The sequence below is a fragment of the Bowdeniella nasicola genome (assembly GCF_900107735.1).
GTDB lineage: Bacteria > Actinomycetota > Actinomycetes > Actinomycetales > Actinomycetaceae > Bowdeniella > Bowdeniella massiliensis.
Map to the genome: position 1 here is coordinate 1 of NZ_FNQV01000015.1, position 54,132 is coordinate 54,132.

Consider the following 54,132-nt stretch of genomic DNA (forward strand, 5'->3'; position numbering starts at 1 on the left):
ACGGCGTCTACCAGCAGCTGGTCGCCGCCTACCGCGACCCCGACCGAGCCAACGGCCGCGCCCGCATGGAGGCACTCATCGCCAGCATCAGCAGCGGGGTCCCCGGCGCCCTACGTGAGGTCATCACCCTCGGACGCACCCTGAAGAAACGCGCCACCGACGTGCTGGCCTACTTCGACCGACCCGGCACGTCGAACGGCCCTACCGAAGCCCTGAACGGCCGCCTCGAACACCTCCGCGGTTCCGCCCTGGGATTCCGGAACCTCACCCACTACATCGCCAGATCACTGCTCGAGACCGGCGGCTTCAGACCCCAACTACACCCTGCATTGTGATGAGCCCGAAATCACCTATGCGATCTGGGATGAAAACCAGAAGGGCTTCATCGATGAATCCATTGCGGAGTTCAATAAGGAGTTCCCAAAAATTAAGGTGACCGTGGCTCACACTCCGTACAAGCAGTACTGGACGAAGCTCATGACCCAAGCCGAAGGCAATAACCTGCCCGATGTCTTCTGGATGAACGGTCCAAATATCAAGTTGTACGCCGATGGCGACCAACTCGCGCCCCTCGATGACATCGACGTCGACTGGGACAAGCTACCCGAAGCTCTCGTTGAGCTGTATTCCTTCGAGGGAAAGCACTATGGAATCCCCAAGGATTTCGACACCACCGCACTGTGGTACAACAAGGCCATCTTTGAAAAGGCCGGGGTGGAGCTTCCGAATTCAAACTGGACGTGGGATGACTTCACGAAGGCTGCCAACGAGATCTCCACAAAACTCAAAGGCGAAGGCATCTATGGTGTAACGGCCGATCTGACCGGCGGTCAGGAATCGTTCTACAACACCATGGAGCAAGCAGGCGGCTACGTCATCAAGGAGGGCAAGTCGGGATTTGACGACCCGAAGTCAATCGAGGGCCTCCAGATTTGGGCTGACCTCATCAAGGACGGCGGGATGCCGAGTGTCCAGGTGATGGCGGACAACAAACCAAACGATATGTTTGCTTCGGGCAAAGCGGCGATGATCTGGGCGGGAACGTGGAACACCACAAATTACGCCAAGAACAACCCGAACCCGTCTGACCTTGATCTGACCGACCTACCTAAGAAGGACAAGCAGGCGACGGTTATCCATGGCCTCGCCAACGTCGTTGCCAAGAACTCCAAGAATGTCGCGGCAGCGAAGGCATTTGCTCAGTTCCTCGGGTCTAAGCGAGGTGCGGAGATAGAAGGCGCTGCAGGGGTAACTCTGCCGGCATACGAAGGAACCCAGGAAAAGTATCTGGAAACCTACCCGGACTGGAACGTGAAGGTCTACCCGGATTCTGCCCAGAACTACGCATTCCCATATCCGGTTTCCAAGAACACGAACGCATGGGCGGGGCTGGAAGCTGAGATTCTCGCCCCGGCGTTCGCTGGCGAGGTGCCCGTCGAGCAGGCGGCGAAGCAGATGGCAGACAAGATGAATGAGCTGCTTGCAAAGGAAGGCAACTAGCTCATGACCTCCTCACCGATTGAAACGGCCGCCGCTGCTGCCGAACTCGGTGGGACCCCTTCCGACGGTCCGCGTGGCGATCATGCCACGCGGACCGGGGCAGCCCCACAACGAAAGCGGAGAAGATCTGCGCACAGTGATGGTGCTTGGCCATGGTTGTTCGTCCTGCCTCTACTCTCCGGTGTGCTCCTGTTCTATCTGTGGCCCATCGCGAAGAACTTCATGCTCTCCTTCGAGCAGGTTTCCCCATTCGGAAACCGGTCGGAGTTCGTAGGGCTCCAGAACTATCAAAACCTCATCCAGTCCGGACAGCTTGGCGGCGCGTTCCTCAACACCATGCTGTATACGGGGATCGTGCTGCTCGGGATTCCGATCGCAGTGTTCCTCGCAGCGCTTATCTCGCGGCCCGGGCTGAAGGGTGCCAACGTTTACCGCACGATCTACTTCATGCCGTATGTCGCGATGCCTGCGGCGATCTCGATCGTGTGGAAGATGATATACAACGGCGACTTCGGCGTTCTGAACTACATTCTTCGATCGATCGGCATCGACAACCCGCCTTATTGGCTTTCAACTCCTGGATTCGCCCTCTTCGCCGTAGCGATCCTCGGCCTCTGGGCGTCCATCGGCTTCAACATGATTATTTTGTCTGCTGGGTTGAAGAGTATCCCTCAGGAGCTTTACGAGGCCGCTTCCCTTGATGGTGCTGGGCATATGCGCCAGTTCTTTTCGGTGACGGTGCCACTGCTGACTCCGTCGATATTCTTCCTCACCGTCATGCAGGCGATTTCCGGCTTCCAGCTGTTTGACACCCTCTTCGTTCTGATCTCGCCCTCATCTCCGGCCATGCCGCACACGCGATCGATGGTGTACCTCTTCTACGAGCAAGCCTTCATCAACAATGACAAGGGCTACGGCGCTGCTATCGCCGTCGTGATTCTGCTTCTGGTCGCGATCGTCACGGCCATTCAGTTCCGTTTGCAAAAGAGGTGGGTCAACTATGTCTAAGACTCAGAGCAAAACCGGCAACCACTTCTGGGTCCATGTAGTGCTCTGTCTTGGCGGAGTTCTCATGGTATTTCCGTTCATCTGGCAGCTCATCATGTCGCTCATGACCAATTATGAGATCCAGTCAGTACCTCCAACGTTCTGGCCAGCTGAGCTTCAGTGGGGGAACTACGCCGAGGTGTTTCAAACGATCCCGTTCCTGAAGCAGTTCGGAGTCTCAGTGCTCATTACAGTGCTGAGAACTGCCGGGCAGCTGATTTTGTGCGCGATGGCAGGATACGCGTTCGCGCGGATGCACTTCACTGGCCGCGGCATCCTTCTGGGTATCGTCTTGTCGATTCTCATGGTGCCGGGACAGGTGTACTTGCTTCCGCAGTACCAGATCATTCAAGGGATGAATCTGCTGGAAACTCCTTGGGGAATCGTTCTTCCAGGCATCTTTTCCGCGTTTGGAACCTTCTTGATGCGCCAGTTCTTCATGTCTCTTCCCAAAGAACTTGAAGAGTCGGCACGCCTGGATGGCGCGAATCCGTTCCAGATCTTCTGGAAGATCATGCTCCCCTTGTCTAAGCCCGCACTGTCGGCCGTCGCTATTACGACCGTCCTGTGGTCCTGGAACGATTTGCTTTGGCCGCTGATCGTCACAACCCGAGATACGGCGATGCCATTGTCAGTAGGTATCGCTACATTCGCGGGGCGCACTGCGACTGATTATTCGGTGATGATGGCAGCGTCCGTTATGGCTGTAGCGCCGGTGCTAATCCTGTTCATCCTTCTGCAGCGCCGAGTGATAGAGGGCCTTGCGCACACTGGCTTGAAGGGCTAGCTGGCTGCTTAGCTGCGCTTGAACTTGGCTCTAACGGCGTGCCAGCCACGGCGAACCCGCTCGCGCTGCTCTGCGCGCAGGTCTGCGCGGGTGGGTTTGCGTCCGAGTTTGAGCGCGAGGTGATCGGGATTGACGTGGGTCGCCGTCGCGAGCGTCCGCAGCAATGCGCGCGGCCCTTGGCGAACGGATTCTTTGACCCGAGCGCGCCAGATCTCTGACGAATTCGCGTTGCTGGACAAGGCGCGCCACAGATGCTCACCGGGCAGGCCCGACGCGCGATCTTCGCGGTCGGTCGCAAAAGCCAAGGCGACTCGAGCACCTAGGGATTCGGCTAGTTCGTCAATCTCCTGTTTGACCTCGTCGGTGGCGGTTGTCCAGGACGCTTCGACGTCGAAGACACCACGGCCGAACGGGTCCCGCGCGGCGTGAGCAAGCATGACGATTCGCTGGTGACGAAGGCTAGGGACCGCGCATTCGACGGATCCCAACTCGACGCTCGAGTGCTCGTCCCACAGCTGGTCAAAGACCTCCTGCGGGCTGAGATCAAATCCGGGAAAGCTGCGGTGCACGTCGACGGTTCCCCAACGGGGGTTGTAGTGGGTCGCAGCGTGGCCAAAAATGCTGCCGTACTCAAAGCGCGTGTACAGTTCCCAGCCGAGTTGCGTGAGCGCCTGCTGATAGTCCATCACGCGAGCTGGATCGACCAGGACATCGCAATCGCTCGGTGCGCTGCGACCATCAGCGAGATCGGGGTGCAAGGCTTCACCTTTGATGTGCAGTATTCTGACATCGGCGGTGTTGGCGATGAACTGCAAACACGCATGGGCTAATCGGCGATGGACTCCCGCAGGTACCTCGGCCGATGACGTCATGGCTCCATCGTAGCGAGCCAAAGCAAATGCCATTGAGGAGTCTTGGGGAGGTGGGTCTGGATGGATCGCAAGTACTCGGCACTACCGTGGGCGAGTGAGTTCGACGGTTCGACGCTGTGGGTCGCGCCTCTACCGCAAGGGCCCGTCCTCCAGCTTGATGGAGTCGCACCCAGCATCCTGCAAGTGCTTTCCGAGTCGCCCGAACCACTGAACGTCAATGAGCTCATCGACAGTTTGGAAGGCGCCGGACTGCCGGTGCCCGAGGAGGCTCACGACCAGGTCAGAGCCTTCCTCGAGTCGGCGGTTACTTACGAGATTGTCGCGGTTACTGCTGCTGGCTAGGCGAGGCAGAAATCAATGTTGCCGATGGCAATGAACTGCCAACCACACCTCGTCGCGTCACCAAAAACAGCACTCGGAGCGCTGTAGGTCAGAGTCAGTGATGTGAAAGGCGATTGGCCGCGCGTCGACATGGTATTGAGCCACGCCTTGTGGTTAGACGGAGAATCAGCAGTGCGCTCGAAATACTCTCCGGCGTTGCCCATCGTCTTGTTAGCCGACTGCATATCACCGGTCATCGACCACGGCTGATCAAGTGCGATTCGGTCAACGTACCGACCGTGCTGGTTCTGGCCCCCGGTGCGGATCGCGGTGATGTCGTGAAGCTGAAGGTCGGCTTTCGAAACCGGTTCGCTAAACGTGATGGTCACCGTGGATGTTGTCTGGTAGCCAATGTTAAGCATTCCTCAGGTGCGGGCAGTTATGGGGTGAGCAGCACCTTGATCGCGCGGCGCTCATCCATCGCCGCATAGGCGTCGGCGACGTCGGAGAGTGGGAGGCGGAGGTCGAAGACCTTGCCGGGCCGGATAGCGCGCGAAAGGACCATGGGCAGGAGCTCGGGCAGGTAGGCGCGCACGGGTGCGACACCGCCCGCAAGGCCCACGTTGCGCCAGAACATGTGCGACTGGTTAATGCCATCGATGTGCGGCAGCCCCACCCAGCCGACGCGGCCGCCGGGCCGAGCGCTTTGCAGCGCTTGATCAACGCTCGTCTGGGTACCGACGCACTCCAGGACGGCGTCGGCACCGATGCCGTTTGTGAGCTCGCGGACGGCCGCGATTCCCGCGTCGCCGCGCTCGGCGATGATGTGCGTGGCGCCAAACTCGCGAGCCAGCGCCTGCCGTTCGGGGTATTTGCTCATCGCAATGATCGTCTCAGCGCCGCGGATCTTGGCGGCAAGGACACCGGATAGTCCCACCGCGCCATCGCCCACGACGGCGACGCTGCAGCCCTCTGTCACGCCTGCGCTCACGGCCGCATGCCACCCGGTGCACATGACGTCCGATAGCGAGAGCAGGTCGGCGATGAGGTCGTCGTCCGTGGACGTCTCCTCGACGGCGACGAGCGTGCCGTCGGCGTAGGGGATGCGGATGTACTCGGCCTGGCAGCCATCGTAGCCGCCGCCGTTTTCGCAATTGGCCTGCTGGCCAACGCGGCAGGTCGCGCAGGTGCCACAAGAGTAGAGGAAGCCGCCGACGACGAACTGCCCGGGCGAGACCGTCGTGGTTTCGCGTCCGACCTCTTCGACGATGCCAACGTATTCGTGCCCGAATGGGCTCGGGCGGTCGGTCGGATTGATACCGCGATAACGCCAGAGATCCGAACCGCACACGCACGTCGCAACGGTGCGCACGATGGCGTCGGCCGGGTCGATGATGCGGGGGTCCTCGCGCTCTTCGTAGCGCACGTCGTCTTTGCCGTACAGCACTGCACCAAACATGCCTTCAGATTACTCCGCTACGACGTTATGCACAGGTTGAGGAGGGTTCTGTTTATAGTCGTTTGATGCCGGTAGCGTTCACAGTATGACAAAGAGATTCACGTCAGTCGCCCTCGCTGCGTTTCTGCTCGCCACTCCTCTCGTTGCCTGCGGTCCGAGCGATCCGCCGACCACGCTCCCGGCGCCGAGCCCATCACCGACGACCCACTCAACCCCCGCCGCATCACCTACGGCGTCCGCGCCGAGCCCCACGGCGTCCGCCTCGCCCAGTCCGACACAGCCGGAAGGCGGCGATGGCCTCATCGTCGGGGCGAAGATCTCGGAAGACGATCTTCTTGCCGCTACGGGCTTCGCTGAGCCGCCCACGCAGCCCGATCTGAGGGAACGCGGAGATGCGGCGGGGAGCGCCGCCGGGCAGTACTACTACCAGCTGTGGGAATACGCGATCCATCGCGGGGAGCCCGGAGTCCTTGACGGTGACATCTTCGTCTCGTGCCGAGACTGCCAGGCGCTGCAGGACTATGCCCGCAGTCAACAGGATGAGGCCGTCATCCAGATTCGGGAAAACGTCGCCGTCGACGTGACGGGGATTTCAGAGAATCCGCAGAATCCCGCGCTAGCCGACGTCGATCTGTTCAAGAGCGGCGGCCGCCTCATCACCTACGATCGGCAAAGCCAGACGATTGTCGCCGTCGTCCCGAACTTCATGAACGTCACGACCTCGGTTATTGGTTACAGCACGGAGCTGGGCTGGATCCCCGTCGTCCTAGCCCTCGCGCCGGAATCCTAAGAGCGGTAGTAGCGGAAGTACTCGCAGACGACGAGTTCGTCGTCTGCCATCCGATAACCCCAAAACTCCTCGTGGGCAGCGCGCCACTGGGCGACCGATGCAAACCCTTCGCCCTCATCGAAGGCGAACTGCTCGGTGATGGACCCGATGGGGACGATGTCGACGGCGGTCGTCTCGATGACGCCCACTGGTTGGTCTTCCGAATCGACGAGATTGCCGAGCTGTCCCACCCGGGGAAGGGGCTCGCCACCGGTGAGGTAATCGGCGTGCAGCGAACTCGTGGCGGTCTTCGCACCCGCTTGGATGGCCGCCACGAGCTGGTCGCGTAGCGGACCGGGATAGGCGAACTCTTCGGCCGGCAGATGGTCCGTATCCCAGGGGTGGACCTCGCCGGCCAGGGCGGGCAAGATCCGGGTCTGCAGCAGGGGCGCGAGGTCGTCGGGCAGGGCGCTCGCGGGATCGAGCCATCGCAACTCCGCGATCTCGGCGGCCGCGCGGGGCAGTTCGGTGATCGGCTCGCGTACGACGAACGCGGTACCGTGCACGTCCCGCCCGGATTCATTGGCTGCCGCCGTGCGCCACATGCCGATCAGCTCCAGATCCTCTGGCATGAGTAGCAGTCCGACTTCCTCGCGGATCTCCCGCAGCGCGGTCTGGCGGGGCTGCTCGCCAGGCTCGGGCTTACCGCCGACGAGCATGAAACGTTTCGTGCCGCGCTTGCGAGCGGTGAGGATTCGGCCGTCAACGTCGGTGAACACGACGGCCGAGGTGTAGATCGGGGCTGGAGAAGTCATCACCTCCAGACTAGTGCCCGCGCGCAAGGCCCGGCACTGTCATATGTTCGACATATGTCCCCCTCACCGCTTGTCGTTGCGATCATCGGCGCCGGGCCTCGCGGCCTGAATTGCCTCCAGTCTCTTGCCAGCGCGTGGCGCGACCTCGATCGCCCCATCGACGTTCACCTCTTCGGCGCCCTCGATGCCGACGGCGTGCGCGTCGCAGGAGCCGGTAGTGCCTTCGCGCCCGATCAACCCGACTTCCTCCGTTTGAACGCCAAGCGGAGCATCATCGACATGTTCTACCCGGCTCGACGCGACGGCGTTGAGCCGATCGGCGTGACGTTTTCAGATTGGCTCGACGACGTAGATCCGGCCTGGCACGGCGTCGATTATCCGCCGCGCGCCCGCGTCGGGACCTACCTTGGCGAGAGCTATCGGTTCCTGCGCTCGCGCCTACCCGCCACCATGCACCTCACCGAACACGGCCCGGCGACCGCGGTGCGGCGAGCGAACGATGGCGGCTGGGAAGTCGAAAGTGATGCCGCGACCGTCTACGCCCATGAAGTCATGCTCGCGCTCGGGCACTCCACTGATCGGCCCGCTGCGCTGAGCCCGGAGGTCGTCGCGCCCATCCCTGTGATCGGAGCGGTCTATCCCGTGAGCCGGCTCGAGGCGATCAGACCGGGCGCGACTGTCGTCGTGCGCGGCGCGGCCCTCACCTTTATCGACGCCTCGCTCGCGCTCACCGAGGGCCGCGGCGGCAGCTTCGAACGTGACGAGGACGGTCGCCTGCACTACCGGCGCGGCGACAACGAACCCGCAGCGATCCTCCCGATCGCTCGCCAGGGCAGATTCCTCGACGTCAAGCCCCCGGCCGGACTGCTCGCCACCTTGATTGGCGAAGACGGCGTCGCTCGTGCGGATGCGAGCGTACGCGCTTCGCAGGATCCGCTGGAGCTGCTCTCACGCATCGGCGCCATCATCGAGGAGGCCGGCGGCGATTCCGCCGAGGCGATGACCGATCCCGAGCCCGCGCCGAGTGAAGCGACCGCCCAGCTGCGAACCTCGATCGAGGTCGCGCGCGGCCGGCAAGAATCGAGCCAGGGGCCAATCGTCGGCGCGGTGTGGACGACGATGTATGACGCGATTATTGAAACGCTCGCGCATCGCGAGTGGCCCGATGAGCAGTGGCGAGAATTCCTGCGGGTCGATGCCCTGATGGAACGCCGCGGTTTTGGGCCGCCGCCGATCAACGGGGAGAAACTCCTTGCCTTAATTGAGGCGGGCATCGTCGATACATCCTGGCTTGATGCCGGCATCGGACAGGGCGAGCTCACCGAGCAAGAGCGCTTGGTCGACGTCGTGATCGACGCTGTCTTGCCGCCGTCGGGATTCTGGTCCGGCGCCTATCCCGCGCTCGCGCCGATCGAGGAATACCTTGGTGTGTTCGCCGCGAAGGGGGCGGGCGGCGAGCGTCGTGGCGTCCGTATCGCGCCCGACGCCTCGGTGCTCTCGGCGGCCGGCGAGCCCATCCCGGGCCTCGCCGCGGTCGGGCGGATTACCAATGACTGGGTGCTCGGCCACGACACGCTCGAGCGGCGGATGGATCCCCGCCCGGAGCGCTGGGCGCAGCGCCTGGCTCAGGCGCCGTAGTCGGCGAAAACCCGCCGGGCCGCGCCGTCGAGCGTCAGCTGACCACCGTGCGGCACGATCCACTGCGGGCGGGTGTGCCCGAACGGCACACCGGCGACACCAACGACGTGTGGCGCGTAGGTGGCGAGCGCCTCGCCCGTCAGCCGAATGAGGTCGGCGCGATAGGTGGCAGCTTCCTCAGGCGTGGGGGAGTGGGTGAATGACGTCGCGGGCGGCCGCGCAAAGACGAGGCCGGCGAGCCGTTCCAGGACGCCGCGAATCCCGAGCGCCCGCAGGAACTCGAAGTAGTACGCCTGCGAGATGATCTCCTCGCTGGTTTCCAGCAGCAGGATCGCGCCATCGAGGTAATCGTCCCTCGGGAACGTCCCCGCCAGCAGGATGTCTTTCAGGACTTCGACGCAGCCCCCGTAGGTGTGCCCACTGACGCGCACCTCAGGCCCGAACCACTGCCAGTCCTCGGTGGGGCGGCGCTCGCGAACGTCGGTGAGCGCGCGCGGATCGAGCCAGTCGTAGCCGAAATCTTCGCTCTCACCCGGCTCGGTCAGCTCGAGCTCGCCGCCGTCCCGCAACGCCGCGAGCAGCGAGGTCGCGTGCACCTCATCGACGTGCGGTCCCGGCCCGAGCTGCACCTGGGTCGAGCCGCCGTAAAAGCTTGCCACGCCCGCGCGCGTGAGAAACGTATGCAGGTGGGTGTTGTCGGAGTAGCCGCAGAAGAGTGTCGGGTGCTCCCGCGCGACGTCCACATCGAGGTGGGGGATGACGGTGATCTGGTCCTCGCCCCCGATCGTCACAAGGATCGCGCCGATGGACTCATCGCGCATCGCGGCCATGAGGTCGGCCGCCCTATCTTCCGGGCTCGCCCCGAGCCGCCGCGTCGTGGGGTATTCGACGATTTCCGCGTCCGTGAGGGCCGTCAGCCGCGCCATCGCCTGTTCGTGGACGGCCGGCGCGAAACCAGGCGCCGCAAACGAGGGGGATAGGACCGCGATCGACTGCCCGGCGGCGAGCTTCGGCGGGGAAATGAGTGTCACAGCGCAGCCAGACGCTCGGTCAGCCCGAGCTTGACGGTCGGCCACTCAGCCGCGGTGATGGAGTAGACGGCCGTATCGCGCAGCACGCCCGAGACGATTCGGTGCGAGCGCAGCACCCCGTCGCGCTTCGCCCCGAGTTTCTCGATTGCGCGCCGCGAACGGAAGTTATGGAAGTGCGCCCGAAACTCCACGGCGATGCAATCGAGCTCCTCAAAGGCGCGGGTCAGCAGCAACAGTTTCGTCTCGGGGTTGACGTGGCTGCCCTGCGCCTCGCGCGCGATCCATGTGTGGCCGGATTCGACCCGACGATTGGCCGCGTCGATATTCATGAACGTCGTCATCCCGACGACGCTCTTCTCATCTTCGATCACATAGGGCGCCATGAGCCCCTGCACCTTGAGTTCCAGTCGCCGCGCGATCTCGGCAGCCATATCGCTCGGTTGTGGAACCGGCGCGTACCACAGCCCGGTCACTCCTTCGGCGGCGCGCGCTAGCGCAGCCTCATCGCTCTCGTGTAGCCCCCTCAGGCGGACGCGTTGGCCGGTCAAGGGAGGCGTCGCCGCAAACTCGGTCATGGCGTCAGTGTAGGGCTCCCTCACAGCCGCGACCAGGCCGCTGAAGGAGTGACAAGGGGGTAAATTTGGGTGAGACCAATTCTTGGCGGAAGGGCTAACGTGTCGACACTGGTAGTCGGAGTCGCGGGTGGAACCGGTAGCGGAAAAACGACGCTGACGCGGGCGCTGATCGAGCGCTTCCCGGGAAAGACGAGCGTCATCTTTCACGACAATTACTACAAGCGTCACGATGAGTTGACCTACGCGGAGCGCTCCAAGCTCAACTACGACTCTCCCGAGGCCTTCGATAACGCCCTCATGGTCGAGCAGATGAAGCACCTCATCGCCGGAAACCCCATCGATTGCCCGGTCTATGACTACACCATCCATAACCGCTCGGAAGAAACCCAGCGCATCGATCCCGCCCCCGTCCTCATCGTCGAGGGCATCCTCATCTTCGCCGAACCCGAGATCTGCGACCTCATCGACATCAAGCTCTACGTCGACACCGATGCCGACGTGCGCATCCTGCGCCGTATCAAACGCGACGTCGTCGAGCGCGGCCGCACCCTGGAATCAGTCGAAAAGCAGTACCTCACGACGGTGAAGCCGATGCACGAGCTCTATGTGGAGCCATCCAAGGGCCGAGCGGATCTCATCATCCCCGAGGGTGGCCATAACCTCGTCGCCCTCGACATGCTTATCCACCGAATCGATCGCCAGCTCGCCTAGGGGTTCTGCGCGCCGGTCTCCCACTCGTCGGGGCGCCCAATCGAGCGGATCGATGGGGTAAAAACGGACATCAGCCAGCCGGTGACAAACAGCGAAATCATGACGATCATCGTCGGCACGTGCCCCCAGTGGTCGAGCCCGAGGCCGGCGAGGAGGGGAGCGAAGGGCATGAGTCCCATGGTGACCATCCCCATGACCGAGGTGATCGCCCCCATTTTCGAGTTGGGGATCATCGCCATGAAGTAGCCGCCGAGCGCTGAGTTCACCGGGCCGAGCGCGATAGCTCCGAGGCACGCTGCCGCAATAATGACCGGTATCGATGAGGTGATGGCGAGGAGTGCATTGAAAGCAACGGTCCACCCGATCCCGACGACAAAAATCGTTCCGACGCGCATGCGTGCGGTGATGCTGGGTGCCGCGAACGACCCCAGCAGCATCCCCACGCCGAGGGCCGCACTCACGAAACCAATCGTTTCGGGACCGACGCCGCGGTTGCGCAGTGATAGGACGAGCGTTGAGAACACGCCATTGATCCCAATATTGAGCAGGGCAGCAATGGCGATAAACCGTTGCACCGTCGAGTGGGCTTTGAGCCACGCGACGCCCTCCCTGACCTGGGCGCGCCACGTCGTTGGTTCGGCATCGGGGGAGCGCGGCGTGAGGTCCGTTCGGATGAGGCGGGTCGTCCCCCATGCCATCGCGTGGCCGATCGTTTCCGCGATGAAGGGAGCAACGGTCGACAATGCGAGAAGAAAACCGCCCAGCGGGCCGGAGGCCAGGGACAGCACGGCCTCGCGTCCCTGGTTCGCCGCCAAGGCGGACGGTAGTTGCTCCTTGCGCACGAGTTGTTTGATCACCGTGTTCGAGACCGCGCCAAAGATCCCTGAGCGGGCTCCCGCAACGAGAGCGAGGACGAGGAGCGAGGCAAACGTGAGCAGGTCGGTTAGATAGAGGATGGCCCCAGTTCCCCACGTCACCAATCCCACAACATGCCCGAGCAGCAGCAGATTTTTGCGGTCCATCCGATCCGCCAGCAGCCCACCGGGAACCATGAGCCCCACACTCGCCGCCGACGAGACGAATCCGATGACCCCTGCTTGAGTGAGGGATCCGGTGACGGCGAGGGTGATGAGGGGCATCGCGAAAGCACGAATGGCGGAGCCCGCATCGGCGATGAAATCGCCGATGAACCATAGAAGGTAATCGCGGTTACGCCACAGGCTGGGACCGCCCTTTGGTGGCATGTCGTGGTTGGTCATGACCTCAGAGTAGAAAGGAAAAATGAGATATGCAAGATTTCTTGCGCAATGTTTGTGGAATAAAAGGTGCGATGCTTTTACCATGGTCGTATGGAGACTCGCGATGCCGATGTGATCAAGTGTCTGCTCAACCCTGTTCGGTACGACCTTTTCATTGGGCTGCAGTTGCGGCAGGAGCCGCAACGGGTCTCGGACTTGGCCGCTCTTGTCGAAAAGCCGGTCAACTCGGTGTCTTATCACCTGTCCGAATTGGAGCGCCGCGGCCTGGTGCGTAAGGTTGCACCCGAGCCCGGCCGCGATTCGCGCGAGACTCGGTATGTCGCGCGTGATGAGGGTTTGTTTGTTCACCTCGACAGGGATGACGACGAGGCCGCTCCGCTCGTTGCTGCGGTATCCCAGCTCCTTCAAGGGGAAGCCGCTTTGGTGGCTCGCTATCGCAAGCGAGCGATGGCTCGCGCTGGCGATCATGCTGATCGAATCAATGTTGGGCAGTACTTCCTATATCTAACCGATGAGCAGGAAAAACAACTGCACGATGACTTAGAGGACATTTTTGAGCGAGCCCGGCAGGCGAGTGATGCCAACAGGGACGCTGCTGGCGAATCCGGCGAGTATTCGCGTTCATTCCTTCGTCTCGAATTCTTCCCCTTGCTCGACGAGGAGGGGAAAGACGCGAACGGCTGACCGTCCTCCGGTCAACTGGCGGGGCCTGACGTCCCTCCTTCGATAACCTAAGGCTGTAACCCGAGTGAAGAGGATTCATGGCGACAATCATTTACACCCATACCGACGAAGCTCCGATGCTCGCGACGCACTCGCTGCTCCCCATCATCGAAGCCTTTGCGAAGACCGCTGGCGTCGACATCGAAACGCGTGACATTTCGCTGTCGGGCCGTATTCTGGCCGCCTTCGCTGACAAGCTCCCGGATGACCAGAAGGTGGCTGACGCGCTTGCCGAGCTCGGCGATCTGGCGAAGAAACCGGAAGCCAACATCATCAAGCTCCCCAACATTTCCGCGTCGATCCCACAGCTCAAGGCCGCCATTGCCGAATTGCAGTCCCAGGGATTCGACCTGCCGGACTACCCGGATAATCCGGAAACTGACGAGGATAAGGATGCCCGTGCTCGCTACGATGCGGTCAAGGGCAGCGCGGTCAACCCCGTTTTGCGTGAGGGGAACTCCGATCGCCGTGCCCCGATCGCGGTGAAAAACTTTGCTCGCAAGCACCCCCACCGGATGGGGGCATGGAGCTCGGATTCCAAGACTGAAGTCGCGACGATGGGCGTCGATGACTTCGCCTCAAACGAGAAGTCCGTCATCATTCCCGCTGACGACACCCTGACGATTCAGCTCAAGAGCTCTGACGGCGAGACGATCGTGTTGAAGGACAATCTTAAGGTCCTGGAAGGCGAAGTCGTTGACGGCACGTTCATGTCGGCGAAGAAGCTCGATGAGTTTCTCGCCGAGCAGGTCAAGCGCGCCAAGGATCTCGACGTCCTGTTTTCCGTGCACCTGAAGGCCACGATGATGAAGGTCTCCGACCCGATCATCTTCGGCCACGTCGTCAAGGCCTACTTTGCCGATGTCTTTGATACCTACGGCGACCAGCTGGCTGCCGCCGGACTCTCCCCGAACGACGGCCTCGGAGCCATCTTCGCGGGCCTGGAATCCGGCAAGGTCGACAACGCCGAAGAAATCAAGGCCGCTTTCGAAAAAGCCCTGCAGGACGGGCCGCGCCTTGCCATGGTGAACTCCGATAAGGGCATCACCAACCTTCACGTACCCTCCGACGTCATCGTCGATGCCTCCATGCCGGCGATGATCCGTACCTCCGGCCACATGTGGGGGCCGGACGGCGAAGAAGACGACACGATCGCCGTGATCCCGGATTCCTCCTACGCCGGTGTCTACCAGGCGGTAATTGAGGACTGCCAGGCACACGGCGCCTTCGATCCGACGACGATGGGCTCGGTTCCCAACGTCGGTCTCATGGCTCAAAAGGCCGAGGAATATGGCAGCCACGATAAGACCTTCGAGATCCCGGCCGACGGCACTGTCGAGGTCGTGAACTCCGCGGGCGATGTTCTCATCTCCCACGAGGTGGAGGCCGGCGATATCTGGCGCGCCTGCCAGACGAAGGACGCCCCGATTCGCGACTGGGTCAAGCTTGCCGTCACGCGCGCTCGCCTTTCCGATACGCCGGCTATCTTCTGGCTCGATGAGGACCGCGCGCACGATGCGAACCTCATCGAGAAGGTGAACTCCTACCTACCTGAGCACGAGACCGGTGGCCTGTCGATCTCGATCATGAACCCGGTCGAAGCGACGAAGGCTTCGATCGCGCGCATCCGCGAAGGAAAGGACACCATCTCGGTTACGGGTAACGTCCTGCGTGACTACAACACCGATCTCTTCCCGATTCTCGAACTCGGCACGAGCGCCAAGATGCTCTCCGTCGTTCCGCTGATGAACGGCGGCGGCCTGTTCGAAACGGGAGCCGGTGGATCTGCCCCCAAGCACGTCCAGCAGCTCGTCGAGGAAAACTACCTGCGCTGGGATTCGCTCGGTGAATTCTTGGCGCTGGCCGAGTCCTTGCGTCATCTCGCCCGGTTCGCCGATAACCCGCGCGCGGAAGTGCTTGCTGATGCGCTCGATGTTGCAACCGAGGGTGTGCTGAACGAGGGCAAGTCCCCGGCTCGCCGACTCGGACAGATCGATAACCGTGGCTCGCACATGTGGCTCGCGACCTACTGGGCGAAGGCCCTCGCCGAGCAGACTGACGATGCCGAACTCGCCGAACTCTTCACCGATGTCGCGGGCAAGCTCGCGGACAACGCGGAAAAGATCGATGCCGAGCTCATTGAGGTCCAGGGCAACGGCGTGGATATCGGCGGGTACTACCGCCCCGATGAAGACAAGACCAGCTCAGTCATGCGTCCGTCAACGACGCTGAACGAGATTATTGATGCGCTCGTTAAGTAGCGCCAGGTCTCCAGTGCTTCGGCCCGGTCACCAGTGGTGGCCGGGCCGAAGGCCTTACAGGCCGTGTGCCGCGATTTGCTCCTGGAAACTGCGCCACATGTGGTGATTGGTGAACGAGCCAAGAACGTGATCGTGGGTGGTGCGGGCTTGTCGTTGCCGCCGCTCGTCGTCCGAAACTAACTCCGATACCGCGGCGCGCCACCCGGCGCTGTCCGCCACGTCAACGAGGGTCGCGTTCTCTTCCGAGAAGTACTCTCGCATCGCGGTCGTCCCCGTCACGATGAGTGCGGCGCCAGCGGCTCCGGCGTCGAGTGCCACCGATTGTCCGGTCGGGTAGGCGAGTTCTTTCGTAGGAACCGCAACGACGCGCGCCCGCCGGATCAGGTTTCGATACTCGTCATAGGGCACGACCCCCTTCACCTCGACGTTAGTAGGAATGTCGAGGTCCCGGATATTCGCCTCCTGGCACAGCAGCGTGATGGGTACGTCCAAGTCACGCACACCGTCGAAGAACGTGCGATAGTCCCGCCCATGGTCGAAGCCTGCGGCCAGCACCGGAATATCTCGGGGCGCGTCGGCCTCGTGCAGGAAGTTTCGGGGCTCGCAGCCAAAGGGAATCGATCCGAGTTGCTCCGGCGAGAACCCGGCGTCTTCGAGAATAGGAATCTGGTTGCGGCTGAGGGTCAAGATGAGATCCACTGAGCGGAAGCGGTGGACGAGCTTTCGTGCTTCGTTCGTGGGCTTTGTTTGGAGCCAGTGCGCCAGCCAACACGAGATCATGACGAGGGGACGTGAACGGTAGGGAGGTAGCGAGCGGCCTTTGAGTATTGCTGCTGCCTGCGTTGCGTGTTCCAACAGGCCGACGACGATATCGCTGCCTCGAAGAGCCTTGGCTGCGGCGATCGCGGGATAAAAGTCGATTCCGCTGCGGTGATGGACGACGTTCCTGGCTTTGATGACGGCCCGGCTCGTGGGAGTTGAAATGCCGCGAGCGGTGATATCGAGGTCGGCAAGAATGTCCGTACCGTAGGGGCCTTTGCTGATGTCACTCAAGAATGCGTACGTGCTCCTCACACCCCGAGGTTAGCCGGTTCTTTGGCCAACACGTGAGGCCGACCGCGTGATGCGATCGGCCTCACGTGTTGGGCGACTGTGTTAGTCGTTCGGGCGGTAATCCGCCGCAAGAATGCGCGATTCGATCGGCGAGCACGCAAGAGCTGCGGCAATCGACATAGCGATGCCGGCCCCGACGATCGCGCCGATTGACGCGGTCGCCTTCAGCGGAGACCCAGCTGATGCCGACATTTGAGTCATGAACGGCATCGCGAGGAGGAGCCCCAGCGGAATTGAAATCGCTAGCGTCGTCACCATTGGCACAACGACCTGAGCGATTCGAGCCTTAGTAAAGACCGAGCGCGGGGTTCCCATGCGGGTGAGCGCGATCGTTTGTTCGCCACGATCGACCGTGGCGGACGCCTGATTGATGAGTGTGGACGTCGCCGCGAGCAGGAGCCCGATCGTGAGCGTGATGATCGCGCCGGTGCGGATGTCGGCGAACTGGATCGCGAAGATCTCGGGCATGTCCTCAAAGTCCCCGGGCACCGCCAGCATGAACGCCGCAATAACGCCGAGCAAGGACACCGCCGACACGTTGCGCCAGGCACCCTTCGGGTCCGCGACCAGGCGACGCATCGCAACAAGGCGGCTCGGATTCGAGGTCCGGGCAAGCGGCCGCGCCACGAGCTGGATGACGAACGGTCCGACGAGGTTCACGGCGAACACGGCCCCAGCCAAGACGCCGCCGATTATGACGAACCCTGCGATATCGGAGCTACGGAGGTTGAAGGAACGAGCAACGAAAAGGAACGCCGCGATCGCACCAACGAGGATCGAAACCCGCCACCACGTCAGTGCGCGGGTCGACTCCCGACGAGCAACCCCGAGCGGCGAGATCCGCACGCGCTGCAAACCGATGATGGTCGACAGGGCCACGAGGAGCAGGATCGTCCCGATGACAGCGAGCGCCACCCACGCTGGCATCAACATCTCTGAAGCGCGCAGCGGCTCTCCGAGGAAACTGACGGCGGACCACGCGGGAAGCGTCGCGAGCCACAGGACAGCGCCAATCGCAATCCCGATTGCGGCCAGCACGAGTGATTCGATGACGCTCATGAGGATGACCTCCCCACCCGTCATGCCGATGAGGCGGAGCGCCGCAAGCCGGCGCGCTCGCCCGGAGGCCCCGAGCCTCGCCGCGGCACCACCCAGGGTGAGGATCGGAATGACAAGGATTGCGCACGCGATCGCCGCGAGCGAGGGATACATCGACGCGAGATTAGCCGTTGATTGCGGGAAATCGACCTTGCCGGCGGCCTCCACGAACGGCTCTGGCGGGTTGGCCGCGCGCGCCACGAACATCGACGTGCCGCCGGCGACGGTGAGCGCGAGCCAGCTGGTGACGGCGAACGCGAGGACGGCGAGCGCGTCCAGGCCCGAGCGGTTATCGCTCAGGCGGGATAACGCGAGGCGAGAGGAGAGCCCAATCATCGGACACCTGCCTGGTTCGTCGCGGAATCGGCGTGGATCAGCGCGTCGCGAATCTCGATGAGCCGCGAACACCAGCCCGCCACCTTCGTGTCGTGCGTGACGACAATGAGCGAGGCGCCCGACATCTTGGTGACCGTCGTGAGGATCTGCATGACCTCGTGCCCGGTGGCCTGGTCGAGCGCGCCCGTCGGCTCATCGGCGAAGACGACGGCCGGCTTGTGCACGAGCGCCCGCGCGATGGCGACGCGCTGAGCCTGGCCGCCGGACATCTCGCCCGGTTTGCGCCCGCCCATCTCCGCGAGCCCGAGCCGGGAGAGCCACTGGTTTGCCTCGGCCAGCGCCTTGCTGCGCGACCATCCGGCCAGGAGCAGCGGGAAGGCAACGTTTTCGGCCGCGGAGAGTTCCGCGACGAGCTGGCCGTCCTGGAAGACGAAGCCGAAGCGGGATCGCCGCAGCTTGGAGCGCTGCGCATCCGACATCGTCGTAATGTCCGCGCCGCCTAGGCGCACGTCGCCGCCGTCCGGCTTCAAGATCCCCGACAGGCAGTGCAAGAGCGTGGACTTACCCGAGCCCGAGGGGCCCATGATTGCCACGGTCTCGCCCGCATTGATGGCGAGCGAGACGCCGGCAAGGGCGTGGACCTGGCCGTAGGTCTTGACGAGGTTTGTCGCAGTCAGTGTTTCGTTCATGATTCAATTTCAGCTTCTCACGCCCGCTGGCGGAATCCTGCTAGCGCCACAACTGGGTGGACCTAGCTCCACCCTGCCTACCACCCGTACTAGGTTCGTGGCTGGGCTACTCACAGCGATTGGAAGCGTCGGGGAAGGCCTATTCCATTAGTAGAGTTGGAGTGTGCGCATTCTTCTCGCTAATTCTGAAATGGAGTATCGGGGAGGCACCCAGGCGTGGATAAAGACCATGTGGGACGTCCTATCCGAAGATCATGCCGTTGCCTTGTTTGTCCATTCTGGGCGTCTTCCCGGGTGGGCGCAGCCCTTTGATCCGGAAGCCCAGTACGACGTAGCTTTGATTAACCACTTTCCAGCGTTTCGAGCGCTGAGCAATGCCTCGATCGGCGTCAGGATCGTGACGTCCCATGGAGTGATCCCTGCGGAAGAGTGGCCAAGCTGGGGTGCAGATGCCTATGTGTCTGTGTCAGAGTCAGTATCGAGACATATTCCGTTTAAGAGCGAGATTATCCGAAACCCCCTCGACCTCGAGCGATTCCGCCCACGATCTTTAGTTAGTTCAAGTGTCTCTCGAGTTGCATTCGTGTCGAACAGACAAGGTGATGCTCGTTCAATCGTTGATGAAGCTGCGTGTCTCTTGCCAGAGGTCGAGTTTCGCGTAGTGGGAGGGGAGACTGCGGTTGATGACGTCGAAGAAGTATATGACTGGGCGGATCTAGTTATAGGGATAGCTCGGACTGCGGTAGAAGCCCTGGCCTGTGGACGAGATGTCATCGCGTTCGACTACTGCGGCTTTCACGGGCGGGTGACGAAGGAGAACCTGGCCTACATGTATGACGTGAATTTTGGTGGTCATGCTCAAGGTCGTTGGCCAAGTGCTCAGGAGCTCGCGAACGAAATCGCGGCCTTCAATCCGGATGCTCGCCTCGCTGAAATTATCCGGAGCAACCATGATCCGCGGCGAATCGCTGAGGCGTATATTGATCTGGCGAACTCGGTGACGCGAGTGCGGAGATTGTCTGGGGTCTTGATCCGAACCATTCCGCAACTCACCAGCCCGCGAATTACGACCGTAATCGACAAGGTCAAGCGAGGGGTGAGGCGATCTAGCAAGCGCTGAAGGAAGGCGCTGAGAACCGACCACCTACGATGGAGTCATGACCGCACCCTCCCGCCTCGTGCTGTGGGGCGCGTATGGCCTTGTCGCAGTCATCGTCCTCGGGCTTTTTGCGACGGGTAACGTCATTCCCGCACTTCTGGTCATCGTCGTCGCCCTCATCCTTTCGGCTGCGCTGTGGCCTCGCCGCGTCACCGAAGCCCCGCCCGATGTGGCGGACTATCCAGACATGCTGGCCGAGCTCACGCGCTCGCGACGCGAGATCGTCTCCGCCTTTGAGATCGAGCGGCGGCGGATCGAACGCGATTTGCACGACGGGGCGCAGCAATACATCGTCGCCGCCAGCATGAAACTCGGGGAAGCGAGCCTCGATGTGGCTTCAGACTCGCCCGCGGGCCAGCTCCTTGGCGCAGCCCAGGATGACATCGATCGCGCCCTGCGGGCACTGCGCCAGACCGTGCACGGCATCCACCCCAAGGTGCTGACGGACCTGGGGTTGGAAGCGTCGGTGCGCGACCTCGGCGCGCGCGTGCCCGGCGTGCAGGTCCGCTGCCCCCATCCGCTGCCGAAGCTGCCCCAGGGCGTCGTCGCCGCCGGGTACTTCTTCGTCTCCGAAGCTCTGACGAACGCCGCCAAATATGCGCCGGGCTCAGCGGTGACCGTCCTGCTCGCCTGCGACGACACCCTACGTATCTCGGTGACCGACGACGGTCCCGGCGGCGCCGTCATTCGCCCCGGCCACGGGCTGTCCGGCATGCGCGAGCGTCTCGCGGCTTTCGGTGGCACCCTCGAGGTGTCCTCGCCTGCCGGCGGCCCGACGCAACTCATCGCTGCCATGCCGCTGCTTCTCAACCGCGGCGAATCCGCCGTTGCCGCTCCCACGACGCCCGAGGAGGACGCTTGAAAATCGTGCTCGCTGACGATTCCGCCCTACTGCGCGAGGGCCTGCGGGGTCTCATCGAACGCCAGGGCCATGAAGTCGTCGCGGATGCCGAGGACGCCCCGGGCCTCATCACAGCCGTCACCGAGGCGCGCGCAGGCAACGGCGTGGACGTCGTCGTCACCGACGTGCGCATGCCGCCCGGGATGGCGACCGACGGGCTCGATGCCGCCATCGCCCTGCGGGAGCGGTATCCGGACCTTGCCATCATGATCGTCTCGCAGTATGTCGCGCCCGCCTATGCCGCGAAGCTCCTCGCGCACGGCGGTGCCGGGTTCGGATACCTGCTGAAGGACCGCGTCGCCCGCGTGGCGGACTTCCTTCGCTCCCTCGACGTCGTCGCGGCCGGGGGAGTCGTCATCGACCCGGAAGTCGCGGCCCAACTCGCAGCTGCGCGCTCGGGGCCACTGGACTCGCTCACCGACCGTGAGCGTGAGGTCCTTGCCCTCATGGCCGAAGGGCTGTCGAATACCCAAATCGCCGCCAAGCTCTTCCTCTCGGGTGGCGCCGTTGCCAAATACGTCGCAGCTGTCTTCGTGAAGCTCGGCCTACCGGTCGGCGAAGATAACCGCCGGGTGCGCGCAGTCCTTGCCTACCTCACCGCACAAAACGATGGCCTCATGCACTGAGGCTCTGCACGATAACTCTTATCCTTGTCATCTCGGCGCTGAACTACTCAAGATAAGAGTTATCCATGCAAAAGTACCCGTGGGCGCTCAAGATAACTTCTATCCTGGAGTGATCGAGGAAAGGAGCGTCGTGGGCTACGTTGTCGGACGGCAAACGCAGGAATCCTCACTGGTCACAAGCACAAGGGAAAGGTTGTCGCCTACTACTGCAAGGAACTCTTCGAGTTGATCAACCACGGAGAACTCAACTTGGCTTCGAGCCAGTACGATGCAGTCGCTTCACCACCCCCTAAAGGGCGGCACCCAGCGTCGTGAAGCGCGTGCCGCCATCGAGGATGCCGGGAAGCGCGTCAGCGAGCCCGCGGGCGGTCTGACCGGTCGGCTGGTTCATGTGCGCCAAGATGATGTCGCCCGCGCGCGCCTGCGAGATGGCCGTGCGCACGCTGACTCGTGAGGCCCTCGCCCCTTGATCACCGTTGACAGAGAATCCTGCGACCTGCTCGCCCGCCAGCTTCGCTATTTCAACGCCAATATCGTCATAGTGTGCTGTGCCAGATCGGAAGAACCGTGGCGTCACGCCCAGTTCGTGGTGTAGAAAGTCGTGATTATCGCGCACCTCGCGCCATGCCTCGAGGGGCGAGGCCGTCCCGGCAATGCCGTAGGCTGCCCGTCCCGTGACCGACAGCGGACAGTGCTTCGTGCCGTGATTGGCGATCTCGAACAACGGATCGGAAGCGAGCTCGCGCGATAGAGCCAGATTCTTCGTCACCTAGCGATGGTTGAGGAACAGCGTGGCGGGCACCTGGTGGCGACGCAGCAGATCGATGAGTGCCGCATCGAAGCCGGATCCGCGAGCCCCGCCGCACGCATCGAGCGTCAGCGCGAGCGCATCGGATTCGATCCGCGAGACGATGCCGGGCATTTCCATGCCCCAGGCCCGCGGCGTCACGCCCGCGAACCTCGCGCTGATGTCGTCATCGCTCGGTAGCTGCGCCGAGGGCGACACCGTAGCAGGAGCCGTCGAGGGCGAGGGGGAGGCGGACGTCGTCGTGGTGGGGGATGAGCTCACCGAGGCGGCACTCGACGGGGATGAGGTCCCAGATGTGCGCGGTCCCGACGGGGTGCATGCTGCGAGCGCGCCTGCGCCTGCCGCGAGAATAAAACCTCGCCGAGTCACGAATGCCCGCCTGCCCGCCATAAATAGATCGTACGCCCGTCGCACCTGCCCCCTACGATGGGAGGCATGACCCATCTGGATGACACCGCTGCCAACGCCGCCACCGACGAGAAATCCGCTGAGGAAGACAACGCCCCCACCACCCCGCGCACCGACGGAAAGATCTTCGACGATCTCAAGGACTTCGTCGCCGCACCGCGCTTTACCTCCCTTGTGACCCGAAAAGCCGATGACGAACGCGACGCCCGCGCGATCGCCGCCGTCACTGAGCTGAACAAGAAGGGCGATGCCTACACCACGCGCCTCGTCGAACTCGACCCCGAAGGCGGGCCCGCACTCACTCTTACGCGCTCCAAGAAGGGCGAAGCGCTCGTAGGAATCGGCGAACGCGGCGAACTGTACTTCTCCTCCCAGCGTCCCGATGAAGACAACGACGACGATCTCGACGTCGCCTTGTGGATGCTGCCCCCACGCGGCGAAGCCCGCGTCATCCTGCGGCGCCCGGGCGGCGTCAATTCTGTGATCGCGGCCGGCGGCAAGCTGTACATCACCGCGCAAACGCTCACCAACGCCACCGACGAGGAAACGAACCGCGAGATCCTCAAGGAACGCAAGGACGGTGCCATCAGCGCGATCCTCCACGAGGACTTCCCGGTGCGCTACTGGGACCACGATCTCGGCCCGGCCTACTCCCGCCTCTACGTCGCTGACGTTCCGGACTTCGACGGCACCGAGCAGATCGAGCTGAGCGAACTGCCCATTCCCGACGGCAAGCTCCAGGGAATCTCCGTCGCCGATGATGGCTCCTCGCTCCTGCTCACCATCAACCGCCCCCACGCCGGAACCGACTCCCGCTCCTCGGTCTACCACCTCGTGCCGGGCAAGGACGCTACCCCGCTCGCCATTGCCCCCGCCCTGCGCGAGGACAGCGACGGCGAGGATAGCGACGATCTCCTCGAGTTTTACGCGGGCGATATCAGCCCCGACGGTCGCCGCGCGGTCCTCTCCGTCACGACGGGCAATCGAGATGGCAAGCCGCTTCGCGAATGGGCCGAACTTGTGGACCTGGAATCGGGCGAACGACGTCGCCTCATGCCGGACTTCGATGACTGGCCGGGCTCGATTTCCTGGCTCGACGACGAAGCCCTCATTATGCAGGCCGATCGCCGCGGCCGCGTCAGCCTCTACCTCGTCGACGTCTCCAACGGCGATGCGGACGAGGTCACACTGCTGACCGACGGCGACGAGTCCTTCTCCAGCGCCCAGGTGCTCGACGCCGCAACGATCCTCGCCTTGCGCTCCTCGATCTCCAAGCCCGCCGTCCCCGTGCGGATCGACGTCGCGACAGGCGAAGTCAGCGAGCTCGCCGCGGTCATTCCTGTTGTCGAGCCCGTTGGACAGCTCACCGAGGTCACCGCCACGGCAGAGGACGGCACCGAGGTGCGGGCCTGGCTCGCCCTGCCTGAAGAGATCCCAAGCGGCGGCGCGCCCCTGCTCGTTTTCGCGCACGGCGGCCCCTGGGGCTCCTGGAACGATTGGACGTGGCGCTGGAACCCGGGCCCGTTCGTCGCCAAGGGCTACGCCGTCCTGCTGCCGGACCCGGCGATCTCTACCGGCTACGGCCAGCACATGATAGACCGCGGTAACGACGCGATCGGCGACGCCCCGTACACCGACATCCTCGCCCTCATCGACGCCACCATCGCCCGCGACGATATCGACGGCGAGCACACGGCGCTGCTCGGCGGCTCCTACGGTGGCTACATGGCCAACTGGATGGCCGGGCACACGGGCGACCGCTTCCGCTGCATCGTCACCCACGCCTCCCTGTGGGATATCGACATCATGGGCCGCACCACCGACAACGGTGTCTGGCACGAGTGGATGCGAGAGAGCCAGAGCGCCGCATACTCCCCGCACGAGCACGTCGCCAACATCGAAGTCCCCATGCTCGTGATCCACGGCGATAAGGACTACCGCGTCCCCATTTCCCAGGGCCACGCCCTATGGCACGCCCTCCTGCGCGATTCGAAGGCCACCGGACACAAGTTCTTGTACTACCCCGACGAGAACCACTGGATCCTCAAACCGCAAAACTCGCGCATCTGGTACGAGACGGTCCTCGCCTTCGTCGACGCCCACGTCCGCGGCAAGGACTTCGTCCGCCCCCGCGAACTCGGCTAACGCCCGCGCTCGCCGTCGGCCCCCGGGCCGGGGACGGCGCCCGCCGCGACGAGCTCGCGCAGCTCGGCGATCTCGGCCCGCAGCGCGCGAACCTCGCTCAACGTCTCACCGTGAGCGCGGCTCTCGCGCTTCTTGCGCTCCTCGCCCTGGTCATCGATCTGCTCCACCATCCACGACGCGAGCGTCCCCGTGACGGTACCGAGCAGGCCGATGCCGTAAATCATCAGCCCGACGGCCACGGCCCGGCCGGTGAGTGTCACCGGCGCAATATCGCCATACCCGACGGTCGTCACCGTCACGAACGCCCACCACACCGAGTCCGGGAACGAATCAAGGTGGGAGCCGGGCGCATCGCGCTCCACATCGAGCACCGCGAGCGCCGCAATGAAGATGATGATGACCGACGCGCTCACCACATACATCCCGATCTTGCCCCGCAAGCTCGCTCCGGCCCGGCGGTTGAACAGCCGCACGAGGACGACGAGACGCAGGAGCCGCAGGGGTTGGAAGAACGGCAGCACGACGATGGCGAGGTCGAGCAGGTGGGTTCGCACGTAACGTAGGTGCGCTCGAGCAACGTAGACGCGCAGCACGAAGTCGATTGCGAAGAACACCCAGATGACGCGGCTGGCGAACTGGAGCGCCTGCGCGGTACTGGGCGCGAGAACGGGCTTGAGGATCGGCGTCGCGTAGCACACGAGGAATGCCACGGCCGCGAAACTGAGGGCGATGTCGGCTTTGGCCTCGTAGTTCTCGAGGCGTTCATCGCGCGCCGGCGGGGAGTCTACTGAGGGGTGCATGGTCCAACTCTAGGGTGCCGGGCATGCCGATGGCCCCGGGCTCAGTCAGACCCGGGGCCATCGTTGCCGGCGGTTATAGGGAGGCTACCGGCATCGCCTGCACGCTATGCGTGCCGTTTACGGGTGGCCGCAATACCTACGGCTCCGCCAAGGATGCTCATGAGAGCGAGCATCGCCAAAAGTCCGGAATCCTCACCGGTCACGGGCATCTCGGGCTTCGGAGTCGGCTTGACCGGCGGCTTGCCGGGCTTTTCCGGAGCGGCGAGACACCACTCGTTTTCGGTCATGTCGTTCCAGTCGGTTCCGACAATCTCGACGTAGTTGGTCACGACCTCACAGGTTCCAGGATCGACCTGGAACTCGCCGGTGTAGGTGAAGGTGTAGGGCTCACCGTCGCGCCACTGCAGGGTGGCGTCGGGGTGAACGATTACACCGTCGTCTGCACCATTGAAGTAATCCTTGACGACGATCTCCTTGTGCACTTCGGTGATGTCGGCGTTGAGGTCGTCCCACCAGTCAACCGCGAACTCGGAGGTGGTGGACTTGCCATCGCCCCACTCGACGGTGACGGTGTTCTTGTCGCCTGCGGCGCCTACGAAGTCTGCGGGCAGGTCACAGGAGTACTCGAACTCGGTGAAACCGCCCTTGCCGAGGGAGCCCTCTTGGAAGGGTTCTCCTTCGATGGTGCAGGTGTAGGTTTCGCCATCGGCGCCAGCGAAGGTGTCAGACACCTTGTAGTCGACCGTCCAGTCGTTCGGGTTGGTCACGCGAATCCAGCCGGTCAGGGCGAAGTCGGAGTCGGTGAACTCGCCGGGCGTCACGACGATCGAGTAGTCCGCGGTGCCCTTGCCCGTTTCCGGATCAATGACAACGGAGTCCTCAACGAGGGTCTTTTCGATATCCCAGTCGTAGGTGCGAGTCAGGCTCGGGCTGAGCGACTTGATGCCGGTCAGGTCCGCCTCGACGCAGATTTCGACTGACGCATCGTCCTCGACGATCGGATTATCCGGCAGGTCACCCCACACGGATGCGACGTTCACGACCTTGTAGCAGCGGCCGTCCTCCGCGCCTTCCGGTGCGGGCACGTTGACCTCGTAGGTCTTTTCGTAGACGTTGTCCGCATCGCCGTAGGTCAGCGTCCATTCCGGATCGAAGGTGAACTTGTTGTCCTTGATCGTGACAGTCTTGTCGATCTCGCTGACCGTCGCCTCGGAGAAGAGCACCGGTGCGGTGGCAACCGCCGGGGAGTCCGACATGCCGTACAGCGGCTTGTAGGACACCGTCGCGGTGTTCGTGCCATCCGCCGGGATCTCGCCATCCGGGTAGGTGCACGTGTAGTTCACGCTCACCGTCGACAGTGCCGGCACCGAGGTCGGTGCGGTGAGTGTACAGGTGCCGCCGTTATCGACGACATCGGTGACATCGACGATCTCGATCGCAACACCATTGGGGTTCTCGATCGAAATCTGGCCGGTGACCTGCGCCGCCGAGTAGTCGATGCCCATCTCGCTGACCTTGACGGTGTAGGCGATCAGGGCGCTACCGCCGGGCATGACGATCGCGCTTGCGGGCTCGGCCGTCTTTTCGATGCCCCAGTTGAACTTCGCGGTGTAGGAAGCCGTTGCCGTCTTGGTGACGACGAGGTCTGCGTACTTCGGAAGCATGTTGGTGAAGGTGCAGACCCAGTTATCGCCGTCAGCAACCGGCACCGTGGCGGTGCTGCCGCTGTAGGTTGCGCCGGCGCCGCCGACACAGCTCACGTCGTACAGCTCCCAGCCAGCCGGAACGTTCTCCGTGACCGTTGCCGTGCCAACGCCGACCCGGTAGGTCACCGACTCGCCATCGGCCAGGTAGATGTCCGAGGTGGAGGCGTAGGGCGAGGTGAGAGTGAAGTTGAACTTCGTCCCATCCGCCGGATCGGCCTTCTTCACGATGGTGATGTTGCCGGCCTTGACCGCGTCGGACTTCATCGAACGGTCCTGCTGGCCCACGTTGCCGCACGACAGCTCAATGATCCGCGTGTGGTACGGCGAGCCGTTGATGCTGCCCGCCCCCATGCCGGGACCGTAGTCGAGCTCGCTAGCAATGTGGGTGGAGAACAGGATCGTGTGTGGCCCGGCAGTATCGGCAGCGAACTGCAGGGTGTAGTTGATCGTGGCGCCGTTATCCTGAATGCCGATAATCGTCGCCCCGGAGTCCACGCGAAGGGCGTCGAAGGCATACTTGCCGTTGACAATCTTGTCGATCTGGACGACCACCGTCGCGGGCTCGCCCGGGGTCTGGATATCGACAATTGCGCGGCGCGGTACCCAGTCGCCCTCAGCGTATGCCGAGTTGTTGCCGTTCAGGTTGCCGTTTTGCCACGCTCCAGCAAGGTTTGCCCACTGGTTGTGTTCGACGACCTGACACTGCGCGTCGGCCATGACCTCGACCGTCTCTTCGGCATCTTCGGCTTCGGGTTCGGTCGCGGGGGCTTCGGGCGTCGAAGCTTCCGCTTCGGTTGGAGCCGTGTCAGTTTCGACGGCGTCCTTGTCGGATTCTTCAGGGGCTGGAGCCGGAGTCGCTTCCTTCGGTGCTTCCACCTCAGGAGCGGGGGTTTCCTCGGTTGCTTCGTCCGCCACGGCCTCTGTGGTAGCTTCCCCGACTACCTCAGTTGCCACGACGGGATCGGCGTTATCCGCCGTCTCATCATCTGCCAGCACTCCGGCCGGCAGGGAGAAGTTCAACCCCAAGACGAGCGCGGCGGTCGTGGCAATTGCCAGACCCTTCCGCTTCGGCTCAGGGTTTGGCGAGCGCGTTCGCGCTCCCCAAAATCGCCTGAAACGCATGTTATTCCTCCCGAATTACGTGTGTGCATCGCACAGCTTGCGGCTGGTTTCAGTCAGCCGCACCGTCCGTGCGACATTGCAGGACATATTAATTGTGTCACCATTTCGGGATTTTGGTCACCCGTGAGACTTAACAATTTCCGTGAACTCAAGTTTGTATACAAACATCGAGCTAGTGTGCGGCCCTTATGGCGGATTTGCGCGTTTTTTGCTCTTCGGCGGTCTCGGGCGCGCGTGGCTTGACAAGTGACGCGCCTGTGTCGTCCTTCAACTTTCGAGATCACGCCATGGCAGACTCAAACCATGTTCCCCACTCTCGGCGACTTGTTCGGCATCACGCTGCCGATCGACACCCACGCCTTTTTCGTCGGCGTTGGCGTCCTCGTCGCTGGAATCGTTTTTTGGTGGGAGGCCAGACGTCGGGGCCAGACCTCCGATGCCGTCCTCTATACCGTGCTCGGAGCGCTGCTCGGAGCCGGGATCTTTATGCGCCTTGGGACCTGGCTGCAAAGTACCGACCTGCGAGAGAACGCGACCCTCGCCGAGCAGTGGGCTTACGGAAACCGCTCCATCATTGGCGGGCTGTTCGGAGCATGGCTCGGCGTACACATCGCCAAACGCCTGACCGGCTATCGCGAACGCACCGGCGACCTGTACGCCCCGGCCGTCGCTGCCGGCATGGCCGTCGGTCGCATCGCCTGCCTGTTGACAGAGAACCCCGGAACGCCGTGCCCGGCATGCGCGCTGGGTGCCACCTGTCACGCCACCAACGGCGTATGCGGGATTGGACTAACCCTCGACCCCGAGACCGCTAGCCGCCTAGGAGCGCCGGCCGGCGTGGTGCTCCATCCTGCCTTCGTCTACGAAATCCTCTTCCACGCCGCCGCGTTCGCCGTGTTGTGGTGGTACCTGCGTAAGCGCCTGAAGGCCCCGGGCGAAATGTTCGTCCTATATATCGCGGCCTATGCGGTCTTCCGATTCGGCGTCGAATTCGTCCGCGGCAATGAGGTCGTCTTCGCTGGCCTCACCCGGCCCCAACTGGTCCTGGCTGCGACGATTCCGCTGATCTTCGCGCGTATTGGGTATGGCTACCGCCACGGTCGCTACGACTCGCTGCGCCGCGGCAGCACCGCACACGCCCCGGCGCGAGCGCTCCGGTAGGCTCCAGATATGACGCGCAACACCTTTGGTGGGCAGAAGCAGGAGGGGACCGGGATGCCGCTACGCGGCGACCGCATCCATCGCTACGTCAACTCCTTTTGCCCCACCTGCCACGACGAAGATCCCAGCCGGCCCCTGGCCGATGTCGAGCGACTCTCGGGCTGGCTTTCGGTGCGCGACGATACCGTCTGGCTGGAGCGAGCCTGCCGCCGCCATGGCTGGATCCGCACAATGTATGACGAGAATCCCGAGATCCTGTCGTATCTAGAAGAGTGGACCGCACCGACCAAGATCCACATGCCCGACGAGCCCGGCAACTTTCGGCCCGTTCCGGAGGCCTTCGCCTACGGTTTGCCTGAGGTCCACTCGCAGCACACGTGCATCCTCCTGCAGGACATCACCGATCACTGCAACCTCAAATGCCCGACGTGCTTCGCCTCCTCCTCACCGCAGCTCGCGGCCGTCGCGCCGCTCGCCGAAGTCCTCGCCAACATCGACACCCGGCTCTCGCGCGAGCGCGGCCACCTCGATGTCCTCATGCTCTCCGGCGGCGAACCCACGCTCTACCCGGAGCTTGCCGAGCTCCTCGAGGAAGTCACCGCGCGACCGATCACGCGCATCATGGTCAACACCAACGGGTTGACACTCTCGCGCGACGACGAACTCCTGGATCTGCTTGCGCGTCACCGCGAGCGCGTCGAGGTCTACCTGCAATACGACGGCGAGTCCGAACACGCCTCCCGCCATCACCGCGGCGGCGATCTGCGCGCGATGAAGGACCGAGCAATCGAGCGCCTCACCGGCGCCGGCATCTTCGTGACCCTCACGATGACGGCAGCGCTCGGCATCAATGACGACGAGATCGGACACGTCGTCAATCGCGCCCTCGATACCCCCTACATCGGGGGAGTGGCGATCCAACCCGTTTTCCGTTCGGGCCGTTCGGCGGGCATCGATCCGATGAACCGCCTCACCCACACCGGCGTGCTGGCCCGCCTCGGCCCACAAACCGGGGATCGGGTGACCTGGCGCGATCTGACCGCACTGCCGTGCTCTCATCCCCACTGCGCATCGGTCGGCTATCTCCTGAAGGACGACGCCGGAGTGTGGCGCTCCCTCACCGAGATCATGGGCCACGATCAGCTCAAAGCCTGGCTCGATCTCGAGCCCGAACTCCTCGCCAACCGCATCGCCGACGCCGAGATCCCCAAGCAACTGCGCGAAACGGTGAAAAACTCGCTGCTCGATCTGCTGTCCGAGCAAAACTCCCTGACGCACCCCAACCTCACGAGCGCGTGGCGCGATGTTTGCACCGCGTGCGACCTCGGCATCTCTACCCTGGCCACCCTCGCCGCGGGACGCCTGTCCGGCGGCCGCGAACGCATGCGCGCCCTGCTCGCCGACCGCGTCGTGCGCATCACCGTCAAACCCTTCATGGACATCTCCACGATGCTCGAAGAACGCCTCACCCAGTGTTGCGTCCACGTTGGTACCAAGTCTCCGGCCGACGCCCACCAATGCGCGCCGTTTTGCGCCGTCCAGGCATGGGGCCCGCTCTCCGATTCGCGGCTCTCCACGGCGACGAACGCGCGCGCGACAGCGGCGTCCAGCGAGCGCGTGCCCGTCGCGCTCGGCGCCCCGAGGTTCCGGGAGGATTCATGACAGCGAACACCACCCCGCCGTGGCACGAAGAAATCGCCGCGATGCGCAAGGACGAACCCTTCGACCCGCTGCGTCTGTGCATCTACGCCACGGTCGCGCTGCTCGGTTGGCTCGCGGGCCCCTTCGCCCTGCTCGTCTTCGCCGCCTTCGGTCTTGCCGCCTATATCCGTGCCCGCCGTGCAGGCCTGCTGCGCTCCAAGTGCTACCTGCGAGACACCCGCCTCGTCATCGGCTACCTGGCAGCCCTCGCCATCGCCGCCATCGTCGGCATCGTGCTTTTCTTCACCGACACCACCCTGCTCGACGTATTTCGGAGCTAGATCATGACTGATAACCCGTGGCGCAGCCCCTCTGGCGACGACGAGCAACACCGCCAGTCTGACTTCTCCCAGTCCGGCAGCCCAACCCCGCAGGGCGGGCAAGGCGCCAGCAGCGATGACCGCTACCGCCCGGGGACTGGCGGCCCCTTCGGTTCGAAGCAATCGGGTGAACCGTTCTCGCCGATTGTGCCGGAGGAGACCTCGAACCAGCCATATTCACCCAATCAGCCGACCCCGCCTAACCAGCCGAATCGGCGCGACCAGCCGGCCGTGCCGGGCGCCCCGGTCCCTGGCGGCACCAACCCGTTCCAGCACACCGGCGTCGCCCCCGGCTACGATCCGAACCGGCCGTACGGCGAACCCGAAAAGCGCACTTTCCTCCAGCGCGTCAGCCACGGCCCCGGCTGGGGAATCCTCGCCGGTTTGATCTGGACCACCCTCATGGTCTACGTGTTCTTTTCCGGTCAGAACCCCGGGTCTCTCACCTTCTTCTTGGCCGTCCTCGCGCCCCCGATCGCGTTATTGTTCGTCAATGGCTGGCGGCGCTTCGCACTCGGCTGGCTTATCGTCTTCGCCCTGTCGCCGATCGTTCTTGCGGGCGTGTGTATCGCGTTCATCGCAGGTTTCAGCGTTAGCGGGGGATGAGGGCGCCTGCGACACACGTGAGATTTCCGACGCCCCCACCTGAGATGAGGAACGCAAGGTCGATCCTCGTCGGCTTATCCTTAAGGGATGAGAATCGGGGCCGCCCGCGCCAGCTGGGCACGTGACTTCGCGGCCGATTCCTATCATCTGATCGCCGACGAGGACCTGCTCGAGCGTGCGCGCGTCCTGGCAACCGAGGACCGCGTCCGGATGCTCGTCGTCTCGGAGCAAGGCGAAACGATCATCGCGACGATCCGTCCGCTGACCAGCCGCGGGGTGGAGAACATTCGCGTCAGCTACGACGGCCAGACGCTCTCCTCACACTGCAGTTGCGATGGCGCCAACCGCGCCGACGAGCCATGCGTCCACGCCCTGGCGGCGATTATCGCGGCGGCCGAGGACGACTCGCCGGCCGCGGCGCACTCCTCCGACACACAGCAGGGCTCCTCGCGCGCGACTGAGCCCGCGCGCGAAGCCGAGCCGGTAAGCGCTCGGCCGGCGGATGCACCGACCTCCCGGGTGGGCCTGGAATTCTCCCTCACGCCCGATGACCACGTCGAAGTCCGACCGGTGCGCCGCACGGGCGAAAACAAGTGGATCGCCTCCGGCAATAGCTGGGAGGCGTTCACCGATCCAGCGGGCGTGCGGTGGGCGACGACGGACCAATCGGATGCGATCTTCGACCTCTACCAGGTCTTCCTCCTCGCGCGCCGGCAGGTCTACGCCTACGGCTCGCGCCGCGTCCAACTCGATACCCTCGGGCCACGCATCTGGCCGGCGCTCGCGGCCGCGCGCGACGCGGGCGTCGTCTTCGTGCCCGGATTCGGCCTCGGCACGAAGACCATCGCCCTGCTCGATGATGCCTACGCGCCCGCCGTCGACATTCGAGAGCGCGAGGACGGCCTCGACATCAGCGTCCTGTTACAGCCGCCGACGGGAGCCGCGACCCTGCCACCCCCGGCCGGCAGACTGCTGCCGCTTGGCGCACCAATGCACGGCGCCCTCGTCGTCGGCCAGGGCGGCGCCAAACTCGTGAGGCTGCCGCGCCCGAGCATCGAGGACGTCACTCGCCTCGCCGCCGCTGGCCGCCGCCGCATTCCGCTCGCCGGGAAAACGGCGTTCTTCGCGCGGGAGCTGCCGCGTCTGGCGCTGCACGTCGACGTCGTCTCCTCCGACGATTCCGCCGCGCTGCCGGAAGCAACGCGTCCCCGCCTTTCCGCCTCCGCCCAGTCAATCGCGGGCGCGCGACCCACCGTCGCGCTCACCTTCGCCCTCGTCGATCACAGCGCCCCCGAGCTCGATATCGACGCCCCCGCGGCGCCACTTTCGGCCTTTTTCAGCGATGACGACGTCACCGCCGAGCTCGGCGGCCACCTCCTGCGCGCCCTGCGCGCGGCCGCACCCGCCGCCTTCGGCCGCCTCCTGCCCACCGCGGAGGACCGTACCGAGGACGGCACCTGGCGTCGGCGCATTGTTGGCGCCGACGACGTCCGCCTCGCCGCCGGTGAGCTCCTTGCCTGGCTGGGCGACCAACGCGATATCGACCTCGGCGAGATCGCGATCGCCGTGCCCGACGAACAGGCCTCCACCCCGCACGTCGCGATCAGCGCCGCCACCGCGCCGCCAGGCGCGGCAGCCCCGACAGCTGTTGCCGCCGCACCCACTGGCGCCTCCGGCTGGCTCGATCTGGACGTGGACGTCACCGTCGCCGGCGAGCGCGTCCCCTTCGAAGCGCTGTTCTCGGCGCTCGCGGCCGGCGCGGAAAAGCTCCACCTCGCCTCCGGCCGTTGGATCGACCTCGCCCACCCGAGCCTCGACCCACTGCGCACGCTCATCGAATCCGCCCGTTCGCTGCACACTCGCACCGAAACCGGTCGCGGCGAGCTTTCCGTCTCCAGCTACGACGTGGCGGCGGCCGAAGCCCTGGACGCGATCGGCGATATCGACGACGCCAAGACCCGCGACTGGGTCGATCGCCTCCGCTCGCTGACCGCCCTCGCCTCGGGCGACGCCCCCGAGGCCGCCGCCGTTCCCGCAACCGTTAACGCCGAGCTGCGGGACTACCAGCAGCGCGGCGTCGCCTGGGCGAACCACCTGTGGACCTCCGGCCTCGGCGGCGTCCTCGCCGATGACATGGGCCTCGGCAAAACGCTCCAACTCCTCACCACGATCGCGATCGCCAAGGCCGACGGGCGCCTGCCGCGCCCCGCCCTCGTCGTCGCCCCCACCTCCGTCGTCGGCGGCTGGGTCGAGCAGGCCGCGCGCTTCACGCCGGACCTCTCGGTCGTGCCGATCACGCGCTCGGCCGCCGCCGCGGGACACGACCTCGCCGATCTCGCGGCCGGCGCCGATATCCTCGTCACGAGCTACGCGATCGCCCGCATCGATGCCGACGAGCTCGCCGCGCTGGGTTTTTCCGCGCTCATCATCGACGAAGCCCAGTTCGTCAAAAACCCGAGCTCGAAGACGTTCCGCGCGCTGCGCGATATCCCCTCCGACGTCGTCATCGCCGTCACCGGCACGCCGCTAGAGAACTCGCTCACCGACCTGTGGGCGATGTTTGCGCTCACCGCGCCCGGCCTGCTCGGCACGCTCAAGCAGTTCCAGCGCCGCTTCAAAAAACCAATCGAAAACGCCGACGCGACCGCCGCCGCCGATGCGAGCTCCGCCGACGCCGCCACGGAGCCCGACTCAAGCGATCGCCGCGCGCAGCTACGCCGCCTCATTGCGCCCTTCCTGCTGCGCCGCACGAAGCGCGACGTCGCCTCCGAACTACCCGAGAAGCAGGACCAAATCCTCGCCATCGAACTCACGAGCGCGCACCGCCGTCGCTACGACGAACAGCTGCAGATCGAACGTCAGCGCGTCCTCGGCCTGCTCGAAGACGCGGACAAGAACCGCGTCGCCATCTTGCGCTCGCTCACCATTTTGCGTCGCCTCGCCCTCGACGTGCGCCTCGGCCCCCGCGACGCCGAGCCCGAGGACGGCGCCGCGCAGCGCCCGCCGGCCCTCGCCACGAGCGAGCACCCCTCGGCAGCATCGGCCAAAACCGCCACCCTGATTCGCAACCTGCTAGAAATCTCCGCCGAGGGCCACCGCGCGCTCGTCTTCTCCCAATTCACGACCTACCTCGCGCTCGTCCGCCAGGAACTCGAGGCCGCCGGAATCGAGTACTGCTACCTCGACGGCGCTACCCGGCGCCGCGCCGACGTCATCGAGCGCTTCCGCACCGGCGACGTTCCCGTCTTCCTCATCTCGCTGAAGGCCGGCGGCTTCGGGCTCAACCTCACCGAGGCCGATTACGTCTTCCTCATGGACCCCTGGTGGAACCCCGCCGTGGAAGAACAGGCCGTCGACCGCACCCACCGCATCGGCCAAACCCGCCCGGTCAACGTCTACCGCCTCGTCGCGGCGGACACGATCGAGGAAAAAGTCCTCGCCCTGCAGGAGCGCAAGCGCCGCCTCTTCGACGACGTGATCGGCGACGGCTCGGACTTCGGCGCAGGCGCCCTCACCCCCGAGGACGTCCGCGGCCTCCTCGCCGATTAGAGCCGCGCGGAGTACTTCATCTTGACGTAGTCGGTGCCTGCGATGGTCTGCGTCCCGCGGGTCGCCTCCTGCTTCATCCCGCAGCGCTTGTAGAACGCCCGCGCGCTCGCATTGTCCTTCAGCACCCACAGGATCATGCGCTTGCAGCCCATCTGTTTGGCGGCCTCCTTCGCCTTGGCCAGCAGCGCGCGGCCGGCGCCGGCCCGCAGGTGCAGCGGGTGGACGTAGAGCGCCGCGAGCTCCGAGTCGTCCGTCGAGGAATCTTCGTCGCGACACGGCCCGACGGCCGCAAACCCAATGATGGTGCCGCCATCCTCGGCGACGAGATAGCGCACCGGGCCGCCCTTGCGGATGCTGCGGGTGAACTTGGCGGTGCGGTCCGCGATGGAGAGCGAATCGAGCACTCTGGAGGGGAGGAGACCTCGGTAGGCATGCTGCCAGGACGCGACGTGAATGCGGGCGACGGCCGCCGCGTCCGCAACGGTCATCGGGCGCACCTGTAACTCAGATCTCACAAGGGCACGCTACTACAGGACGAAACCGAAAACCGGCGAGTCGGGCGAAATCTTCTCAATCGCAAGGGGAGAGGCCGCCATTCGGTCGAGTAATGCGGGTAGCGCCTCGGGTCCGGCGAGATCGATGCCGACGAGCGCGGGCCCCGTCTCACGATTCGTCTTCTTCGTGTATTCAAACAGCACGATGTCATCGTCGGGGCCGAGCGTATCGTCGAGGAAATGCCGCAGGGCGCCGGGCTGCTGGGGGAAGGTGACGAGGAAGTAGTGGCGCACGCCCTCGTGGATCAGCGAACGCTCCAGGACGTCGGCATAGCGGGAGACGTCGTTATTGCCGCCGGAGACGATGCAGACGATCGCGTCGGTTGCCTTGGAGGTGCGCCCGAGTCCCGGGATGTAGCGCCGCGCCGCGGCCGAGGCGAGCGCGCCGGAGGGTTCGGCGATGATGCCCTCGGTTTGGTACAGGTCGAGCATTTCGGTGCAGACGGCGCCCGCGGGCACGGAGACGATGTCGTCGACGAGCTCACGCACGACCTCGAAGGTGTACTGGCCGACCTTGCCCACCGCGGTGCCGTCGACAAACGGGTCGACCTGCTCGAGCGCGACGGGCCCGCCAGAGCGCAGCGCTGCCTGCATGGAGGCAGCGCCGGCGGGCTCGACCCCGATGACGCGAATCGAGGGGTCGACGTGTTTTGCCCACAGCGCGATGCCGGAAATCAGGCCGCCGCCGCCGATCGGCACGATGATCGTTCCGACCTTCTCGCCCGCCTGCTCCAGCAGTTCCTTCGCGACGGTGCCCTGGCCAACGATCGTGCGCGGATCGTCAAAGGGCGGCACATAGTTCGCGCCGGACTCAGCGGCGTACCGCTGCGCGGCCTCCGAGGACTGGTCGAACGTCACTCCCGTGATGACCTGCTCCACCCACGGCCCGCCAATGTCCTGGATACGATCGCGCTTTTGGCGCGGCGTCGTCGTCGGAAGGAAGACGCGGCCCTTGATGCGTAGCTGCCGGCACGCGAACGCCACGCCCTGCGCGTGATTGCCCGCCGATGCGCACGCCACCCCGTGGGCGCGGTCCGCATCGCTGAGCGAGGAGATCAGCGTGTAGGCGCCGCGCACCTTGTAGGAGCGGCCCATCTGCAGGTCTTCGCGCTTGAGGTAGACGGGCGTGTGTAGATCGCCCGAGAGCCGCAGCGACATCTCCAGCGGGGTGCGCCGAATCGTCGTTCCGAGCCGCTCGGCAGCAGCGGAGATGGCAGCGGGCGAAAGATCGGCATGCATGAGCGCTATTGTGACACTCACGCCCGCGCGCGAGCAGCCCGTTCCGCCATCGGGACGGCTACGCTAGTGGGATGGACCACGAAAACTTCGGTGATTTTGAGTTCGAACGACGGTTCTTCGTCGCCGAGCTCCCCGAAGCCATCACCTCCTCCCAGCGCCCGAGCGTCATGGTGCAGTCCTATCTCTTGGCCTCCGACGGCTACGCCGTGCGCGTGCGCGCCCAGGCCACCAATCCCTCCCGGCTGCCGACGCCTGCCGATGGCGCCGATGCCGTGCTCGAGATGATTGCGGGCGACGTTGACTTCTGCGGCCTGACGGCCAAGGGCCCCTACGTCGGCGGCACCCGCTATGAGGCGGAGCGGGAACTCGACGTCAGCGTCGGCCTGGAAATGGTGCGCCGCGGCGGCGCGAAAGTCGCCAAACTACGCTACAGCGCCTGGCTCGGGGAGGACGGCTGGGTGATCGACCAGTTCACGGGCGCGAACGCCCCGCTCGTCATTGCCGAGGTCGAGCGCGGCGGCCCCGTCGTCGACCTCGTCATCCCGAGTTTTTGCACGCATGAGCTCACCGAGGACGCGCGCTTTTCCAACGACCGCCTCTCGGTCAACCCCTACCGCGCCTGGGCCTATGCTTTTCACGAGGAACTCGCGCGAACCGGCGGCACCTTCGCCACGAGCTTTGGAGACAACCAGCATGAATCCCGATAGCAATCCGGCGCTCGTCTCGATCGCCGTCGCTCAGCTCGCGACGGCCGTCGCCTTCCTTGCGCTCGCAGTGGCCTCCTTTTGGTACAAGGGCCTGTTTTGGTGGGCCGCCGTCGCGGGCATCGCGTGGGTGGCGCTGTTCATCGCGATCAAGGTGATGGAACGACGCGCAAGCGTCCCGCCACTGATGGACGGTATTGACGACGAGCGCCGCCGCCGCGGATAGGGCGAATAACTTATCCGACGTGCTCGGATGGCGCGCGCGACTTCTCGCGTTTGACCGCCCAGATGAGCGCGCCGATCACGAGCAGAATCGCGATGCCGAGCAGGACGAAGACGTCGGGAATTCCGCGCGTCGCGTTGGTGACAGAGGATTCGATGCCGACCTGCTGATCGGGCGAGAGCAGGCCGCCAAGGTTCTGGGTGCCGTTCGTTGCCAGCAGCAGGATGCCGATCGCGATGAACAGTAGGCCGCCGACGAAGGAGGCGATAGTCGTCTTGATCGGGCCGAGGTGAAGGGGGCGGGGGCGCAGCCAGCCGCGTTCACCGATCTTGAAGCGGTCCCACAGGGCGGCGAGGATGACGAGCGGCACGAGCATGCCGAGGGCGTAGACGGCGAGCACGAGGGCGCCGTAGGCGGCCGATCCGCCAAGGCCCGCGAGGGCTAGCACGGAGCCGAGAATCGGCCCGGAGCAGCCGCCGGCCACGCCGTAGGTCGCGCCCATGACGTAGACGGCGATCCAGCCGGCGGGATTGCGGTCGGCGCGGGCGGACTCGGACGTGCTGGCGCGGTCGGCCATGGCGGCGCCGGGCAGGCGGAAGGTGACGCCGAGGGTCATGAGGATTCCGAGCGCGATGACGAGGACGGCGCTGCCGATGATGAGTAAGTGGCGGTAGGTCACGAGGAGGCGGCCGAGGCCCCCGGCGACGGCGCCGAGCGGCACCAGGGTCGTGAGCAGGCCCAGATAGAACACGCCCGTCTTTGCCAGCAGGTTGGTGCGCGAGGCAAAGGCGTAGGCGAAGAATCCTGGCAGCAGCATGGCGGCGCACGGGCTGAGCAGCGTAGCGATGCCGCCAACGATGGCACCGGCGAGTCCAATATCAGTCATCGCGGGCCACGATACCGCGCGGGTTTTTCTGCGTCGACGTGCGTTAGCTGACAGTGATGCCTTCTCGCCAACTCGCCTCGCTCGTCATAGGGTGGACGATATGTCCAGAACTCGTCGGGAAAAATCGGCCGGAGCCGCGGCGACCACTGCTGTGCCGCGGGGCGCGGACGGCCGTCCTATCCTGCGCGATGCCTACGGCCGGATCGCGCGCGATTTGCGCGTCTCGCTGACAGACCGGTGCAACCTGCGGTGCACATACTGCATGCCGGCCGAGGGGCTGGACTGGTTGCCGACCGAGGTGACGCTCACCGATGCGGAGGTCTCGCGGCTCATCCGCATCGCCGTCGAGATTCTCGGCATCGACGAGGTGCGATTTACGGGCGGCGAGCCGCTGCTGCGGCGCGGCCTGGAGACGATCATCGAGCAGTCGGCGGCGCTCACGACCCGCCACGGCAGGGCGCCCGAACTATCGATCACGACCAACGGGCTGGGCCTCGATAAGCGGGCGGCGTCGTTGAAAGCCGCGGGGCTGACGCGCGCCAATGTTTCGCTCGACACGCTCGATCCGCGGCGCTACGCCAAGCTCGCACGCCGCGACCGCTTCCACGACGTGATCAAGGGCCTTAAGGGGGCGCGAGCTGCGGGGCTGACCCCGATCAAGGTCAACACCGTCTTGATGCGCGGTGTGAACGAGGACGACGCGGCGCCGCTGCTGCACTTTTGCCTCGTCAATGGCTATCACCTGCGCTTCATCGAGCAGATGCCGCTCGGTCCGCCGCACACGTGGGATCGCACGCAGATGGTCGACGCCGCCGAGATCTTGCGGCGGCTATCGCAGCGCTTCGAGCTGTCCCAAGAGCCCGCGCCGCAGGGCAGCGCGCCGGCAGCGGTCTGGCAGGTCGCGGCGGGCGCGGACCATCCTGCGGGCACCGTCGGCGTCATCGCCTCGGTCTCGCAGCCGTTTTGCGGTGCGTGCGACCGCACCCGGCTCACCGCCGACGGCCAGATGCGCACCTGCTTGTTCTCGCGCACCGAAACCGACCTGCGCACGCCGATGCGCGAGGGCGCAACCGACCTTGAGCTCGCCGAGATTTGGGCGGGCGCGATGGCAGGCAAGAAGGCCGGCCACGATATCGACGACCCGCGCTTCATCCAGCCGGGCCGCACCATGTCCGCCATTGGCGGCTAGGAGGAGTACATGAGGGATCTGCGTATCCGCTATTTCGCGGGCGCGGCGCAAGCCGCCGGCACCCACGAGGCCGTCATCGCCGTGACCGAGGGCGAATCGCTCGCCGATCTCGCCGCGCGCCTCGGATTGGGAAATGACCGGCTCGCCAAGGTATTAGCGGTCTCGTCCTTCGTCGTCGACGGCGTCGTGACGACCGATCGCGCGGTCCTTGTTGGCACGGCTCAGGCGATCGATGTACTGCCGCCGTTCGCGGGCGGCTAGCGGCGAGTCCACTTAAGTTTGCACATCAACTGGAGGCGGGCAGGGGCGTCTTCGTTGATGCGATCGACGGAGATTTTCACCTCTCCGCTGTCGCGCAGCTCGTGGACATCGTTAACTAGCCAATCAGGAATCCACCCCAAGGCACTGCCATCAGAGGTCAGCAGGAGCGCTCGGGGATTGACGACGTTGTCGGGCTCTTCTTGAATCTCAAGGGGAGCGCCGACCTTAAGAGATGAGATCTCAAGTGAGGAGCGGTGGCGGATACCTGAGACAAAAAACCGGAACTCGACCATGTCGGCTGAGCGGTCGTAATCTTCGACGAGATGGAAAGTGTCGGTCGCGCGACCGCCTCCGGTGCGCGCGAGTATCTCGACTGGGGCGGCATCCTTGTTCAATCCAAGCCATCCGATGTATTCATCGAAGGAAGGACGCCGCTGGGACATCACTCGGTTCGCAAAAAACGCCGGCAAACGTTTGGAAACATACGGCTGTTCACGATTTGGAAATGGACCGAATTCAGTAAAATCGGGTACCTCGGCGACGTCCTTGTTGTATTCGAACACGTAGCTTCCATCAACGAGGGCACTGAACTTGCCGATCTCGTGGTAGCGACGGGTTTCTGGATGTTTCCAAATGAGCCGCAGTGAGGTCGCTTCGGTGGAGACTTCTGGCCGCTCATCAATCTTAGGTGCTGAGTGCATCCAACAACCTCCTCTGGTTCAGCTCCAACACGACTCTGGCAAACATACGCTGTTCATCTGACATTACATCGGCAGGGACCCCGGACATCGTGTTTGCGATGGAGTGCAAGTCCATGGCTTTTAACCGATCGACGATCGCGTCTTGAGCAAGGCCAGAAGCGTGAAAGTACGCTTCCCTCGCAAGATCAACGAGGCGGGGCTTCCCATTGAAGTAGCGATTTCCGCCCTTTTTAACCCAGGAGGAAGCCACTCTCGAATCTGAGAGCAGCTGGGCAATCCGGTGAGGAGGCTCCGAGAATCCCAGGGCATTTCCATGGTCGAAGGTCGGCGCCATCGTCGGTGTACCCTCCGTACGCACAATGATGCCCCAGTTTTGAAGATGTCTGTCGGTTCCTGCGACGAGCGCATCGAGAACTAGGTAAGCCATGAACTGATCTAGAGCGTTCCATTCGGGTAAGGTCGGGCTCGCATCGTAGGAGTGAAGCGCTGCGGCGACGTTGTCAACGGTGTACTGCGGGTTAGCGCGCTCAAGGTTCGCATCGAAGTCTTTAAGGAACTCTTCCATGATCTCGTTGCCGTGCTTCAGAGTTTCGGCCGGCCCAAGCACCGTTTTGACCACAACGCCCCGCTGATTGCGGCACCGGCCGAGGGCAACACATGCAGACGGAATCGCTAGGGCGCGTGCAACTGCGTGAACGACACACTCAGCCCAATCTTCACCACGTACGTCGCCAGGGGGATCGTCTCTGGCGAATTTAAAGAGCAGCTGTTTGTTCTCTAGCCAGAACTTTTCCTTTGAACCGAGGGACTCTTCGGTGGCATCCTCAGGGGAGTCTACGATGATGGGGGCCCACGATGCTCCGTCACAAACTGGACATTTGAAGATGGACATCGTGAATCGCGGGTACCTAGGGGCAGTTCGACCACTCGTCGGTGCCGTCGGAAAACTTCTGGAGTTTCCATATCGGCAGGCGCGCCTTGACCTCGTCGACGAGAGCAGCGAGGCAGGCGAAGGCTTCCTTGCGGTGAGATGCGGCAACGACCGCGACGAGCGCGTCGTCGCCGACGGAAAGCGCGCCGATGCGGTGGACGACGGAAAGCGCGTGGACGTCAAAGGCGTCGGACATATCGCAGGCGACGTCGCGGATGATCTGACTAGCGCTCGGGTGGGCGGAATACTCGATGGCGTCGACCGCGCGGCCATCGTCGTGATTTCGAACGGCGCCGCGGAAGGTGACGATGGCGCCGGCTGCGGGGCGGGTGGTGGCGGCTTCGAGCGCGGCGACGTCGATCGCCGACTCGGTCACGACAGCGGAAACGACGCGAGCGGACATACGATGGAGCTCCGGGAGTTGAAGGGAACGAATGAACATCACCGTACCGCTGAAACGCCCGCGCGTCCCCCTCACGCGCGATCAGAGCGAGCGATACCTGCGCACGCGGCTCGTGCCGGGGCTGGGGGAGGAGGGCCAGGAGCGGCTGCTCGCGGCGCGCGTGCTCGTCGTCGGGGCGGGTGGGCTCGGCTCGCCGGTGCTGCTCTACCTCGCGGCGGCGGGCATCGGGCACATCACGATCGCCGACGCGGACGCCGTGGAGGCAACGAACCTGCAGCGCCAAATCGTGCACTCGCGCGCGGGGGTAGGGACGGCCAAGACCGCGTCTGCGGCCGCGCGGATTCGCGGGCTCAACGCCGACGTTGAGGTGCGCGAGCGAGGATTTGTCACCGCGGCCGATGTGGCGGCTGAGGTGGCGGACCACGACCTCGTGCTGGAATGCTCCGATACCTTCGACACCAAGTTTTTGGTTGCCGATGCGTGCGCGGCGGCGGGGGTGCCACTCGTGTGGGGCACCATTGTGGCGACGACGTTCCAGGTGGGGGCGTTTTGGTCCGCGCCGCCCGCGGGCGTTCCCGCCTGTAGCCTGCGCGACCTGTATCCGGCGGCGCCGCCCGCGGGCTCGACGCCGTCCTCTGCCGAGGTCGGCGTGCTGGGGGCCGCGTGCGGCCAGGCCGGCAGTGCCATGGCAACCGAGGCGATCAAGCTCATCGCAGGCTTCGGCGAGCCGCTGCTCGGCCGAATCCTCATCGCGGACGTCGCCGCCGCGAGGTGGAATACGGTGGAGTACGTGGCCGCGGTGCGCCGCGAGAGCGCGGAGCGGGCGCGGGCCGCACAGATTTTGGCGGACGACCAGCCCGCGATGCCCGATGACGATCTAGGGGAAGGCCGACATGATCACGATTGAGGACCACCTCAGCCAGGTGCTGGCGGGGGCGCGGCCGCTGGCCACAGTGACGTTGCCGATCGCGCAGTGCCACGGGCTCGTGCTCGCGCACGATTGCGCCGCGAAGCTCGCGGTGCCGCCGTTTACTAACTCCGCGATGGACGGTTTCGCCGTCATCGCCGCCGACGTCGCACAGGCGAGCGCGGACCAGCCGGTGCGCCTGGCCGTAACCGCCGACATTCCCGCGGGCGCGGCGCCGCGCGAGCGGGTCACGCCCGGCACGGCGCAGCGCATCATGACGGGCGCGATGCTGCCCGATGGGGCGGACGCCGTCGTACCCGTCGAACTTACGAACATTCCCGCCGGCCCGCACGAGCTGCCGGCCGAGATCGAGGTCTACGAGCCCGTTGCCGCCCGCCGCCACGTGCGCAACGCGGGCGACGACGTGGCGCTCGGCGCCCAAATCGTTGCGGCCGGGACAAAGCTCTCGGCGGCCGCGCTGTCCTCACTCGTCTCCGTCGGATACGGCGAACTCGAGGTCTACCGGCGGCCGCGCGTGGCCGTCCTCGCGACGGGCGAGGAACTCGCCGAACCTGGCGAGGTGCCGGCGCCCGGGCACATCCCGGACTCGAACACGACGCTCGTACAGGGCCTGCTGCGCGAAGCGGACTGCGAGATTGCCGAGGTCGCCCGCACCGGGGACACCCCGGCCGAACTCCTCGCGGCGCTGCGCCAGGCCGCGGCGGGCGCGGACCTCGTCATCACGACGGGCGGCGTCTCGGCCGGCGCCTATGACGTCGTGAAGGAAGCCACCTCCGGCGCGGGAATCACGTTCTCCAAGGTTGCGATGCAGCCCGGCAAGCCGCAGGGGCACGGCCTCATCGAGGCCGAGGGCGGCCGCAGCGTGCCGATGCTGTGCCTGCCCGGCAACCCCGTCTCGGTGTTCGTTTCCTTCCACATGTTCGCCCGTCCCGTCCTCGCGCTGCTCGCGGGCCAGCCGATGGAGGACGCCGTCGCGATCCATCCGCGGCGGATGGCAACGACGAGCCTCGGCTGGAAGTCCCCGCCCGGCCGGCGCCAGCTCGCGCCCGTGCGGCTCAGTGAGGCCGAGCGCCCCGGCGACCTTCCAACGATCATCCCCACGCATCGCCTCGGCTCCGGCTCGCACCTCGTCGCCTCGCTGCACAAGGCCAACGCGCTGGCGATCGTGCCGGAGGAGACGGACGACGTCGGGCCGTGGGACGTGTTGGAGGTCATCGAGCTATGAACTTCACGCATCTGAACGACGCAGGCGCGGCCTACATGGTCGACGTCACCGCCAAGCAGCCGACGGTTCGCGAAGCGAGCGCCGCGGGAGAGGTGACCGCCTCGCCCGAGGTGCTGGCCGCGCTGCGCGAGGGGCGCGTGCCCAAGGGCGACGTCCTCGCCGTCGCCCGGATCGCCGGGATCGCCGCCGCCAAGCGGGTGCCCGAGCTGCTGCCACTCGCCCACACCATTGGGGTGCACGGCTGCGAGGTCGGCGTCGAACTCGCCGAGGATCGCGTCCTCGTGACCGCGACGGTGCGCACGGCCGACCGCACGGGCGTGGAGATGGAGGCGCTGACGGCCGTGACGGTGGCGGCGCTCGCGATCGTCGACATGGTCAAGGGCGTTGACCGCTCCGCCGCGATCACCAACTGCCGCGTGACACGCAAATCCGGCGGTCGCTCGGGCGATTGGGTGCGCCCCGGCGAAAGCGAGTGAACGGCCGTGCCTAGGGCGCGGCTGCACGCCATCATTCTCGGCGGAGGCACTGCCCGCCGGCTCGGGGGCGTGTCCAAACCCGACGTCAACTACCGCGGGCGACGCCTGCTCGACCACGTCCTCGACTCGCTCGGCGAGGCCGTCACCGGCCGAATCGTCGTCGTCGCGCCCGAGACCGTCGCGGTGCCGGACGGCGTCGCGCGCACTCTGGAGGAGCCGCCCTTCGGTGGGCCGGTCGCGGGCATTGCTGCGGGTCTCGCGCAGCTCGCGGCGGCGGTGCCCGCGACGCTGGATGATGACCTCGTCGCGATCCTGACGTGCGATGCGCCGGCCGCCGGTCGAGCGCTGCCTACCCTCCGCTCCGCACTCACGAGTGAGCCGAGTAGGCACGACTGTGCGATCGGGCGCGATACCGCCGGGCGCGAGCAGTACCTCCTCGGCGTCTACCGCATCGCGGCGCTACAGCGCCGCATCGAGGAGTGGGGACCGAGCGAGCTCGCGGGCGCACCGGTATGGAAGTTTATTTCCGCGCTGGATATCGCCGTCGTCGACCTACCCGCCGAGCTTACGCGTGATATCGATACCCCCGAGGACCTGCGCCCCAATTAGCCCCTGTGAATAGATCGGGCCTAACCGCGATCGAGCCAGGAGGCGGGCGGTAGCGAGGACCCAAAGGGGTTATTCATGCGGGCCTGGCAGGCCGGGCAGAATTCACCGGCGCCGGCAAACGTGGCGCCGCAGCGAGCACACCGGCTCAGCGTCAATTCTTCGAGGACCTCGACCTCGCTCTCCGAGTCCTCCTCCAAAGTGGCGTGGTGCTCGCGACTAAAAATCGCATTCCACGCAAGGGTGCCGCTGCTCGAAAGCGCTGTGACGGGGCACAGCGAGATGCACGTGCCGCAACCGATGCAGCCGCGCGCGTCGTAGGTGAGGTCGAGGCGAGCAGCTTCCTCGTGCGCGCGTGGGTGCGCGGGCGCCCGCGGAGGTTGAAGAGCGAGGACCTGGGTCGGGCAGGCCTTCACGCAGGTGCCGCAGGCGATGCAGCCGGTGGCGGCCAGGTCCAGCGCGGGGGAGGGCGCATCCCCCTCGCGGCTCCGCAGCTGCCAGATCTGCTCCACGAGCTCGGCCGTGCTGCGGGTGTGCGGGGTCTCATCTGTGGCTGCGACTCGCAGCAGAGAACGCCGCGAGCGTGGCATCGCGCGTGCATCGAGTATCTCAACGCTCCCGCGTGAGCGCACCCGCGAACGCAGCGAACGCCCAGGCTCGTCGGGCGCAACAACCTGCGGCGCCGTTGCGGGCTCCCACGCCGAGCAAATCTCAGCGATGAGTGCGGGGAGCTCGACGTCGTGGGTGAAGACGATCCGCAGGTGCGGCGTCGCCAGCAGTTCGAGCCAGGTGCGCTCATCGATCTCACGCGGACCGCCGGGAATTGCCACAGCGATCACGTCAGCACGCGGCTGCTCCGCGCGCGTTGGCGGTGTCTGCAGCGCCGACTCGTCGACGAACCAGACGTGCGTGACCTCGGCGAGCTCGCCCGCCCAGCGCGCCAGCGAGGCCAACGGCCCGCTCATAGCGCGGCGGCGGCGATCGTCTGCGCTCCGAGGCCAGCGATGCCGCGGTGGTAGTGCGTCGTGGCGGTCTCGCTAAACCGCGCGAAATATCGCGGGAGCCACTGGCCAGCGTGCTCCGCCAAAAAGGCGCCGTAGGCCGCCAAGAAGCGCTGCGCACTCTCACCGCGATCGATGCACTCCAGGGCCTCGGATAGGAGGTAGGCGAGGAATTCCGCTTCGATCGCGACGTGGTCCTCGGGAACCTTCATGAGCAGCTTGGATTGCAGGCCGAACTCGCGGTAGGCGGCCCGCACCTGCCTCGTCTCCTCGTCAAAGACGAGCCCCTCGCGCGAGCGATGGACCGATTCCCACGGCGATGGGTCGACCGGGCCCGGCCCGCTCATCAAGCGTTGGTGGGCGAGGCGCAGCTCGGATTCGGTTTCGTCCGTGGCGGCGAGTGCCGCGCTCATCCCGAGCTCGTGGCAGGCCGCCTCGAAATGCGGGCCTTTGAGCGGCCATTCGGCGAGCTGATGGGGATCGCGCAGGGCGCTGAGCGTCTGCGGGTTCAAGGTGGTGGCAAACGCTGCGGAGATGACCGTCCATGCGATGGCGCGGTCGGTAATATCGGCGGCATCGATCGCCGCGAAGTCCCGTTCCGCCGCCTCACTCATCGGCGCTCTCCACCTCGTGCGTACGGCCCGAAAGCTGCCCCAGGATGTGGCCAATGAGCGGGCCGATAATCGCCAGTGCGTCTTCCACGCCGCCCGTGGAGCCGGGCGCGTTCACGATGAGCGCGCCGCGATCCCCGCGTGCGCTGACCCCGACGAGCCCGCGGGAAAGCGTCGCGAGGGGCGTCGCGGCTAACCCCGCAAGCCGAATCTGTTGGGCGAGGCCATCGAGGCTGAGCGCAATGAAGGGCTCGGTCGCCTCTGGGGTGTTATCGCGCGGCGTGATGCCCGTGCCACCCGTCGTGACGATGACGCGGGCTCCCGCATCCAGCGCCTCTTGCAGCGCGGAGCGGATGTAGTCAATGTCGTCGGGAACGACGACGGGATGCGCGACCTCGACGCCAAACTCGGCGAGGCGGGCGAGAGCGAGTGGGCCGGAGCGGTCCTCGGCTTCACCGCGGGAACAGCGGTCGGAGACGGTGATGACGGCGCCGAGAACGGGCGCTTTCAACTTCTCTGGCACGTGCGTTTCGGTCATACCGCCACACTACGCTGGATCGCCGAAACGGCGATATTGTGGGCGCATGGCGAAAATGAGCGAAGAAGAAAAGATGGCCGTCATGCATGCGTGGCTCGACGACGTGTGCACGACCCTCGACCTGGACCGTGCCGTCCTCGACCACGTCACGCCGCAGATGCTCGATCTCATTCGCATCGTCGCCCACGGACCCTCGCGCCCGGGTGCCCCGATGACGGCCCTGCTCGTCGGCCTCGATGCCGGAATCCGCTACGGCCGCGCGGAAGCTGATGCGACAGGAGAGGGTGGCGCCGCCGATCCGAACCTGGCTCTCGCCGCGCTTATCCGCGACGACATCGACGCCGTGACCGCCCTCGTCTCCGCCCAGGAGCATGACGCCTGAGCCCCGCGCCCCGAGCACCATCGAAGCGAGCACGGGCCACGCGCTCGTCCTGCTGCACCTGCAGGCAGATGTTCCGACGTTCTTGGAAATTGCTCCGACGACGAGCACGCCGGCACGGCTGCCCGCGCCCGCCGAGGTGGAGTTCTACCCCCGCTAGAGGTCGAAGCTCTTCGCGACGCCGATGAGCACGGCCCCAATCCCGAGCGCGATCGCGCCGGCGAAAATCGCGCGGCGCTCGCGGCCGGTCTTCGGCTCCTTCAGCCAGTACAGGGCGCCAAGGGTGGAGATGACGACGCCGAGCTGGGAGAGCGGGAAGGCCGTCGCAACGCCGATGTTTTCGTTGTTCCACACGAGCTGGGCGACGGCCGAAAGCCACAGCGCCCCGAGCACCACGAAGGCGGCGAACTTTCGGCTCGCCAGGTCGGTCCGCCAAGGGCGTGGGCGTGCGCCGAGCGGATGCAGGTGATCTCCACCGAGCGCCACCGCGTGCGCGAATCGCGATCCGGGCAGCAGCATCCGCACCGGAGCATCGCCCACCCGCGCCGCGGTGAAAAGCGCGCAGCCCGTGAACATTCCGAGCGCCTGCGGCGCGATCGTCCCAAAGCCCGACACCTCGCCGACCCGCAGCATCGCCGGATACGTAATGAAGCAGGCGCTCGCGAGCAGCACCGCCGGCAGGCCGTAGCGCAACGGGATGACGGGGTAGTCGGCAGCGTCCCCGACGCGCTCGCTGCGGCGGTCTTCCCAACTGATCGCGGCCGTACCCGCCGTGATGACGATGAGCGCAAGACCGCCAAAGACCTTCGCGAGGGTGGTTGCCCATTCGCCATAGCCAATGACGCCAAACAGCGCGAGGCCCACGAGCTGGATCCCCGTCGTTAGCGGTAATGCCCGCGAGACCCCGATCGCCTTGAACGCCCACAGGATGTAGTACAGCCCGGCCGAAATCAGCAGGCCCGAGGCGTAGGCGAGCGCCGCATCCGGCAGCGAGATCTCGGGCCGAAGCACGGCGAAGACGATGGCCGACAGGGCGAGCGCCCCCGTCGACATCCCCATGAGCTGTTGGCGCAGATTGCCACCAACCCACGGCGTCAGCAGATTCGTAATGCCCCAGATCAGGGAAGGAAGTAGCGCGAGGACGAATGTCACGCCCCCATTGTAGGGAGCAACAACGGCGGCGCGGACCCAGCGCCAGTGGCCGGGCCCGCGCCGCCGGAAGCGGTCGCGCGGAGCGCTACTTCATCGCCGCGTTGCCTTCCTCCTGCGCCTTCTTCAGCGCATCGGCAACGGGAATCGTGCCGAGGAACATCTCCTTGATCGTGTCGCCAAACGCCGTCATTCCGGCATTGACCTTCGCCCCGACGGGCGCCGGCAGCGTATCGCCCTCGGCGGCCTTCTGGAACTCAGAGATGTCGACGTTCTTTTCCTTCCAGAAGTTCTCGTATTCGCTCTGCGCATCGACGACGGCCGGAATGGCCGCGCCGGAGGAGGCGAGCGCGAGCTGGCCGTCCTTGGAGGCCAGCCACTTCAGCACCTTGACGGTCGCGTCCTTGTTCTGCGTTGCCGCATTGCCAAGCGCCGCCACGGAGTGCACGACGGACTTGCGGCCCTCGGGGCCGGCGACCATCGGAGCAATGCCCCATTCGAAGTCGGCGTTCTCGCTGATCGCCGGCAGCGAGTAGGGCCCGGACTGGAAGAGCGCGAGCTTGCCCTGGACGAACAGGTCGCGAGCCAGGTCACCGTTCTGGTTGGTGTCCGCGGCGCTCGGTGCCACGTGGTGCTTGTTGACGAGGTCGACGAGGTACTGGAAAGCCGCCACGCCCTGGGGGGAATCGAAGGCGAAGTCATCGCCGTCTTCCACCTGGAACTGCGCGCCGGCCTCACCAAGGAAGTTGAGGTAGATCGCCTGCAGGTCGGCCTGCGAGTTGAAGCCGAACTGGACGCGCGAATCGGCGTTGAAGCCGTCCTCACCGGCATGCTTGCCAGCGCCGTCCTTCGTCAGCTTCTTCGCGGCATCGAGCAGCGTGTCGCCCTCGCCACCATCGGGCGCCCAGGTGAGGTTCGCCGGATCGACGCCGGCTTCCTCGACGAGCGACTTGTTGTAGAACAGCGCGATGGAGTCCCAGATCTGGGGCACGCCCCACAGCTTGCCGTCGCGCTCGTAGAGCGTCGCCGTCGATTCGATCCACGCGTCGTGATCATTGCCGACGACCTCGCCGATGTCGAGCAGGTTGCCGTTATCGGCAAGCAGCGCAAAGCTCGAGGAGTTCGTCCAGAAGATATCGGCCATGTCGCCGGACTGGATGTCGAGCGGCAGCTGCTCCCAGTACTGGCCCCACGGCACGACCTCGACGTTGACCTTGATGTCGGGATTGTGCGAGGTGAAGGCGTCGAAGGATTCCTTATAGGCCTTCGCGGCATTTTCGTCCCACAGCCGGAAGGTGACGGTCGTGGCGCCGGTGGAGCCTTCCTTCTCGGTGCTGGATGCGGTCGAGCCGCCAGAACCACCCGATCCCGGCGAGCACGCCGTGATCCCTAGTGCCAAGGCGGCGATACTTGCCGCAAAAACTCGAGAGGTACGCATCTATCAACCTTCCGTCGGGACAGTCCTTATTCGATCTTCTCCCACAACGCGCCATAAATGCGCCTCGGAACGGCAACGGTTTGACAACAATTGCGCTAGCGCAGCCCGGAAAGGCCGATCGAGCGCGTGATATGCCGCTGGAAGATAAGGAAAAGGATGATGAGCGGGGCGAGTGCCACCGTCGTCGCGGCCATGACGAGCGTCCAGTTCGATGAGTACTGGGTCTGCAGGCTCGCCGTCGCGACCGTCAGAACATTCCATTCGCGCTTGGGTGCGATGACCTTGGGCCACATGAAGTTATTCCAGTGGCTGACGACGGTAATGAGGAGCAGCGTGGCGAGGATCGGCTTGTTCATCGGCAGCATGATGTGCCACAGTCGGCGCAAGATTCCGGCGCCATCGATGCGGGCCGCGTCCATAATCTCGGTCGGCATCGAGCGAAAGTTCTCCCGCAGCAAGAGGATCGCATACGGCGAGCCGAACATGAAGGGCACGACGAGGCCCCAGAACGTGTTCTTCATGCCGGCCTGCGTCACCATGACGTACAGCGGAATGATGGTGACGACAGCGGGCACCATGAGCGTTGCCAGATACACCCAAAACAGCGCATCGCGGCCCGGGAATTTCAGCGTCGCGAACGCATAGGCCGCGAGGATGGAGGAAAACATCTGCCCGATGACCATGACGGCGACGACCTGGGCCGTCACCGCGATCGGTACGACGAAGTTGTGCGAGCCGGAAAACAGCTGCGTGAAATTCTCGAAGGTGATCGGATCGGGGGGAGTCAGCGGTGGCTGGGTGGCGAACTGCCGCGGCGTCTTGACCGCCGTCATAACGGACAGGAAGAACGGGCCAATGACGATGAGCGCGGAGCCGATGAGCATGAGGTAGGTCAGCAGGTTCGCGAGCCACGTCGCGCGGGATTTGGAATGCATCGCGATCACGTCATGTCGTAGGTGATCCGGCCGGAGAACCAGCGCTGCTGAATGAGGGTGACGATGACGAGGACGACGAAGAGGCAAAACGCCATCGCCGAGGCGTGCCCAATATTGTTCGAGACGAACGCGTCCTGATAGATGCGCGCCGCAATCACGTCGGTTGAGCCCGACGGGTAGCCCGTTGCCGAGCCCGTGAGCCCGTAGACGAGGTCGAAGACCTGGAAGGAGGAAATGACGGAGGTGACGGTGACGAAGAACGTCGTCGGCATGAGCAGCGGCAGCGTGATCGACCACAGCGTGCGGGCCGGGCCTGCCCCATCGAGCTTCGCGGCCTCGTAGACGCCGCTCGGGATCTGCTGCAATCCCGCGAGGAAGAATAGCGAGATATAGCCGACGGTGGACCACACGGATACGAACGCCACCGCGGGCAGCGCGAGGTCGGGATTACTCATCCATTCGATGCGGCGGCCCAGAATTGTATTGAGCGCCCCCGTGCTCGGATCGAAAATCCACCGCCACACGACGCCGAGCGCCAGCGGGGCACACACCCACGGCAGCACGAAAATCACGCGCAACCAGCCGGTGCCCGGCAGCTTACGGTTGATCGCGACGGCCAGCAGCAGCCCCAGGATGATCGAGGTAGGAATCGACATCAACACGAAGGTGAGCGTCACCCAGATCGAGTTGATGAGCTTGGTGTCAGAAAACAGGGACGCGTAATGATCGAGCCCTACAAAAACCGGAGGGGAGATGAGGTTCCAATTGAACAGCGACAGGATGATGATGAGGATGACGGGCACGACGAGAAAAATGCCGACCCCGATAAATGACGGGATCAGCAGGGCATAGGCCGACGCGGTTTCACGACGCCGGGCCTTGCGATAGCCGGGCCGATTTTTCGCCTCGATCGCAGCTGAACTCATGGACACTCCTTAGCTGTCCACACAATACCGTCGATAGTGGGACGCTGCACACGGCACGACGCTAGCCCGCGCGCTTAAACCACATGATCTCACCAGGCATTCCTGCCAGCGCGCAGGCCTTGCACAACAGCCCCTCGCTCGGCAGCCGCATCCGGTGGAATTCGCGCCCGCATGCGCACACGCCGCGGTACTTCGGCGGGACGCGCGGCGCATCCCGGCCGACGCTGACCGAGGCGCTGCCGCCGAGCGAGCGCGCCACGTGTTTCCAGATCGGGCCGTGCCCGGCCAAGGGTCCCGCGATCGCGTGCGCGACCTCGTGAATGACCGTGTCCTTCGCTTCGGCCTCCGAATACAGGCGCATGAGATGGCGCGAGACCGTGATCTTGTGGTGCGTGTAATTGCACAGCCCGGCTCGCCGGGTGGCGCGGTCGTAGCCGAAGGTCCAGCCCTGCAAGTCATGCTCGCGCATGAGGGTGAGGGCGAAGTCGCGAAGTTCATTCAGGTCCACGCCGCTACGCTAACCCCTTGGAGCCCAGGCCCTGCAGGTTATCCACAGCGCTGTCGTACACATGTCATCTTTCGACGTGCGGCGCGTCGCATGGTGTCTGATAATTGGAAGTACTCAAGAAAGGAATCGATATGGTCACCCTTGGTCTTATCCTTCTGATCCTCGGCCTGCTCCTGAAGGGCATGTCTATCCTCGTCACGATCGGCCTCATCCTCCTGGTGGTGGGACTGATCCTGAACCTGGTGCCGATTGGCGGCTCCACCCGCAGAGTTTGGTAGCTGCCCCCGCAGCACTCTCAAACCCCT

At 64.7% G+C, this 54,132-nt stretch carries 59 protein-coding genes; 30 read left to right on the forward strand and 29 right to left on the reverse strand.

The annotated features are described in order from the left end of the window. From BLU67_RS10475 to BLU67_RS10490, 4 genes are all read left to right on the forward strand, one after another. On the forward strand, positions 1 to 335 hold a 335-nt coding region (locus BLU67_RS10475), incomplete at its 5' end, for a transposase (RefSeq protein WP_143027412.1). A 49-nt stretch (positions 336 to 384) separates the two neighbouring features. Continuing rightward, entirely contained in the window at positions 385 to 1,500 is a 1,116-nt protein-coding gene (locus BLU67_RS10480) for an ABC transporter substrate-binding protein (RefSeq protein ID WP_261977105.1), read from the forward strand. Positions 1,501 to 1,503: 3 nt separating this feature from the next. Further along, positions 1,504 to 2,508 carry a carbohydrate ABC transporter permease gene (locus BLU67_RS10485; RefSeq protein ID WP_092565717.1) on the forward strand — a complete coding sequence of 335 codons (1,005 nt, stop codon included), beginning with the start codon at positions 1,504 to 1,506 and terminating at the stop codon, positions 2,506 to 2,508. Further along, a complete protein-coding gene (locus BLU67_RS10490) occupies positions 2,501 to 3,334 on the forward strand; it encodes a carbohydrate ABC transporter permease (protein WP_092565719.1) in 834 nt (277 codons plus the stop codon). The genes BLU67_RS10485 and BLU67_RS10490 overlap by 8 nt, the downstream gene beginning before the upstream one ends. An 8-nt stretch (positions 3,335 to 3,342) precedes the next feature. Here the strand turns inward: BLU67_RS10490 and BLU67_RS10495 are convergent, their stop codons facing one another. After that, complete coding sequence (locus BLU67_RS10495) at positions 3,343 to 4,206, reverse strand: nucleotidyltransferase family protein (protein WP_092565721.1); 864 nt, start codon at positions 4,204 to 4,206, stop codon at positions 3,343 to 3,345. Positions 4,207 to 4,266: 60 nt separating this feature from the next. Between BLU67_RS10495 and BLU67_RS10500 the strand changes: the two genes are divergently transcribed. Then, the gene (locus BLU67_RS10500; RefSeq protein ID WP_143027413.1) at positions 4,267 to 4,548 is read left to right on the forward strand and encodes a hypothetical protein; all 282 of its coding nucleotides are present in this window, start codon (positions 4,267 to 4,269) and stop codon (positions 4,546 to 4,548) included. Here the strand turns inward: BLU67_RS10500 and BLU67_RS10505 are convergent. Together BLU67_RS10505 and BLU67_RS10510 are read right to left on the reverse strand one after the other, a co-directional pair. Then, positions 4,545 to 4,916 (reverse strand): hypothetical protein, encoded by a 372-nt coding sequence (locus BLU67_RS10505; RefSeq protein WP_143027414.1) that lies wholly within the window; start codon positions 4,914 to 4,916, stop codon positions 4,545 to 4,547. The genes BLU67_RS10500 and BLU67_RS10505 overlap by 4 nt on opposite strands. 50 nt (positions 4,917 to 4,966) lie before the next feature. Further along, positions 4,967 to 5,986 carry a zinc-dependent alcohol dehydrogenase family protein gene (locus BLU67_RS10510; RefSeq protein WP_092565727.1) on the reverse strand — a complete coding sequence of 340 codons (1,020 nt, stop codon included), beginning with the start codon at positions 5,984 to 5,986 and terminating at the stop codon, positions 4,967 to 4,969. A gap of 85 nt (positions 5,987 to 6,071) precedes the next feature. On the opposite strand from BLU67_RS10510, the gene BLU67_RS10515 reads away from it, so the two are divergent. Next, entirely contained in the window at positions 6,072 to 6,776 is a 705-nt protein-coding gene (locus tag BLU67_RS10515; RefSeq protein ID WP_092565729.1) for a hypothetical protein, read from the forward strand. On the opposite strand, the gene BLU67_RS12435 is transcribed toward BLU67_RS10515, so the two are convergent. Continuing rightward, the gene (locus BLU67_RS12435) at positions 6,773 to 7,570 is read right to left on the reverse strand and encodes an ASCH domain-containing protein (protein ID WP_222842474.1); all 798 of its coding nucleotides are present in this window, start codon (positions 7,568 to 7,570) and stop codon (positions 6,773 to 6,775) included. The two genes, BLU67_RS10515 and BLU67_RS12435, sit on opposite strands and share 4 nt — an antisense overlap. Before the next feature lie 54 nt (positions 7,571 to 7,624). Between BLU67_RS12435 and BLU67_RS10525 the strand changes: the two genes are divergently transcribed. Next, positions 7,625 to 9,208: an FAD/NAD(P)-binding protein gene (locus BLU67_RS10525; protein WP_092565731.1), complete on the forward strand. Its 1,584-nt coding sequence runs from the start codon at positions 7,625 to 7,627 to the stop codon at positions 9,206 to 9,208. Here the strand turns inward: BLU67_RS10525 and BLU67_RS10530 are convergent. Further along, positions 9,196 to 10,239: a S66 family peptidase gene (locus BLU67_RS10530; protein WP_092565733.1), complete on the reverse strand. Its 1,044-nt coding sequence runs from the start codon at positions 10,237 to 10,239 to the stop codon at positions 9,196 to 9,198. The genes BLU67_RS10525 and BLU67_RS10530 overlap by 13 nt on opposite strands. Further along, positions 10,236 to 10,814 carry a GNAT family N-acetyltransferase gene (locus tag BLU67_RS10535; protein ID WP_092565735.1) on the reverse strand — a complete coding sequence of 193 codons (579 nt, stop codon included), beginning with the start codon at positions 10,812 to 10,814 and terminating at the stop codon, positions 10,236 to 10,238. Before BLU67_RS10535 ends, BLU67_RS10530 begins: the two co-directional genes overlap by 4 nt. Positions 10,815 to 10,913: 99 nt before the next feature. Here BLU67_RS10535 and udk point away from each other — a divergent pair, with 99 nt between their 5' ends. Continuing rightward, on the forward strand, positions 10,914 to 11,525 hold the full coding sequence (udk, locus tag BLU67_RS10540) for a uridine kinase (protein ID WP_092565737.1): 612 nt from the start codon (positions 10,914 to 10,916) through the stop codon (positions 11,523 to 11,525). Here udk and BLU67_RS10545 read toward each other — a convergent pair. Further along, positions 11,522 to 12,784 (reverse strand): MFS transporter, encoded by a 1,263-nt coding sequence (locus tag BLU67_RS10545; protein WP_176780787.1) that lies wholly within the window; start codon positions 12,782 to 12,784, stop codon positions 11,522 to 11,524. The two genes, udk and BLU67_RS10545, sit on opposite strands and share 4 nt — an antisense overlap. Positions 12,785 to 12,874: 90 nt before the next feature. On the opposite strand from BLU67_RS10545, the gene BLU67_RS10550 reads away from it, so the two are divergent. After that, the gene (locus BLU67_RS10550) at positions 12,875 to 13,468 is read left to right on the forward strand and encodes a helix-turn-helix domain-containing protein (RefSeq protein ID WP_092565741.1); all 594 of its coding nucleotides are present in this window, start codon (positions 12,875 to 12,877) and stop codon (positions 13,466 to 13,468) included. 77 nt (positions 13,469 to 13,545) lie between these two features. Further along, entirely contained in the window at positions 13,546 to 15,768 is a 2,223-nt protein-coding gene (locus BLU67_RS10555; protein ID WP_092565743.1) for an NADP-dependent isocitrate dehydrogenase, read from the forward strand. 54 nt (positions 15,769 to 15,822) lie between these two features. Here the strand turns inward: BLU67_RS10555 and BLU67_RS10560 are convergent, their stop codons facing one another. The 3 genes from BLU67_RS10560 to BLU67_RS10570 all read right to left on the reverse strand — a co-directional run bounded on the left by BLU67_RS10560 (position 15,823) and on the right by BLU67_RS10570 (position 19,004). Beyond that, complete coding sequence (locus BLU67_RS10560) at positions 15,823 to 16,842, reverse strand: glycosyltransferase family protein (protein ID WP_143027415.1); 1,020 nt, start codon at positions 16,840 to 16,842, stop codon at positions 15,823 to 15,825. A gap of 81 nt (positions 16,843 to 16,923) precedes the next feature. After that, positions 16,924 to 18,315, reverse strand: coding sequence for an ABC transporter permease family protein (locus tag BLU67_RS10565; RefSeq protein ID WP_092565747.1), 1,392 nt, complete (start codon positions 18,313 to 18,315; stop codon positions 16,924 to 16,926). Beyond that, a complete protein-coding gene (locus BLU67_RS10570) occupies positions 18,312 to 19,004 on the reverse strand; it encodes an ABC transporter ATP-binding protein (protein ID WP_092565749.1) in 693 nt (230 codons plus the stop codon). Before BLU67_RS10570 ends, BLU67_RS10565 begins: the two co-directional genes overlap by 4 nt. Positions 19,005 to 19,167: 163 nt before the next feature. Between BLU67_RS10570 and BLU67_RS12150 the strand changes: the two genes are divergently transcribed. From BLU67_RS12150 to BLU67_RS10585, 3 genes are read left to right on the forward strand one after another with little or no spacing between them, the layout of a single operon-like run. Further along, positions 19,168 to 20,124, forward strand: a complete 957-nt coding sequence (locus BLU67_RS12150; RefSeq protein WP_143027416.1) for a glycosyltransferase family protein — start codon at positions 19,168 to 19,170, stop codon at positions 20,122 to 20,124. A 37-nt stretch (positions 20,125 to 20,161) separates the two neighbouring features. Next, the gene (locus BLU67_RS10580; protein ID WP_261977104.1) at positions 20,162 to 21,025 is read left to right on the forward strand and encodes a sensor histidine kinase; all 864 of its coding nucleotides are present in this window, start codon (positions 20,162 to 20,164) and stop codon (positions 21,023 to 21,025) included. Then, on the forward strand, positions 21,022 to 21,690 hold the full coding sequence (locus tag BLU67_RS10585; RefSeq protein ID WP_092565753.1) for a response regulator transcription factor: 669 nt from the start codon (positions 21,022 to 21,024) through the stop codon (positions 21,688 to 21,690). Before BLU67_RS10580 ends, BLU67_RS10585 begins: the two co-directional genes overlap by 4 nt. A gap of 289 nt (positions 21,691 to 21,979) precedes the next feature. Here BLU67_RS10585 and BLU67_RS12440 read toward each other — a convergent pair whose 3' ends face one another. From BLU67_RS12440 to BLU67_RS12450, 3 genes are read right to left on the reverse strand one after another with little or no spacing between them, the layout of a single operon-like run. After that, complete coding sequence (locus BLU67_RS12440) at positions 21,980 to 22,459, reverse strand: polysaccharide deacetylase family protein (protein WP_222842475.1); 480 nt, start codon at positions 22,457 to 22,459, stop codon at positions 21,980 to 21,982. Further along, positions 22,460 to 22,696 (reverse strand): hypothetical protein, encoded by a 237-nt coding sequence (locus tag BLU67_RS12445; RefSeq protein WP_222842476.1) that lies wholly within the window; start codon positions 22,694 to 22,696, stop codon positions 22,460 to 22,462. Further along, positions 22,665 to 22,817: a hypothetical protein gene (locus BLU67_RS12450; RefSeq protein WP_222842477.1), complete on the reverse strand. Its 153-nt coding sequence runs from the start codon at positions 22,815 to 22,817 to the stop codon at positions 22,665 to 22,667. The genes BLU67_RS12445 and BLU67_RS12450 overlap by 32 nt, the downstream gene beginning before the upstream one ends. Positions 22,818 to 22,933: 116 nt before the next feature. Between BLU67_RS12450 and BLU67_RS10595 the strand changes: the two genes are divergently transcribed. Next, a complete protein-coding gene (locus tag BLU67_RS10595) occupies positions 22,934 to 25,051 on the forward strand; it encodes an alpha/beta hydrolase family protein (protein ID WP_092565755.1) in 2,118 nt (705 codons plus the stop codon). On the opposite strand, the gene BLU67_RS10600 is transcribed toward BLU67_RS10595, so the two are convergent. Next, the gene (locus BLU67_RS10600; protein ID WP_092565757.1) at positions 25,048 to 25,851 is read right to left on the reverse strand and encodes a potassium channel family protein; all 804 of its coding nucleotides are present in this window, start codon (positions 25,849 to 25,851) and stop codon (positions 25,048 to 25,050) included. The two genes, BLU67_RS10595 and BLU67_RS10600, sit on opposite strands and share 4 nt — an antisense overlap. A gap of 104 nt (positions 25,852 to 25,955) precedes the next feature. Then, complete coding sequence (locus tag BLU67_RS10605; RefSeq protein ID WP_092565759.1) at positions 25,956 to 28,679, reverse strand: prealbumin-like fold domain-containing protein; 2,724 nt, start codon at positions 28,677 to 28,679, stop codon at positions 25,956 to 25,958. Between the two features lie 303 nt (positions 28,680 to 28,982). Between BLU67_RS10605 and BLU67_RS10610 the strand changes: the two genes are divergently transcribed. The 5 genes from BLU67_RS10610 (at position 28,983) to BLU67_RS10630 (ending at position 36,016) form a co-directional block, all read left to right on the forward strand. After that, positions 28,983 to 29,840: a prolipoprotein diacylglyceryl transferase gene (locus BLU67_RS10610; protein WP_092565761.1), complete on the forward strand. Its 858-nt coding sequence runs from the start codon at positions 28,983 to 28,985 to the stop codon at positions 29,838 to 29,840. A 9-nt stretch (positions 29,841 to 29,849) separates the two neighbouring features. Beyond that, entirely contained in the window at positions 29,850 to 31,502 is a 1,653-nt protein-coding gene (locus BLU67_RS10615) for a radical SAM protein (protein ID WP_222842478.1), read from the forward strand. Next, positions 31,499 to 31,822, forward strand: a complete 324-nt coding sequence (locus tag BLU67_RS10620) for a hypothetical protein (protein WP_222842479.1) — start codon at positions 31,499 to 31,501, stop codon at positions 31,820 to 31,822. The genes BLU67_RS10615 and BLU67_RS10620 overlap by 4 nt, the downstream gene beginning before the upstream one ends. Before the next feature lie 3 nt (positions 31,823 to 31,825). Further along, complete coding sequence (locus BLU67_RS10625; RefSeq protein WP_092565763.1) at positions 31,826 to 32,467, forward strand: DUF4199 domain-containing protein; 642 nt, start codon at positions 31,826 to 31,828, stop codon at positions 32,465 to 32,467. 87 nt (positions 32,468 to 32,554) lie between these two features. Continuing rightward, a complete protein-coding gene (locus tag BLU67_RS10630; RefSeq protein WP_092565765.1) occupies positions 32,555 to 36,016 on the forward strand; it encodes a DEAD/DEAH box helicase in 3,462 nt (1,153 codons plus the stop codon). Here the strand turns inward: BLU67_RS10630 and BLU67_RS10635 are convergent. Continuing rightward, on the reverse strand, positions 36,013 to 36,531 hold the full coding sequence (locus BLU67_RS10635) for a GNAT family N-acetyltransferase (protein ID WP_143027418.1): 519 nt from the start codon (positions 36,529 to 36,531) through the stop codon (positions 36,013 to 36,015). The genes BLU67_RS10630 and BLU67_RS10635 overlap by 4 nt on opposite strands. Before the next feature lie 12 nt (positions 36,532 to 36,543). Beyond that, entirely contained in the window at positions 36,544 to 37,809 is a 1,266-nt protein-coding gene (gene ilvA / locus BLU67_RS10640) for a threonine ammonia-lyase IlvA (protein ID WP_092565769.1), read from the reverse strand. A gap of 71 nt (positions 37,810 to 37,880) precedes the next feature. On the opposite strand from ilvA, the gene BLU67_RS10645 reads away from it, so the two are divergent. Together BLU67_RS10645 and BLU67_RS10650 are read left to right on the forward strand one after the other, a co-directional pair. Further along, complete coding sequence (locus BLU67_RS10645; protein ID WP_092565771.1) at positions 37,881 to 38,516, forward strand: CYTH domain-containing protein; 636 nt, start codon at positions 37,881 to 37,883, stop codon at positions 38,514 to 38,516. Continuing rightward, positions 38,503 to 38,739 carry a hypothetical protein gene (locus tag BLU67_RS10650; protein ID WP_092565773.1) on the forward strand — a complete coding sequence of 79 codons (237 nt, stop codon included), beginning with the start codon at positions 38,503 to 38,505 and terminating at the stop codon, positions 38,737 to 38,739. Before BLU67_RS10645 ends, BLU67_RS10650 begins: the two co-directional genes overlap by 14 nt. Before the next feature lie 10 nt (positions 38,740 to 38,749). Here BLU67_RS10650 and BLU67_RS10655 read toward each other — a convergent pair whose 3' ends face one another. Then, on the reverse strand, positions 38,750 to 39,622 hold the full coding sequence (locus BLU67_RS10655) for a cytochrome c biogenesis CcdA family protein (RefSeq protein WP_092565776.1): 873 nt from the start codon (positions 39,620 to 39,622) through the stop codon (positions 38,750 to 38,752). Positions 39,623 to 39,722: 100 nt separating this feature from the next. Here BLU67_RS10655 and moaA point away from each other — a divergent pair, with 100 nt between their 5' ends. Then, positions 39,723 to 40,811, forward strand: a complete 1,089-nt coding sequence (moaA, locus tag BLU67_RS10660) for a GTP 3',8-cyclase MoaA (protein ID WP_092565778.1) — start codon at positions 39,723 to 39,725, stop codon at positions 40,809 to 40,811. A 9-nt stretch (positions 40,812 to 40,820) separates the two neighbouring features. Continuing rightward, positions 40,821 to 41,072, forward strand: a complete 252-nt coding sequence (locus BLU67_RS10665) for a MoaD/ThiS family protein (protein WP_092565780.1) — start codon at positions 40,821 to 40,823, stop codon at positions 41,070 to 41,072. Here BLU67_RS10665 and BLU67_RS10670 read toward each other — a convergent pair. Genes BLU67_RS10670 through BLU67_RS10680 form a run of 3 tightly spaced genes read right to left on the reverse strand, consistent with a single transcriptional unit; the run spans position 41,069 to position 43,107 of the window. Continuing rightward, entirely contained in the window at positions 41,069 to 41,773 is a 705-nt protein-coding gene (locus tag BLU67_RS10670) for an HIRAN domain-containing protein (RefSeq protein WP_092565782.1), read from the reverse strand. The two genes, BLU67_RS10665 and BLU67_RS10670, sit on opposite strands and share 4 nt — an antisense overlap. Continuing rightward, positions 41,757 to 42,665, reverse strand: a complete 909-nt coding sequence (locus BLU67_RS12155) for a HipA domain-containing protein (RefSeq protein WP_143027419.1) — start codon at positions 42,663 to 42,665, stop codon at positions 41,757 to 41,759. Before BLU67_RS12155 ends, BLU67_RS10670 begins: the two co-directional genes overlap by 17 nt. A 16-nt stretch (positions 42,666 to 42,681) precedes the next feature. Further along, the gene (locus tag BLU67_RS10680; RefSeq protein WP_092565786.1) at positions 42,682 to 43,107 is read right to left on the reverse strand and encodes a molybdenum cofactor biosynthesis protein MoaE; all 426 of its coding nucleotides are present in this window, start codon (positions 43,105 to 43,107) and stop codon (positions 42,682 to 42,684) included. A gap of 31 nt (positions 43,108 to 43,138) precedes the next feature. Here BLU67_RS10680 and BLU67_RS10685 point away from each other — a divergent pair, with 31 nt between their 5' ends. Genes BLU67_RS10685 through BLU67_RS10700 form a run of 4 tightly spaced genes read left to right on the forward strand, consistent with a single transcriptional unit; the run spans position 43,139 to position 46,345 of the window. After that, complete coding sequence (locus BLU67_RS10685) at positions 43,139 to 44,014, forward strand: HesA/MoeB/ThiF family protein (RefSeq protein WP_092565788.1); 876 nt, start codon at positions 43,139 to 43,141, stop codon at positions 44,012 to 44,014. Then, a complete protein-coding gene (gene glp / locus BLU67_RS10690; RefSeq protein ID WP_092565790.1) occupies positions 44,001 to 45,260 on the forward strand; it encodes a molybdopterin molybdotransferase MoeA in 1,260 nt (419 codons plus the stop codon). Before BLU67_RS10685 ends, glp begins: the two co-directional genes overlap by 14 nt. Next, on the forward strand, positions 45,257 to 45,736 hold the full coding sequence (moaC, locus tag BLU67_RS10695) for a cyclic pyranopterin monophosphate synthase MoaC (protein ID WP_092565792.1): 480 nt from the start codon (positions 45,257 to 45,259) through the stop codon (positions 45,734 to 45,736). Before glp ends, moaC begins: the two co-directional genes overlap by 4 nt. Before the next feature lie 6 nt (positions 45,737 to 45,742). Next, positions 45,743 to 46,345 carry a molybdenum cofactor guanylyltransferase gene (locus tag BLU67_RS10700; RefSeq protein ID WP_092565794.1) on the forward strand — a complete coding sequence of 201 codons (603 nt, stop codon included), beginning with the start codon at positions 45,743 to 45,745 and terminating at the stop codon, positions 46,343 to 46,345. Positions 46,346 to 46,365: 20 nt separating this feature from the next. On the opposite strand, the gene BLU67_RS10705 is transcribed toward BLU67_RS10700, so the two are convergent. Genes BLU67_RS10705 through BLU67_RS10715 form a run of 3 tightly spaced genes read right to left on the reverse strand, consistent with a single transcriptional unit; the run spans position 46,366 to position 48,492 of the window. Next, positions 46,366 to 47,307: a 4Fe-4S dicluster domain-containing protein gene (locus BLU67_RS10705; protein ID WP_092565796.1), complete on the reverse strand. Its 942-nt coding sequence runs from the start codon at positions 47,305 to 47,307 to the stop codon at positions 46,366 to 46,368. Next, positions 47,304 to 47,957 (reverse strand): TorD/DmsD family molecular chaperone, encoded by a 654-nt coding sequence (locus BLU67_RS10710; RefSeq protein ID WP_092565798.1) that lies wholly within the window; start codon positions 47,955 to 47,957, stop codon positions 47,304 to 47,306. Before BLU67_RS10710 ends, BLU67_RS10705 begins: the two co-directional genes overlap by 4 nt. Continuing rightward, on the reverse strand, positions 47,950 to 48,492 hold the full coding sequence (locus tag BLU67_RS10715; protein WP_092565800.1) for a MogA/MoaB family molybdenum cofactor biosynthesis protein: 543 nt from the start codon (positions 48,490 to 48,492) through the stop codon (positions 47,950 to 47,952). Before BLU67_RS10715 ends, BLU67_RS10710 begins: the two co-directional genes overlap by 8 nt. Positions 48,493 to 48,538: 46 nt before the next feature. On the opposite strand from BLU67_RS10715, the gene BLU67_RS12455 reads away from it, so the two are divergent. After that, positions 48,539 to 48,874, forward strand: coding sequence for a DUF6457 domain-containing protein (locus tag BLU67_RS12455; protein ID WP_222842480.1), 336 nt, complete (start codon positions 48,539 to 48,541; stop codon positions 48,872 to 48,874). Beyond that, positions 48,864 to 49,031: a hypothetical protein gene (locus BLU67_RS12305; RefSeq protein WP_176780788.1), complete on the forward strand. Its 168-nt coding sequence runs from the start codon at positions 48,864 to 48,866 to the stop codon at positions 49,029 to 49,031. The genes BLU67_RS12455 and BLU67_RS12305 overlap by 11 nt, the downstream gene beginning before the upstream one ends. Here the strand turns inward: BLU67_RS12305 and BLU67_RS10725 are convergent. The 5 genes from BLU67_RS10725 to BLU67_RS10745 all read right to left on the reverse strand — a co-directional run bounded on the left by BLU67_RS10725 (position 49,028) and on the right by BLU67_RS10745 (position 53,827). Further along, a complete protein-coding gene (locus tag BLU67_RS10725; RefSeq protein ID WP_092565802.1) occupies positions 49,028 to 50,023 on the reverse strand; it encodes a GRP family sugar transporter in 996 nt (331 codons plus the stop codon). The two genes, BLU67_RS12305 and BLU67_RS10725, sit on opposite strands and share 4 nt — an antisense overlap. Positions 50,024 to 50,108: 85 nt before the next feature. Then, on the reverse strand, positions 50,109 to 51,458 hold the full coding sequence (locus BLU67_RS10730) for an ABC transporter substrate-binding protein (protein ID WP_092565804.1): 1,350 nt from the start codon (positions 51,456 to 51,458) through the stop codon (positions 50,109 to 50,111). 95 nt (positions 51,459 to 51,553) lie between these two features. Then, on the reverse strand, positions 51,554 to 52,393 hold the full coding sequence (locus BLU67_RS10735; RefSeq protein WP_092565822.1) for a carbohydrate ABC transporter permease: 840 nt from the start codon (positions 52,391 to 52,393) through the stop codon (positions 51,554 to 51,556). Positions 52,394 to 52,398: 5 nt separating this feature from the next. Beyond that, on the reverse strand, positions 52,399 to 53,319 hold the full coding sequence (locus BLU67_RS10740; RefSeq protein ID WP_092565806.1) for a carbohydrate ABC transporter permease: 921 nt from the start codon (positions 53,317 to 53,319) through the stop codon (positions 52,399 to 52,401). A gap of 61 nt (positions 53,320 to 53,380) precedes the next feature. Beyond that, a complete protein-coding gene (locus BLU67_RS10745) occupies positions 53,381 to 53,827 on the reverse strand; it encodes a SprT-like domain-containing protein (RefSeq protein WP_092565808.1) in 447 nt (148 codons plus the stop codon). A 131-nt stretch (positions 53,828 to 53,958) separates the two neighbouring features. On the opposite strand from BLU67_RS10745, the gene BLU67_RS12310 reads away from it, so the two are divergent. Beyond that, positions 53,959 to 54,105: a hypothetical protein gene (locus BLU67_RS12310; RefSeq protein ID WP_169829078.1), complete on the forward strand. Its 147-nt coding sequence runs from the start codon at positions 53,959 to 53,961 to the stop codon at positions 54,103 to 54,105. The last annotated feature ends 27 nt before the right edge of the window (positions 54,106 to 54,132 follow it).

Excerpts from the sequence above, each read along its gene's own strand:
- BLU67_RS10525 (WP_092565731.1), top strand. The coding sequence starts at position 7,625 with ATGTCCCCCTCACCGCTTGTCGTTGCGATCATCGGCGCCGGGCCTCGC.
- BLU67_RS12450 (WP_222842477.1), bottom strand. The coding sequence starts at position 22,817 with ATGCACCCCGTCGGGACCGCGCACATCTGGGACCTCATCCCCGTCGAG.
- BLU67_RS10515 (WP_092565729.1), top strand. The coding sequence starts at position 6,072 with ATGACAAAGAGATTCACGTCAGTCGCCCTCGCTGCGTTTCTGCTCGCC.
- BLU67_RS10680 (WP_092565786.1), bottom strand. The coding sequence starts at position 43,107 with ATGTCCGCTCGCGTCGTTTCCGCTGTCGTGACCGAGTCGGCGATCGAC.
- BLU67_RS10630 (WP_092565765.1), top strand. The coding sequence starts at position 32,555 with ATGAGAATCGGGGCCGCCCGCGCCAGCTGGGCACGTGACTTCGCGGCC.
- BLU67_RS10570 (WP_092565749.1), bottom strand. The coding sequence starts at position 19,004 with ATGAACGAAACACTGACTGCGACAAACCTCGTCAAGACCTACGGCCAG.
- BLU67_RS12310 (WP_169829078.1), top strand. The coding sequence starts at position 53,959 with ATGGTCACCCTTGGTCTTATCCTTCTGATCCTCGGCCTGCTCCTGAAG.
- BLU67_RS10740 (WP_092565806.1), bottom strand. The coding sequence starts at position 53,319 with ATGAGTTCAGCTGCGATCGAGGCGAAAAATCGGCCCGGCTATCGCAAG.
- BLU67_RS10600 (WP_092565757.1), bottom strand. The coding sequence starts at position 25,851 with ATGCACCCCTCAGTAGACTCCCCGCCGGCGCGCGATGAACGCCTCGAG.
- BLU67_RS10650 (WP_092565773.1), top strand. The coding sequence starts at position 38,503 with ATGAATCCCGATAGCAATCCGGCGCTCGTCTCGATCGCCGTCGCTCAG.
- glp (WP_092565790.1), top strand. The coding sequence starts at position 44,001 with ATGATCACGATTGAGGACCACCTCAGCCAGGTGCTGGCGGGGGCGCGG.
- BLU67_RS12155 (WP_143027419.1), bottom strand. The coding sequence starts at position 42,665 with ATGTCCATCTTCAAATGTCCAGTTTGTGACGGAGCATCGTGGGCCCCC.
- BLU67_RS10550 (WP_092565741.1), top strand. The coding sequence starts at position 12,875 with ATGGAGACTCGCGATGCCGATGTGATCAAGTGTCTGCTCAACCCTGTT.
- BLU67_RS10510 (WP_092565727.1), bottom strand. The coding sequence starts at position 5,986 with ATGTTTGGTGCAGTGCTGTACGGCAAAGACGACGTGCGCTACGAAGAG.
- BLU67_RS10715 (WP_092565800.1), bottom strand. The coding sequence starts at position 48,492 with ATGACCGAAACGCACGTGCCAGAGAAGTTGAAAGCGCCCGTTCTCGGC.
- BLU67_RS10580 (WP_261977104.1), top strand. The coding sequence starts at position 20,162 with ATGACCGCACCCTCCCGCCTCGTGCTGTGGGGCGCGTATGGCCTTGTC.
- BLU67_RS10495 (WP_092565721.1), bottom strand. The coding sequence starts at position 4,206 with ATGACGTCATCGGCCGAGGTACCTGCGGGAGTCCATCGCCGATTAGCC.
- moaA (WP_092565778.1), top strand. The coding sequence starts at position 39,723 with ATGTCCAGAACTCGTCGGGAAAAATCGGCCGGAGCCGCGGCGACCACT.
- BLU67_RS10670 (WP_092565782.1), bottom strand. The coding sequence starts at position 41,773 with ATGCACTCAGCACCTAAGATTGATGAGCGGCCAGAAGTCTCCACCGAA.
- BLU67_RS10485 (WP_092565717.1), top strand. The coding sequence starts at position 1,504 with ATGACCTCCTCACCGATTGAAACGGCCGCCGCTGCTGCCGAACTCGGT.
- BLU67_RS12455 (WP_222842480.1), top strand. The coding sequence starts at position 48,539 with ATGGCGAAAATGAGCGAAGAAGAAAAGATGGCCGTCATGCATGCGTGG.
- BLU67_RS10555 (WP_092565743.1), top strand. The coding sequence starts at position 13,546 with ATGGCGACAATCATTTACACCCATACCGACGAAGCTCCGATGCTCGCG.
- BLU67_RS10645 (WP_092565771.1), top strand. The coding sequence starts at position 37,881 with ATGGACCACGAAAACTTCGGTGATTTTGAGTTCGAACGACGGTTCTTC.
- BLU67_RS10620 (WP_222842479.1), top strand. The coding sequence starts at position 31,499 with ATGACAGCGAACACCACCCCGCCGTGGCACGAAGAAATCGCCGCGATG.
- BLU67_RS10535 (WP_092565735.1), bottom strand. The coding sequence starts at position 10,814 with ATGACCGAGTTTGCGGCGACGCCTCCCTTGACCGGCCAACGCGTCCGC.
- BLU67_RS10610 (WP_092565761.1), top strand. The coding sequence starts at position 28,983 with ATGTTCCCCACTCTCGGCGACTTGTTCGGCATCACGCTGCCGATCGAC.
- BLU67_RS12435 (WP_222842474.1), bottom strand. The coding sequence starts at position 7,570 with ATGACTTCTCCAGCCCCGATCTACACCTCGGCCGTCGTGTTCACCGAC.
- BLU67_RS12305 (WP_176780788.1), top strand. The coding sequence starts at position 48,864 with ATGACGCCTGAGCCCCGCGCCCCGAGCACCATCGAAGCGAGCACGGGC.
- BLU67_RS10595 (WP_092565755.1), top strand. The coding sequence starts at position 22,934 with ATGACCCATCTGGATGACACCGCTGCCAACGCCGCCACCGACGAGAAA.
- ilvA (WP_092565769.1), bottom strand. The coding sequence starts at position 37,809 with ATGCATGCCGATCTTTCGCCCGCTGCCATCTCCGCTGCTGCCGAGCGG.
- BLU67_RS10710 (WP_092565798.1), bottom strand. The coding sequence starts at position 47,957 with ATGAGTGAGGCGGCGGAACGGGACTTCGCGGCGATCGATGCCGCCGAT.
- BLU67_RS10545 (WP_176780787.1), bottom strand. The coding sequence starts at position 12,784 with ATGACCAACCACGACATGCCACCAAAGGGCGGTCCCAGCCTGTGGCGT.
- moaC (WP_092565792.1), top strand. The coding sequence starts at position 45,257 with ATGAACTTCACGCATCTGAACGACGCAGGCGCGGCCTACATGGTCGAC.
- BLU67_RS10625 (WP_092565763.1), top strand. The coding sequence starts at position 31,826 with ATGACTGATAACCCGTGGCGCAGCCCCTCTGGCGACGACGAGCAACAC.
- BLU67_RS10615 (WP_222842478.1), top strand. The coding sequence starts at position 29,850 with ATGACGCGCAACACCTTTGGTGGGCAGAAGCAGGAGGGGACCGGGATG.
- BLU67_RS10490 (WP_092565719.1), top strand. The coding sequence starts at position 2,501 with ATGTCTAAGACTCAGAGCAAAACCGGCAACCACTTCTGGGTCCATGTA.
- BLU67_RS10730 (WP_092565804.1), bottom strand. The coding sequence starts at position 51,458 with ATGCGTACCTCTCGAGTTTTTGCGGCAAGTATCGCCGCCTTGGCACTA.
- BLU67_RS10705 (WP_092565796.1), bottom strand. The coding sequence starts at position 47,307 with ATGAGCGGGCCGTTGGCCTCGCTGGCGCGCTGGGCGGGCGAGCTCGCC.
- BLU67_RS10735 (WP_092565822.1), bottom strand. The coding sequence starts at position 52,393 with ATGCATTCCAAATCCCGCGCGACGTGGCTCGCGAACCTGCTGACCTAC.
- BLU67_RS10665 (WP_092565780.1), top strand. The coding sequence starts at position 40,821 with ATGAGGGATCTGCGTATCCGCTATTTCGCGGGCGCGGCGCAAGCCGCC.
- BLU67_RS10605 (WP_092565759.1), bottom strand. The coding sequence starts at position 28,679 with ATGCGTTTCAGGCGATTTTGGGGAGCGCGAACGCGCTCGCCAAACCCT.
- BLU67_RS10685 (WP_092565788.1), top strand. The coding sequence starts at position 43,139 with ATGAACATCACCGTACCGCTGAAACGCCCGCGCGTCCCCCTCACGCGC.
- BLU67_RS10565 (WP_092565747.1), bottom strand. The coding sequence starts at position 18,315 with ATGATTGGGCTCTCCTCTCGCCTCGCGTTATCCCGCCTGAGCGATAAC.
- BLU67_RS10500 (WP_143027413.1), top strand. The coding sequence starts at position 4,267 with ATGGATCGCAAGTACTCGGCACTACCGTGGGCGAGTGAGTTCGACGGT.
- BLU67_RS10655 (WP_092565776.1), bottom strand. The coding sequence starts at position 39,622 with ATGACTGATATTGGACTCGCCGGTGCCATCGTTGGCGGCATCGCTACG.